At 72.4% G+C, this 55,059-nt stretch carries 54 protein-coding genes (1 of these 54 running past the window's edge); 29 read left to right on the top strand and 25 right to left on the bottom strand.

What is annotated here, in order from left to right; genetic code table 11:
- Positions 1-81: 81 nt before the first annotated feature.
- Complete coding sequence (locus HS041_RS30650) at positions 82-891, top strand: hypothetical protein (RefSeq protein WP_196444293.1); 810 nt, start codon at positions 82-84, stop codon at positions 889-891.
- 56 nt (positions 892-947) lie between these two features.
- On the opposite strand, the gene HS041_RS30645 is transcribed toward HS041_RS30650, so the two are convergent.
- The gene (locus HS041_RS30645) at positions 948-1,361 is read right to left on the bottom strand and encodes a hypothetical protein (RefSeq protein ID WP_196444292.1); all 414 of its coding nucleotides are present in this window, start codon (positions 1,359-1,361) and stop codon (positions 948-950) included.
- A 118-nt stretch (positions 1,362-1,479) separates the two neighbouring features.
- On the opposite strand from HS041_RS30645, the gene HS041_RS30640 reads away from it, so the two are divergent.
- On the top strand, positions 1,480-2,085 hold the full coding sequence (locus tag HS041_RS30640) for an alpha/beta hydrolase family protein (RefSeq protein WP_196444291.1): 606 nt from the start codon (positions 1,480-1,482) through the stop codon (positions 2,083-2,085).
- A gap of 77 nt (positions 2,086-2,162) precedes the next feature.
- Here the strand turns inward: HS041_RS30640 and HS041_RS30635 are convergent, their stop codons facing one another.
- Both HS041_RS30635 and HS041_RS30630 read right to left on the bottom strand, forming a co-directional pair.
- On the bottom strand, positions 2,163-2,354 hold the full coding sequence (locus tag HS041_RS30635; protein WP_196444290.1) for a DUF5999 family protein: 192 nt from the start codon (positions 2,352-2,354) through the stop codon (positions 2,163-2,165).
- Positions 2,355-2,729: 375 nt separating this feature from the next.
- Positions 2,730-3,317 carry a TetR/AcrR family transcriptional regulator C-terminal domain-containing protein gene (locus HS041_RS30630; protein ID WP_196444289.1) on the bottom strand — a complete coding sequence of 196 codons (588 nt, stop codon included), beginning with the start codon at positions 3,315-3,317 and terminating at the stop codon, positions 2,730-2,732.
- 149 nt (positions 3,318-3,466) lie between these two features.
- On the opposite strand from HS041_RS30630, the gene HS041_RS30625 reads away from it, so the two are divergent.
- Entirely contained in the window at positions 3,467-3,865 is a 399-nt protein-coding gene (locus tag HS041_RS30625) for a hypothetical protein (RefSeq protein WP_196444288.1), read from the top strand.
- A 278-nt stretch (positions 3,866-4,143) separates the two neighbouring features.
- Complete coding sequence (locus HS041_RS38905) at positions 4,144-4,875, top strand: nuclease-related domain-containing protein (RefSeq protein ID WP_196444287.1); 732 nt, start codon at positions 4,144-4,146, stop codon at positions 4,873-4,875.
- 77 nt (positions 4,876-4,952) lie between these two features.
- Here the strand turns inward: HS041_RS38905 and HS041_RS30615 are convergent, their stop codons facing one another.
- The 3 genes from HS041_RS30615 to HS041_RS30605 all read right to left on the bottom strand — a co-directional run bounded on the left by HS041_RS30615 (position 4,953) and on the right by HS041_RS30605 (position 8,134).
- Positions 4,953-6,332: an RNA polymerase sigma factor gene (locus HS041_RS30615; RefSeq protein WP_230879868.1), complete on the bottom strand. Its 1,380-nt coding sequence runs from the start codon at positions 6,330-6,332 to the stop codon at positions 4,953-4,955.
- A gap of 184 nt (positions 6,333-6,516) precedes the next feature.
- Complete coding sequence (locus HS041_RS30610) at positions 6,517-6,888, bottom strand: hypothetical protein (protein WP_196444286.1); 372 nt, start codon at positions 6,886-6,888, stop codon at positions 6,517-6,519.
- 28 nt (positions 6,889-6,916) lie between these two features.
- Positions 6,917-8,134 carry an AMP-binding protein gene (locus tag HS041_RS30605; RefSeq protein WP_196444390.1) on the bottom strand — a complete coding sequence of 406 codons (1,218 nt, stop codon included), beginning with the start codon at positions 8,132-8,134 and terminating at the stop codon, positions 6,917-6,919.
- Positions 8,135-8,243: 109 nt separating this feature from the next.
- Here HS041_RS30605 and HS041_RS30600 point away from each other — a divergent pair, with 109 nt between their 5' ends.
- Both HS041_RS30600 and menD read left to right on the top strand, forming a co-directional pair.
- Positions 8,244-9,194, top strand: coding sequence for an o-succinylbenzoate synthase (locus HS041_RS30600; RefSeq protein WP_307845528.1), 951 nt, complete (start codon positions 8,244-8,246; stop codon positions 9,192-9,194).
- Positions 9,191-10,846, top strand: a complete 1,656-nt coding sequence (menD, locus tag HS041_RS30595; protein ID WP_196444285.1) for a 2-succinyl-5-enolpyruvyl-6-hydroxy-3-cyclohexene-1-carboxylic-acid synthase — start codon at positions 9,191-9,193, stop codon at positions 10,844-10,846. The genes HS041_RS30600 and menD overlap by 4 nt, the downstream gene beginning before the upstream one ends.
- 18 nt (positions 10,847-10,864) lie before the next feature.
- Here menD and HS041_RS30590 read toward each other — a convergent pair whose 3' ends face one another.
- Both HS041_RS30590 and HS041_RS30585 read right to left on the bottom strand, forming a co-directional pair.
- Entirely contained in the window at positions 10,865-11,755 is an 891-nt protein-coding gene (locus HS041_RS30590; RefSeq protein ID WP_230879867.1) for a pentapeptide repeat-containing protein, read from the bottom strand.
- Positions 11,756-11,907: 152 nt separating this feature from the next.
- Positions 11,908-12,648: a GntR family transcriptional regulator gene (locus tag HS041_RS30585; RefSeq protein WP_196444283.1), complete on the bottom strand. Its 741-nt coding sequence runs from the start codon at positions 12,646-12,648 to the stop codon at positions 11,908-11,910.
- Between the two features lie 247 nt (positions 12,649-12,895).
- Between HS041_RS30585 and HS041_RS30580 the strand changes: the two genes are divergently transcribed.
- Positions 12,896-13,420, top strand: a complete 525-nt coding sequence (locus tag HS041_RS30580; protein WP_196444282.1) for a hypothetical protein — start codon at positions 12,896-12,898, stop codon at positions 13,418-13,420.
- Between the two features lie 264 nt (positions 13,421-13,684).
- On the opposite strand, the gene HS041_RS30575 is transcribed toward HS041_RS30580, so the two are convergent.
- Positions 13,685-14,983, bottom strand: coding sequence for a phytase (locus tag HS041_RS30575; RefSeq protein WP_196444281.1), 1,299 nt, complete (start codon positions 14,981-14,983; stop codon positions 13,685-13,687).
- A 246-nt stretch (positions 14,984-15,229) separates the two neighbouring features.
- Here HS041_RS30575 and HS041_RS30570 point away from each other — a divergent pair, with 246 nt between their 5' ends.
- From HS041_RS30570 to HS041_RS30560, 3 genes are read left to right on the top strand one after another with little or no spacing between them, the layout of a single operon-like run.
- Positions 15,230-16,222, top strand: a complete 993-nt coding sequence (locus HS041_RS30570) for a sugar ABC transporter substrate-binding protein (RefSeq protein WP_196444280.1) — start codon at positions 15,230-15,232, stop codon at positions 16,220-16,222.
- Between the two features lie 28 nt (positions 16,223-16,250).
- On the top strand, positions 16,251-17,282 hold the full coding sequence (locus HS041_RS30565; RefSeq protein WP_196444279.1) for an ABC transporter permease: 1,032 nt from the start codon (positions 16,251-16,253) through the stop codon (positions 17,280-17,282).
- Between the two features lie 35 nt (positions 17,283-17,317).
- Positions 17,318-18,163 carry an ATP-binding cassette domain-containing protein gene (locus HS041_RS30560; protein WP_196444388.1) on the top strand — a complete coding sequence of 282 codons (846 nt, stop codon included), beginning with the start codon at positions 17,318-17,320 and terminating at the stop codon, positions 18,161-18,163.
- Between the two features lie 90 nt (positions 18,164-18,253).
- Here the strand turns inward: HS041_RS30560 and HS041_RS30555 are convergent, their stop codons facing one another.
- Together HS041_RS30555 and HS041_RS30550 are read right to left on the bottom strand one after the other, a co-directional pair.
- Positions 18,254-18,460 (bottom strand): hypothetical protein, encoded by a 207-nt coding sequence (locus HS041_RS30555; protein ID WP_196444278.1) that lies wholly within the window; start codon positions 18,458-18,460, stop codon positions 18,254-18,256.
- Between the two features lie 483 nt (positions 18,461-18,943).
- Positions 18,944-19,675, bottom strand: coding sequence for a PIG-L deacetylase family protein (locus tag HS041_RS30550; RefSeq protein ID WP_196444277.1), 732 nt, complete (start codon positions 19,673-19,675; stop codon positions 18,944-18,946).
- A gap of 171 nt (positions 19,676-19,846) precedes the next feature.
- Here HS041_RS30550 and HS041_RS30545 point away from each other — a divergent pair, with 171 nt between their 5' ends.
- A complete protein-coding gene (locus tag HS041_RS30545; protein ID WP_196444276.1) occupies positions 19,847-20,482 on the top strand; it encodes a YigZ family protein in 636 nt (211 codons plus the stop codon).
- Between the two features lie 21 nt (positions 20,483-20,503).
- Here the strand turns inward: HS041_RS30545 and HS041_RS30540 are convergent, their stop codons facing one another.
- A complete protein-coding gene (locus HS041_RS30540) occupies positions 20,504-21,565 on the bottom strand; it encodes a winged helix DNA-binding domain-containing protein (RefSeq protein ID WP_196444275.1) in 1,062 nt (353 codons plus the stop codon).
- Between the two features lie 134 nt (positions 21,566-21,699).
- Positions 21,700-22,587 carry an alpha/beta fold hydrolase gene (locus HS041_RS30535; RefSeq protein ID WP_196444274.1) on the bottom strand — a complete coding sequence of 296 codons (888 nt, stop codon included), beginning with the start codon at positions 22,585-22,587 and terminating at the stop codon, positions 21,700-21,702.
- Between the two features lie 113 nt (positions 22,588-22,700).
- Between HS041_RS30535 and HS041_RS30530 the strand changes: the two genes are divergently transcribed.
- The 5 genes from HS041_RS30530 (at position 22,701) to HS041_RS30510 (ending at position 28,776) form a co-directional block, all read left to right on the top strand.
- On the top strand, positions 22,701-24,698 hold the full coding sequence (locus HS041_RS30530; protein ID WP_307845519.1) for an AfsR/SARP family transcriptional regulator: 1,998 nt from the start codon (positions 22,701-22,703) through the stop codon (positions 24,696-24,698).
- 288 nt (positions 24,699-24,986) lie between these two features.
- A complete protein-coding gene (locus HS041_RS30525) occupies positions 24,987-25,634 on the top strand; it encodes a DedA family protein (protein ID WP_196444272.1) in 648 nt (215 codons plus the stop codon).
- Positions 25,631-26,857 carry a sensor histidine kinase gene (locus HS041_RS30520; protein WP_196444271.1) on the top strand — a complete coding sequence of 409 codons (1,227 nt, stop codon included), beginning with the start codon at positions 25,631-25,633 and terminating at the stop codon, positions 26,855-26,857. Before HS041_RS30525 ends, HS041_RS30520 begins: the two co-directional genes overlap by 4 nt.
- A 34-nt stretch (positions 26,858-26,891) precedes the next feature.
- A complete protein-coding gene (locus tag HS041_RS30515) occupies positions 26,892-27,536 on the top strand; it encodes a response regulator transcription factor (RefSeq protein ID WP_196444270.1) in 645 nt (214 codons plus the stop codon).
- A gap of 85 nt (positions 27,537-27,621) precedes the next feature.
- Complete coding sequence (locus tag HS041_RS30510) at positions 27,622-28,776, top strand: serine hydrolase domain-containing protein (RefSeq protein WP_196444269.1); 1,155 nt, start codon at positions 27,622-27,624, stop codon at positions 28,774-28,776.
- Between the two features lie 93 nt (positions 28,777-28,869).
- Here the strand turns inward: HS041_RS30510 and HS041_RS30505 are convergent, their stop codons facing one another.
- Positions 28,870-30,099, bottom strand: a complete 1,230-nt coding sequence (locus HS041_RS30505; protein ID WP_196444268.1) for an isochorismate synthase — start codon at positions 30,097-30,099, stop codon at positions 28,870-28,872.
- A 179-nt stretch (positions 30,100-30,278) separates the two neighbouring features.
- On the opposite strand from HS041_RS30505, the gene HS041_RS30500 reads away from it, so the two are divergent.
- The gene (locus HS041_RS30500; RefSeq protein ID WP_307845518.1) at positions 30,279-31,136 is read left to right on the top strand and encodes an SGNH/GDSL hydrolase family protein; all 858 of its coding nucleotides are present in this window, start codon (positions 30,279-30,281) and stop codon (positions 31,134-31,136) included.
- Between the two features lie 97 nt (positions 31,137-31,233).
- On the opposite strand, the gene HS041_RS30495 is transcribed toward HS041_RS30500, so the two are convergent.
- The gene (locus HS041_RS30495) at positions 31,234-32,016 is read right to left on the bottom strand and encodes an alpha/beta fold hydrolase (protein ID WP_196444266.1); all 783 of its coding nucleotides are present in this window, start codon (positions 32,014-32,016) and stop codon (positions 31,234-31,236) included.
- 82 nt (positions 32,017-32,098) lie between these two features.
- On the opposite strand from HS041_RS30495, the gene HS041_RS30490 reads away from it, so the two are divergent.
- The gene (locus HS041_RS30490; protein WP_196444265.1) at positions 32,099-33,052 is read left to right on the top strand and encodes a helix-turn-helix transcriptional regulator; all 954 of its coding nucleotides are present in this window, start codon (positions 32,099-32,101) and stop codon (positions 33,050-33,052) included.
- A 69-nt stretch (positions 33,053-33,121) separates the two neighbouring features.
- On the opposite strand, the gene HS041_RS30485 is transcribed toward HS041_RS30490, so the two are convergent.
- The 3 genes from HS041_RS30485 to HS041_RS30475 form a co-directional block, all read right to left on the bottom strand.
- A complete protein-coding gene (locus tag HS041_RS30485) occupies positions 33,122-34,627 on the bottom strand; it encodes a PH domain-containing protein (protein ID WP_196444264.1) in 1,506 nt (501 codons plus the stop codon).
- Positions 34,624-35,154: a PH domain-containing protein gene (locus HS041_RS30480; RefSeq protein WP_196444263.1), complete on the bottom strand. Its 531-nt coding sequence runs from the start codon at positions 35,152-35,154 to the stop codon at positions 34,624-34,626. Before HS041_RS30480 ends, HS041_RS30485 begins: the two co-directional genes overlap by 4 nt.
- 277 nt (positions 35,155-35,431) lie before the next feature.
- A complete protein-coding gene (locus HS041_RS30475) occupies positions 35,432-38,593 on the bottom strand; it encodes a S41 family peptidase (RefSeq protein ID WP_196444262.1) in 3,162 nt (1,053 codons plus the stop codon).
- Between the two features lie 508 nt (positions 38,594-39,101).
- Between HS041_RS30475 and HS041_RS30470 the strand changes: the two genes are divergently transcribed.
- Together HS041_RS30470 and HS041_RS30465 are read left to right on the top strand one after the other, a co-directional pair.
- Positions 39,102-39,386, top strand: coding sequence for a DUF3040 domain-containing protein (locus tag HS041_RS30470; RefSeq protein WP_196444261.1), 285 nt, complete (start codon positions 39,102-39,104; stop codon positions 39,384-39,386).
- A gap of 186 nt (positions 39,387-39,572) precedes the next feature.
- Positions 39,573-39,935 carry a hypothetical protein gene (locus HS041_RS30465; RefSeq protein WP_196444260.1) on the top strand — a complete coding sequence of 121 codons (363 nt, stop codon included), beginning with the start codon at positions 39,573-39,575 and terminating at the stop codon, positions 39,933-39,935.
- Between the two features lie 58 nt (positions 39,936-39,993).
- Here the strand turns inward: HS041_RS30465 and HS041_RS30460 are convergent, their stop codons facing one another.
- On the bottom strand, positions 39,994-41,625 hold the full coding sequence (locus HS041_RS30460) for a penicillin-binding transpeptidase domain-containing protein (protein WP_196444259.1): 1,632 nt from the start codon (positions 41,623-41,625) through the stop codon (positions 39,994-39,996).
- A gap of 101 nt (positions 41,626-41,726) precedes the next feature.
- Complete coding sequence (locus tag HS041_RS30455) at positions 41,727-42,377, bottom strand: lysophospholipid acyltransferase family protein (protein WP_196444258.1); 651 nt, start codon at positions 42,375-42,377, stop codon at positions 41,727-41,729.
- Positions 42,378-42,954: 577 nt separating this feature from the next.
- On the opposite strand from HS041_RS30455, the gene HS041_RS30450 reads away from it, so the two are divergent.
- On the top strand, positions 42,955-43,662 hold the full coding sequence (locus HS041_RS30450; RefSeq protein WP_196444257.1) for an RraA family protein: 708 nt from the start codon (positions 42,955-42,957) through the stop codon (positions 43,660-43,662).
- A gap of 34 nt (positions 43,663-43,696) precedes the next feature.
- On the opposite strand, the gene HS041_RS30445 is transcribed toward HS041_RS30450, so the two are convergent.
- A complete protein-coding gene (locus HS041_RS30445) occupies positions 43,697-44,674 on the bottom strand; it encodes a tyrosine-type recombinase/integrase (RefSeq protein ID WP_196444256.1) in 978 nt (325 codons plus the stop codon).
- Positions 44,675-44,783: 109 nt separating this feature from the next.
- Between HS041_RS30445 and HS041_RS30440 the strand changes: the two genes are divergently transcribed.
- On the top strand, positions 44,784-45,326 hold the full coding sequence (locus tag HS041_RS30440) for an MOSC domain-containing protein (protein ID WP_307845517.1): 543 nt from the start codon (positions 44,784-44,786) through the stop codon (positions 45,324-45,326).
- 31 nt (positions 45,327-45,357) lie between these two features.
- On the opposite strand, the gene HS041_RS30435 is transcribed toward HS041_RS30440, so the two are convergent.
- On the bottom strand, positions 45,358-46,257 hold the full coding sequence (locus HS041_RS30435; protein ID WP_230879865.1) for an SMP-30/gluconolactonase/LRE family protein: 900 nt from the start codon (positions 46,255-46,257) through the stop codon (positions 45,358-45,360).
- 88 nt (positions 46,258-46,345) lie between these two features.
- Between HS041_RS30435 and HS041_RS30430 the strand changes: the two genes are divergently transcribed.
- The 4 genes from HS041_RS30430 to HS041_RS30415 all read left to right on the top strand — a co-directional run bounded on the left by HS041_RS30430 (position 46,346) and on the right by HS041_RS30415 (position 48,465).
- Positions 46,346-46,798, top strand: a complete 453-nt coding sequence (locus HS041_RS30430; RefSeq protein WP_196444254.1) for an Lrp/AsnC family transcriptional regulator — start codon at positions 46,346-46,348, stop codon at positions 46,796-46,798.
- An 85-nt stretch (positions 46,799-46,883) separates the two neighbouring features.
- On the top strand, positions 46,884-47,525 hold the full coding sequence (locus HS041_RS30425; RefSeq protein ID WP_196444253.1) for a LysE family translocator: 642 nt from the start codon (positions 46,884-46,886) through the stop codon (positions 47,523-47,525).
- A gap of 117 nt (positions 47,526-47,642) precedes the next feature.
- A complete protein-coding gene (locus HS041_RS30420; RefSeq protein WP_307845516.1) occupies positions 47,643-48,014 on the top strand; it encodes an STAS domain-containing protein in 372 nt (123 codons plus the stop codon).
- A 46-nt stretch (positions 48,015-48,060) separates the two neighbouring features.
- Positions 48,061-48,465 carry an ATP-binding protein gene (locus HS041_RS30415; RefSeq protein WP_196444251.1) on the top strand — a complete coding sequence of 135 codons (405 nt, stop codon included), beginning with the start codon at positions 48,061-48,063 and terminating at the stop codon, positions 48,463-48,465.
- Between the two features lie 212 nt (positions 48,466-48,677).
- On the opposite strand, the gene HS041_RS30410 is transcribed toward HS041_RS30415, so the two are convergent.
- Entirely contained in the window at positions 48,678-49,406 is a 729-nt protein-coding gene (locus tag HS041_RS30410) for a hypothetical protein (RefSeq protein ID WP_196444250.1), read from the bottom strand.
- Positions 49,407-49,851: 445 nt separating this feature from the next.
- Between HS041_RS30410 and HS041_RS30405 the strand changes: the two genes are divergently transcribed.
- Together HS041_RS30405 and HS041_RS30400 are read left to right on the top strand one after the other, a co-directional pair.
- A complete protein-coding gene (locus HS041_RS30405; RefSeq protein WP_196444249.1) occupies positions 49,852-50,526 on the top strand; it encodes an IS5 family transposase in 675 nt (224 codons plus the stop codon).
- 35 nt (positions 50,527-50,561) lie between these two features.
- On the top strand, positions 50,562-52,610 hold the full coding sequence (locus HS041_RS30400; protein ID WP_196444248.1) for a WD40 repeat domain-containing protein: 2,049 nt from the start codon (positions 50,562-50,564) through the stop codon (positions 52,608-52,610).
- 313 nt (positions 52,611-52,923) lie between these two features.
- Here HS041_RS30400 and HS041_RS30395 read toward each other — a convergent pair whose 3' ends face one another.
- Together HS041_RS30395 and HS041_RS30390 are read right to left on the bottom strand one after the other, a co-directional pair.
- The gene (locus tag HS041_RS30395; RefSeq protein WP_196444247.1) at positions 52,924-53,766 is read right to left on the bottom strand and encodes an IS5 family transposase; all 843 of its coding nucleotides are present in this window, start codon (positions 53,764-53,766) and stop codon (positions 52,924-52,926) included.
- A gap of 187 nt (positions 53,767-53,953) precedes the next feature.
- Positions 53,954-54,166 carry a hypothetical protein gene (locus tag HS041_RS30390; protein WP_196444246.1) on the bottom strand — a complete coding sequence of 71 codons (213 nt, stop codon included), beginning with the start codon at positions 54,164-54,166 and terminating at the stop codon, positions 53,954-53,956.
- Positions 54,167-54,573: 407 nt separating this feature from the next.
- On the opposite strand from HS041_RS30390, the gene HS041_RS30385 reads away from it, so the two are divergent.
- Positions 54,574-55,059 carry the beginning of a GAF domain-containing sensor histidine kinase gene (locus tag HS041_RS30385; protein WP_196444245.1) on the top strand. It continues 768 nt past the right edge of the window, so only the first 486 of its 1,254 coding nucleotides appear in the window; the start codon lies at positions 54,574-54,576; the stop codon falls past the right edge of the window.

Raw genomic sequence — 55,059 nt, 5'->3', positions numbered from 1 at the left:
CGTCAGGACGCATGTGGGGGGACGAACCAGGCCCCGAGTCGTTAGGCTCGGGGCGTTCGCTCATCCGGGAAGGACCCCTGCATGCCTGAGGTGGACACGCACCCGCTGGACACCGCGCGCCGGCTGGCCGAGGACGGCGACCTGGACGGCGCCGCGACGATCTTCGCCGAGCTGGCCGCCGACCCCGAGGGCCCCGACCGGGCCCAGGCCGCGGTGGGGCTGGCGGTGGTGCTGGAGGAGCGGGGAGACGTGCCGGGCGCCCGCACCGCCGCGCGTACCGCGCTGGCCACCGGGCACCCGGAGTTCGCCGCCCAGGCGGCCTGCCTGCTCGCCCGGAGCTTCGAGCGGGAAGACCTGCCGGACCAGGCCCGCGCCGCCTGGCAGGCCGCACTCGGCCTGGAGAACCCCGCCTACGCGCCGCTGGCCCACATGGCGCTCGCGCGGCTCGCCACGGAGGAGCAGGAGGCAGAGGAGGCGCTGAGGGCGGCTCTGGCCACCGGCGACCCGGAGATCGGCTCCCGCGCGGCCCAGCGGCTGGCGGAGTTCCTGATCGGGGAGGGCGAGGCCGGGCAGGCCGCCGACGTGCTCCTGGAGGCGCTGGAGATCCCCGAGGTGGCGGACCAGCCGCGGCTGCGGGTGCTGCTCGGCATCGCCCACCTGGATCTGGCCTGCGCGGAGTTCACCGGGGCGGTGGAAGGCACGGTGGGCACAGAGGGCGCAGAGGGCACAGGGGATGCCGAGACCGGGGCGCTCGCCATCGAGCTGCTGGCCCGCACCCTCCCTCTGCGAGGGCGTGACGAGGACGCCGAGCGGGTGTGGCGCTACGGCCTCGACCACGCCGACGAGCGCCTCTCCGAGGAGGTGCGCCTGCGCCTGGGCCGTGATTGCTGACGTCGCGGCCCGCACTCCCGGCTTCCGTGGCGGATCGGCCGGTGAGCGGGCGGAGGTCAGTCCCGGTGACGCCAGTTGCCGATGGCGTGGGCGATGTTGATCGTCACGATGCCGCCCCATGCCAGCAGCAACCCGGCGAAGCCGGCCTCCCCCGCTGCGATGCCGGTCAGCGGGATGCCGATGCCCAGCGAGCCCAGCGCGATCGGGATCGAGGGGTTGCCGCTCTTCTTCTGCTTCTTGTACGGCTGGCCCGGATACGGCTGGCCCGGATACGGTTGGCCGGGGTAGGGCTGGCCCGGGTACGGCGCAGCCCCGGTGGCGTGGACCTCGGCCCGCACCCTGGCGGCGATGGTCGCGTCGAGGCGTTCGACGAACGACTCGACGAGCGCGGCCTCGTACTCGGGGCCGAGGTCGCGGCGGGCGTCGATGGTGGCGCGCATGTCCTGGCGCATCTCGTTGTAGTCCTGCACGCTCCCAGTCTGTACCCGGGCGCGGTTTTCGGTATCGGCCATGAGGAGGAGATGGGCGCCGGATCCCCTGCCGGGGTGCGGCGCATGCCGGGAGCGTCCGGCCCGGTACGGTCGCCGCATGGAGTTCACGACGCCGCACGGCCCGGCACGGGTGGAGATCGACCGGCCGCGGAACCCCTGGTTCCTGCTGGTCCTCACGCACGGGTCGGCCGGGGGGCTGGACGCGCCGGACCTGGTGGCCGTACGGGAGGCCGTACTGTGCGCCGGAGGCGTGGTCGCCGGGGTGACGCAGCCGTTCCGGCTGCGGGGGGCGAGGGCGCCGGGTTCGGCGGTCAAGCAGGACGAGGCGTGGGTGGCGGTGGTGGAGGAGATCCGCCGGCGCCATCCCGGGCTGCCGCTCGCGCAGGGCGGGCGGAGTAACGGGGCCAGGGTCGCCTGCCGTACGGCTCTCGCGGCGGGGGCGTCGGCCGTCGTCGCGCTGGCCTTCCCGCTTCACCCGCCGGGCAGGCCGGAGCGGTCCCGGGCGCAGGAGCTACGCGGGGCGGGGGCGGAGGTGCTGGTGGTCAACGGGGACCGCGACCCGTTCGGGGTGCCCGAGGCGACCGACGCTGCGCGCCTGGTGGTGCTGGCGGGGGAGGGGCACGACCTGAAAAAGGACCCCGCCCGCGTGGGCGAGGTCGTGGCCGGATGGCTGCGGGAGAGGATGCGGCCGGACGCCGGGTGACCTCGCGGCCCGGGGGGAGTCCGGTGCGTCACCGGACGGGCCGCGGGGCCGGAACCGGAATCGCGGGCTCCGGTCCCTCAGACGGCGCCGACCAGGGGCCGGTGAGGCTCGATGACGCCGCCGTCGGGCAGGAGCTCACCGGTGTCCTCGAACAGCACCACGCCGTTGCAGAGCAGGCTCCAGCCCTGCTCGGGGTGGGCGGCCATGGTTCGGGCGGCTTCGCGGTCCTTCGCCTCGGCAGGCGGACAGGACGGCTCGTGCGGGCACATCGGCGTGCCTCCGGATCTCTCGTGTCGGCTCGCCGGGATCGACATCGGAGAGGCGGACACCGTCACCGATGGGACCCCGTTCCCACGCATGACGGGGACGAGCATCTGGGTGGACATATGGCCGTGCGCGCCTCGAACGGGGTGGGGCACGCACATTGGACAAGGTCAAGTGTGCGACGGGTCACGCCCGGGGGACATAGTTAGTTAGAGCCGTTTGAGGACCACTGGGGATGGTCCTCCGGGACTCCGTCGGGGTGTGACCTATAACACAGGGTGCCTTATATAGACATAACAGGCCAAGTGCGACACGCCGTAAGCGGGTAAATGATTGGTTACAACTTTCTGACGCCACATATCGCCTGGTCAGAGCGTTGTTCACCGCTGTGCGAGACCGGCCAGCAGGGCGTCGAGGCCGCGCTCGAAGTCGGCGTCGGCCGCCGGATCGCCGCCTCCCTGAGACGGGGGCCGCCAGGGCCCGTCACCGTCGCCGGGCGGCTCGGCCCAGCCCGACTGCTGCACCTCGACCGCCACCGCGCCGAAGACGTAAGCCCTCAGGGCCCGCACGGCCTCCGGCGCGTCCGGCAGCCCGGCCTCGGCGAGCTGGTCGATCTGCTCGCGCAGGGCCAGTGCGGCCTGTCCCTTGGGCGGCTTGGTCAGGGCGAGGGCGAGCACGCCGGGGTGCTCCCGCAGCGAGGCCCGGCTCGCCCGGCACCACGCCCGCGCGGTCTGCTGCCAGTCGGCGCCGGGTTCGGCGTGGACGGCGGTGACGTGCTCGGCCAGGGCGTCCATGAGCGCGTCCTTGCCCCGGGGCAGGTGGTGGTAGATGGCCATCGCCTCCACCTGGAGCGCGTCGCCCAGGCGGCGCATCGTCAGCCGTCGCAGCCCCTGGCCGTCGGCGATGTGCAGGGCCGCCTCGATGATGCGCTCTCTGGAGAGCGGGATCGGAGGTCGTTTGGCAGGCATGGGATCATCGTGCCACCCCCTGCCTTACTGTGTAAAGGAGGACACGCCGGACGCGTCCTCCCCAAGTACGTGAAGCAGGGGGCGACGGCGTAGGCTGCGGGTGTCGACACGCCGGGAAACGCCCGGCGACGGGTGAGAGAGGGCAGACGATGGCGTTTTTCCGACCGCGGGTGAGCCGGGAGGCGGAGGTTCGCTACCACGCTGACCAGGAGGTCGGGAAGAGCTTCCCCGAGCTCCTGGAGAGGGCGCGGGCGGCCGAGGCCGCGCTGCGCCAGGTGCAGGCGACCTCGTCCTCCGCCGAGGAGCGGCGGGCCGCCGGTCTGGTCTTCGACAGGGCGCTGACCGAGGCGCTGCGGGCGGCCGAGGCCAACCAGCGGGCGACCTTCGGCGTCAAGGCCTACGACGACCGGATCCGCCGCCGCAAGGGCAGGGCCACGCCCAAGGGCGCCGCGTGGACCACCGAGGTCGAGCGCCTGCGCACCCTGCGCGAGCAGAACCGCCTCACCGGCATCGCCCGCGACGTGCTGCCCATCGGCACCGCGCACTGACGTCCGCTTCCACGATCCCCGGTACGGCACGCCGTACCGGGGATCGTGCGTTTCGAGGGCGGGCGGCAGGGCGGGCGGCAGGGCGGGCCGCGTCCTCCCGTTCCGCCGTCCCGATGGGGGTGCCCCCCTCGTCACTCAAAGTGTCGGATGTGTCACGCTATCGACATGGTGGGGTTGGGTCCGGAGGGCCGGACGCGCTGCGCGCGGCTGCCGGGACCGGTGACCCCGTTCTGATCGCTCACGCGGCCGTACGCCGCGCCAGGGGGGGGAGTCGAGCGGTGATCAACTCGTCGATGGTGGGAGCGGGGCTCTCGTTCAAGAACCGCTACCGGGAGTCGCAGGACACGGGGTGGGGCGGCCGCCTGGCGCTGCGAGCGCTGCTCGGCGTGGCCGCCTTCGTGCTGGTGAGCCTGGTCTGGCACTGGCACGCGGGACTGGTCGCCGCGGGGATCGCCGCCCCGGGCGACATGGTGTACCGCCGGTGCCTGGACCTGCCGGTCATCGCCCGGCGCAGAGGCGCGGCGGGGGAGCGCGCCACCGCCCGGATGCTGCGCCCCCTGCTCCGTCGCGGCTACGTGGTGCTGCAGGACCGGGTGCTGCCGCACGCGGGCGGCGGCGCCGGCCACCTGGTGATCGGTCCGACCGGGGTCTACGTGGTGGACTCCAGGAAATGGCCCTGGGACGTCAGGATCGCCGGAAGCCGGGGCAGGCTGTGGATCGGGCGGAACCCGGCCGACCAGGAGGTCCGGGCGGTGGCCTCCGCGGCGCGCGCGGTCTCCGACGTCCTGTGGTCCGTGGCCGGCCGACGGGTGAAGGTGGTGCCGCTGGTGGCGGTGCACGGCGCGCGGTTGCCCCGCTGGGGAGCGCTCAGGGCCTCGGGGGTCGTGCTGATGCGCGCGCCCCGGGTGCGCGCATGGATCACCCGCCAGGCCGTCCGGCTCGACACCTGCCAGGTCTCGGCCCTGGGCGCGGTCGCCGAGCGCCTGCTGCCGCCGGCCGCTCGAGGGTGAGAGCACCGCATGAGCGACCGAATGAGCGAAGGCGCCGCAGCGACTCCGTGGTCGCGGCGGCGCCTTCGCGTCCGGTCCTAGCTGGCCCAGTCGAGCAGCGGGCGGGTGTTGCTCGGGTGGCGCAGCTTGGACAGGGACTCCTTCTCCAGCTGGCGGATGCGCTCGCGGGTCAGGCCCAGGTGCTTGCCGATCTCGTCGAGGGTGTGGGGCTTGCCGTCGACGAGGCCGAAGCGCAGCGCCATGATGCGGGCCTCCCGGGGTGAGAGGTTGCCCAGCACGCCGCGCAGCTGCTCGCCCAGCAGCTGGCGGTCCACCACCTCCGAGGCTTCGGGGGAGTCGATGTCCTCGATGAGGTCGCCGATGGTGGTCTCGCCGTCCTCGCCGATGGTGGCGTTGAGGCTGATCGGCTGGCGGCTGGTGCGCAGCAGCTCCTCGATCTGGTCGGGGGTCTTGTCCAGCTCGACCGCCAGCTCCTCGGGCGTGGGCTCGCGGCCCAGCCGCTGGTGCATGTCACGCTCGATCCGCGACAGCTTGGAGAGCATCTCCAGCACGTGCACGGGCAGCCGGATGGTGCGGGCGGAGTCGGCGAAGCCGCGCTGGATGGCCTGCCGGATCCACCACATGGCGTAGGTGGAGAACTTGTAGCCCTTGGTGTAGTCGAACTTCTCCACCGCCCGGATCAGGCCGAGGTTGCCCTCCTGGACCACGTCGAGCAGGGCCATGCCGCGGTCGGTGTACTTCTTGGCGACCGAGACGACGAGCCGGAGGTTGGCCTCCAGCATGTGGTCCTTGGCGCGGCGGCCGTCCTCGGCGATCCACTCCAGGTCGTCGCGCATGGCGGCGGACAGGCCGGGCTCGGACTCCAGCTTGGACTCGGCGTACAGGCCGGCCTCGATCCTCTTCGCGAGCTCGACCTCCTGGGCGGCGGTGAGCAGCGTGCGGCGGCCGATCGACTTGAGGTAGGTGTGCACCGAGTCGCCCATGACCGAGGACTGGTCGTCCAGGTCACTGGAGGCCTCGGCCTCCAGCTCGGCCTCGTCGGGGACGGTCCACTCCTCGCCGCTCAGCTCGATCCCGGCCTCGAGGACCTCGGCGGGCGGTCCGGCGGGCGGGGCCTCCTTCGCGTCCGCCGCCTTGCGGGTGGTCGCGGCCGTGGTCTTGGCGGAGGTCTTGGCGGAGGTCTTGGACGCGGGCTTCTTGGCGGCGGCCTTCCTGGCCGGGGTCTTCTTCGCTGCGACGGCGAGCGAGGGCTCGTTCTCTGCGGCCAGGCTCACGCCCGCCTCGGTCAGCTCGCGCAGGATCGATCTGCCCTCCACAGGGCTGATCCCCGCCTCGGCGAAGGCGTGACGCAGCTCCGCCAGAGAAAGGTGACCCTGAACTCGCCCTCGGTCAAGGAGCTGGTCGAGGGTCGTCGGGGCCTCGGAAGGGGCTGAGGTCGCGGCGGCGGTTTGGGGCATGAGGACACCTCCTCCGTAACGGAGTCGTCGGTTTGCAGGTTTTAGGGTCGGGTGGGGCGGCCTGGGCCGCACGGCGCACCAGTACCAATAACCCCGTTTGAGACCTTTCTGTTCCCGACTTGACGGGGAAAATATGATGGGTGGATCGGCCGCGACCGATCCACCCGTCGAGAGCGGTTCCGGGCTATTCGGTCGAGCGCCGCGTTCCCCCGCCGGTCCCGTCGAGGCCGGGCATCGGCATCGGCTCGGCGTCTTCCATCCGGTGTTCGGTCCAGTAGCGCGTGACCTGCTCGGGGTCGGGGTTGACCTCCTTGGAGACCACGTAGTCCTCCGGCCCCTCCACGTCCTCGGCGTCCTCCGCCGGCGGAATCGGCTCCGGCGAGACGGGCGGCGCGGGTGTCTCCTTCGAGGCGGGCGGATGCGGCTCCGTCGCGGGCGCGGGCTGGCCGTCCTTGTCGAGCCCGCCCGCCGAGGCGGCCGCCGAGACGGACACGCCGCCGACGAGGATCGCGGCGACGACTCCGGCGGAGAGCCACATCTTGCGGGTTGGGTTCATCGGCCAGTCCTTCCTGTTCCTGCTACCCCTATGACGTGCGCGGGTGCCCTCCCGGTTCCCCCTTTCGACCATAACGGAGGGTCGACAGGTCCGGCTTCCCATTGGGCAAAAGTGGTATTTCGGTCAGCACGACCAGCTCGGCGGGGGCGGCGTAGGCGGGCAGCCGTTCCTTGACGAAGGCACGGAGCTCGGCCAGGGACGGCGGGCGGGGGGAGACGACGACGGCGACCACTCGCTCGCCCCATTCGGGGTCCGGGCGGCCGACCACGACGGCGTCGGTGATCGCGGGGTGCTCGGCCACCACTGCCGCCACCGCCGCGGCGACGACCTTCTCGCCGCCGGTGTTGATGACGTCGTCGGCCCGGCCCAGCACGCGGAGCCTGCCGTCGTCCAGCGCGCCCAGATCGGAGGTGACGAACCAGCGGCCCTCGCGGGCCCCGGCGGTCAGGTCGGGGCGGAGCCGGTAGCCGGAGAACAGCACGGGGCCGGCGATGCGGATGCGGCCGTCGCCGCCGAGCTCCAGCTCTACTTTGTCGAGGGGGCGGCCGTCGTAGACGCATCCGCCGCAGGTCTCGCTCATGCCGTACGTGGTCACGACCCGTCCGCCGGCGCCCCGGGCCGCGGCGAGCAGGTCCGCCGGAGCCGCCGCCCCGCCGAGCAGGATCGTCCGGAACGCCGAGAGGTCCGCCGAGACGGCCAGCAGGCGACGGAGCTGGGTCGGCACCAGCGAGACGTGCTCGGCCCCGGAGGCCAGCACGGCCTCGGGGGAGAAGCCCTCGTGGATGATCGGGTCCGTCCCGCCCAGCAGGGACCTGACCAGCACCTGCAGGCCGGAGACGTGCGAGGGGGGCAGGCAGCAGAGCCAGCGCTCGCCGGGCCGCGCCCCCAGCCGGTCCAGGGAGGCCGCCGCCGAGGCGCGCAGGGCCGCGGCGGACAGCTCGACGCCCTTGGGGACCCCGGTGGTTCCGCTGGTGGCGATGACCACGGCCACCTCGGGGGAGACGCCCCTGCCGCCCGCCTGCCGTGCCCCGTCGAGGTGGGTGGGGCGCAGCGCCTCGAGCGTGGCGCGCAGCGCGGGGCCGGGCAGGCCGGGGGAGAGGGGCAGGACGGCGGGACCCGTGCCGTCGAGCGCCGCGGCGATCGCGCGGAACAACCCGGGCCCGGGCGGCAGCGTGACGGCGTTCAGCCCCCGCAGCCCTCCCGAGGAGGAACCGCAGGGCGACTCCGCGTGCACGGGGGCAATCATCACAGTCGTAAGGTTAGTGCGGACGACAGCGCAGACCGGCCGGGGAGCACCTCGGCGCGACGGAAGGGGCAAAACCATCGTGACGGACGCGGCCGGGCGGGGCGGCGGCGTGCCGGGCGGGGCGCCAGGCCGCGACGGCGGCGCGCTCCGGGTCTTCCGGATTCCGATGCGCACGCGTTTCCGCGGGCAGAGCACCCGCGAAGGCGTGCTGATCCAGGGCCCCGCGGGCTGGGGAGAGTTCTCCCCCTTCCCCGAGTACGGACCCGCCGAGTGCGCGCGCTGGCGGGCCTGCGCGCAGGAGGCCGCCTTCACCGGCTGGCCCGCGCCGCTGCGCGACCGGGTCCCGGTCAACGCCATCGTGCCGGCCGTCGGCCCCGAGCAGGCCCACGCGATGGTCCGGCGGGCGGGCTGCGGCACGGTCAAGGTGAAGGTCGCCGAGCGGGGTCAGTCGTTCGCCGAGGACCTGGCCCGGGTCGAGGCGGTGCGGGACGCGCTCGGACCGGCGGGCCGGATCAGGGTGGACGCCAACGGCGCCTGGGACGTCGGCACCGCGGTGACCCGGATCACCGCGCTCGGCCGTTTCGGCCTGGAGTACGCCGAGCAGCCCTGCGCCACGCTGGAGGAGCTGGCCGCGGTGCGCAGGAGGGTCGAGGTGCCGATCGCCGCCGACGAGTCGATCCGCCGCGCCGAGGACCCGCTGAAGGTCAGGGCCGCCGAGGCCGCCGACATCGCGGTGGTCAAGGTGCAGCCGCTCGGCGGTGTCGCCGCCGCGCTGCGCGTGGTGGAGGCGTGCGGGCTGCCCGCGGTGGTCTCCAGCGCCGTGGAGACCTCCGTCGGCCTGGCCGCGGGGGTGGCGCTCGCCGCGGCCCTTCCCGAACTGCCCTACGCCTGCGGCCTGGGCACGCTGTCCCTGCTGGAGGGAGACGTGGTGACCGACCCGCTCGTCCCCGTCGCCGGGACGCTCGCGGTGCGGCGTCCCGCCGTGGACGAGGCCGCGCTGGCACGTTACGAGATGCAGTCGCCCGCCTGGGTGCGCCGTTTCGAGGAGGCACTCCGGTGAACCCCGCGACCGCCCTCGCGACCGTGCTGGTCGATGAGCTGGTGCGCTGCGGCCTCACGGACGTGGTGCTCGCCCCCGGCTCGCGCTCGGCCCCCCTCGCCCTCGCCGCGCACGCCGACAGCCGCATCCGCCTGCACGTGCGCATCGACGAGCGCTCGGCCTCCTTCCTCGCCCTGGGCCTGGCACGGCGCGGCGAGCGGCCGGTGGCCCTGGTCTGCACCTCCGGCACCGCCGCGGCGAACTTCCACCCGGCCGTCATGGAGGCGCACGAGTCGGGGGTGCCCCTGCTGCTGCTCACCGCCGACCGCCCGCCGGAGCTGCGCGACACCGGTGCCAGCCAGACGATGGACCAGGTCAAGCTGTACGGCACCGCGGTCCGCTGGTTCAGCGAGGCCGGCGTCCCCGAGGAGCGGCCCGGCCAGGTCGCCTACTGGCGCTCGCTGGCCTGCCGCGCCTACAACCGCTCGCTGGGCCCGGCCGACCCCGGCCCGGTCCACCTGAACCTGGCCTTCCGCGAGCCGCTGATCCCCGACGGGGACGACTCCTGGTGCGAGCCGCTGGACGGCGGAACGACCGGACCGTGGATCCGGGCCCGGGTGGCGCCCCCGGCGGTCGCCCTGCACCTGCCGCCCACCCGGCGGGGCGTGCTGGTGGTCGGCGATGGCGCTCCCAACGTGCGCCGCTACGTCGCGGCGGCGGGCATGGCCGGATGGCCGATCCTGTCCGAGCCCAACGGCGGCGCCCGCTACGGCGACCACGCGATGTCGTCCTACCACTTCCTGCTGGGCACGCCCGAGTTCGCCGACGCGCACCGGCCCGAGGTGGTCGTCACCCTGGGCCGTCCCGGCCTGTCCCGGCCGCTGCTGTCCTGGCTCAAGCACGCCGGCGAGCACATCGTGGTCGCCTCCGACCTGACCCGCTGGCCCGACCCGACCCGGTCGGCCACACAGGTGGCGCAGGCGGTGGAGATCCCGATCACCGCCGGCGAGGACGGCTGGCTGCGCTCCTGGCGCCGCGCCGACGCCGCGGCCAGGGAGGCGATCGACGGGGTGCTGGACGCCTCGGGGCTCAGCGAGCCCAGGCTCGCCCGCGACCTCGTCGACGCGCTGCCCAACGGGTCGCTGCTGGTCTCCGGCTCCTCGATGCCCATCCGCGACCTGGACCAGGCGATGCGCCCCCGGCGTGGCCTGCGGATCCTGGCCAACCGGGGGGTCGCCGGGATCGACGGGATGGTCTCGACCGCGATGGGCGCGGCGCTGGCCCACAACGGCCCGGCCTTCGCGCTGATGGGCGACCTGACCTTCCTGCACGACCAGAACGGGCTGGTCCTCGGCCCTCGCGAGCCCCGCCCCGACCTGTGCCTGGTCGTGGTGAACAACGACGGCGGCGGGATCTTCTCGCTGCTGCCCCAGGCCGCGCTCCGCGACCCGTTCGAGCGGGTTTTCGGCACCTCGCACGGGGTGGACCTGGCCTACGTGGCCGCGGCCACCGGCACGCCGTACACCTTCGTGCAGGAGCCGGAGCAACTGGCCAAGGCCCTGCGCGGGGAGGGCGTGCGGATCGTCGAGGTGCGCACCGAGCGCGCGACCAACGCCGAGCTGCACGCCGCCATACGCGAGGCGGCCGGTGCGGCGATCCGCCGGGTCCTGTGAGGGACCGGGCGCGGGCCGTCACCCACGCTTTCGGGAACGGGCCCGCCCCGGAGGAGGGCCGGCCTGCACCTCCCAGTGCGCCGGGCGGGTGAGCGACGGCGGCAGCTTCGTGGCGGAGTCGCCTTTGGCCGCGTCGAGCTGGGCCTGGGTGAGGAAGATGCTCTCGGCGAGGTCGGCGCCCCGCAGATCGGCGCCCCGCAGGTCGGCCCCGGTGAGGTCGGCCAGCCGCAGGCGGGCGCCCCGCAGGTCGGCGCCGATGAGGTACGCCCCTCTCAGGTTGGCGCCGGCGAGGTCGGCGCCCTTGAACGCGGCCCCGATCAGGTGGGCGCCTCTGAGCTCGGTCTTCTTGCGCCGGAGCGGACCCCGCACGAGTTCGCTCGCGCGCAGCAGCAGGGCGTTGACCTCCTGCCGGTGCGCCGTCACATCCGCCTTCGCGAGGACCTCGGGGCCGTCGAGGGTGAGGCGTTCGACGGCGTCGAAAGCGCGGACGAGCTCCCCGTGGAGCGGCCGGGCCGCCTCCAGCGTCAGCGCCTCGTTCAGATACCAGAGCAGTTCCTGGAGGTGCCGCATGATCGGGAACACCTCGAACATCCGCCTGGCGGTCCGCGGTGCCCGCCGCCAGTCCTGCCCGCCGAAGGTGACCTGGGAGACCTTCTGTCCCGCGCCGAAGCAGTCGTAGACGGTGCAGCCGGGGAAGCCCCGCTGCCGCAGGTGGACGTGGATGCCGCAGCGGAAGTCCTCACCCAGGTTGGGGCAGGCCTGGCCGGCCGGTTTGTCGATCGCGAAGTCCGATGAGGCCGAGAAGGCCGGTACGACACAGCACAGGCCGAAGCATCGCTCGCAGTCGGCTCGCAGGCCGCTCCGGCCCCCGCCGGGGAGTGGTTCCGCGTGCTCACGTTCCTCGGACAACCGCATGCTCTCCTGTCGTGTAGGGAACGCCGCTCGCCGGCATGCCCCGGGGTGGGATCCCACTGTATTGGGGGAAGGCGACCGGCTCCGCCGATCAGGACCCGGGCGGGACCCGCGCGCGGACGATCCGCTGACCGTGCGGAGCCGCACGGTCAGCGTTCGATGAGGGTGACCTCGAGGGAGTAGTGCGAGGCGCGGTAGACGTGGGAGCCGTGCTCCACCGCCCGGCCCTGGTCGTCGTAGGTGGTACGGAGCATGGTGAGCAGGGGCGCGCCGCGCCGCTCGTCGAGCAGCCTGGCCTCGGTCGCGCTCGCGGCCCTGGCGCCCATGCGCTGGTTCGCCACCCGCATCCGCACCCCGGCCGAGCGGAGCAGCTCGTAGAGCCCGCGCTCCCGGAGGTTCTCGGCGGTCAGCGAGATCAGGCCCGAGGGCAGCCAGTTGTGCAGCAGCGCCAGCGGCTCGCCGGCGGCGTAGCGCAGACGCTCCATGCGCAGGACCTCGGCCCCGGGGGCGACTCCGAGGATCGCGGCGATCTCCTCCTCCGCCGGGACGGCCTCCAGCGCGAGCACGCGGGTGGCGGGGTCCTGCCCGGCCCGGCGCAGGTCGTCGTAGAGGCTGGTGAGCTCCACCGAGCGCTTGACCTGGCCGTGTACGACCTGGGTGCCGACGCCGCGCTTGCGGACCAGCAGGCCCTTGTCCACCAGATACTGGATCGCCTGGCGGACGGTCGGCCGGGACAGGCCGAGCCGGTCGGCGAGCAGGATCTCGTTGTCCAGCCGTGAGCCGGGGGGCAGGTCGCCGCGCCTGATCGCCTCGGAGATCTGCTCGGCCACCTGGAAGTACAGCGGCACCGGGCTGGACCGGTCCAGATCGATGGCGAGCTTGGCGGTCATCTGCCCTCCCGGTGAGTACGCTCCGTGATCAGGTTAGCGGACATCAGAATGTCCTGACAAATGCGGTGACGGCTCTCGGTCCCCAGTAAGATGAGGATGTCTTGACAAGCTGTTCACCTTATGTTCATTGTTTGCTCATCGCAGTGGCCGAGACCTCCACGCGGGGCCTGGCCGACCCCGGAGGTCCCGGCGGAGCGACGGTCTTCCTCACCGCGTGGGACGAGGCGCACCGGGAGGTGAGGGCCGGATGGGCCCGCTGGTCAGGCCGGAGGCCCTGCTGCTGGACTTCGGCGGTGTGATCGCGGAAGGGACCAAACGGCCCCAGTGGGTGGCCGAGCTCGCCGCCGAGGTGCACGAGTCGCTGGTCAGGGCCGGGTCGCGGGGCCTGACGGCGGAGGAGATCGAGGTGGACATCCGGGCCGCGGCCGACGCCGACCGGGCGTGGAAGGACGCGATGTCACGGCCGTACGCCCCGCGGGAGATGACGCACCGCCGCTTCTGGGCCGGGTTCGTCGCCGCCGACTGGCCGCCCGCGGCCCGGGCGCTGGTGACCGCGCACGCGAGCGCGCTCTGCAAGCGGATGGGGCAACTGCGCCGGACCCACAGACTCCGGCCCGGCATCACCGGCCTGCTCGCGGCGGCCTGGGAGCACGACACGCCGCCCGCCGTGGTCAGCAACGCGTTGTGCGGGGCGGTGCACCGCGACTTCATCGCCGCCGCGGGGCTGGGCCGGCAGGCGGTCGCCGCGCCGGCGCCGGAGCCGTGGTCCTGATGACCTCCGGGAGCACGGGGAAGATCCCCTACGTGGTACGGCAGCGCCCGGACGCCGTCGTCGACGACCCGCGCGGCCTGCTCGCGCTGCTGGAGGAAGCGTGGGCGTGACCGCCTCGCGCGAGCTGCCCGGGACCATCCGTGAGGTGCTCGCCGAGCGCTGCCCGGGCGGCACGGTGGCCGATCTCGTGGAGCCGGCTCTCACCCGGCGGCCGCGCGGACGCCGGCGCCTCCCACCCGGCGGGTCGGGTGGGAGGCGGGCCGGTCAGCGGCGGGGGTTCCAGCCGCGGGTGTCGACGGCCAGGTCGTGCAGTTCGGCGACCTCGTCCCACTCGACGAACTTGAAGTTGGTGTTCTCCCGGTCGCCGTCGGCGGGGAGGTTGACGCCGTCGTGGACGACCAGGACGCCCTCGTCGAACTCCTCGCCGAGCGGCACGTTCAGCACCATCGCGCCGTCGCTGTGCTCGACGCCGTCGATGCCGTCGTCGGCACCGACGCGGAAGCGCCCGAGGTGGGCGTTGGAGCCCTCGCGCCGGTAGACCGCGAAGGTGCTGTCACCCTGGCTGGAGGCGAGAAGGTAGCCCTTGCCGTCCGCGCGGTAGTAGATGGTCAGCCCCTCGGCGTCGGCCGTGATGTGCTCGCCGCCGAAGCCCGGGTCCTCGCCGAAGGTGCACTCCTCGGTCTCGGGGTCGTAGGTGCCCGGCACGCCGTACCCGCGCACCTTGTCCATCAGCACCGGAGACCCGGTCAGGTCGGCGCGCATCTTCCAGATGCCGACCGTCTCCTGGGCGGCGTAGAGCACGTCCCGCTGGACGTCGACGACCATGCCCTCGACCTGGGGAAGCTCGTCCGGTTCCAGGCAGGGGCTCCAGGCGGCCCCGTTGGGCAGGGTGAAGGAGGAGGGCAGGGTGATCTGGCGGACCTTGTCGTAGCCGACCTTCCCGCCGGGGACCGCCTTGAGCCTGAGCAGGGCGACGGTGGTCCGGTGGCGCTGGCTGACGAGCACGTAGGTGCCGGTGGAGTCCTTCCAGGCGGTGAGGCCGTAGGCGGTCTCGGCCTCGTTGACCTGCTCCTGGGTGGTGTTGAACACGAACGGCGCCGCCGGGTCGGTGACGTCGGTCAGCGGGGCGCGGCCGGCGGCGGCGCTCGCCGCGTCGACGGCGTAGAAGCGGATCTGGTCGCGACCCCGGTCGGAGACCACGGCCAGGTCCCTCCCCCCGAAGCCGTAGACGATGTCACCGTTGTTGAACCGTCCCGGCTCGTCGTCCTCGCCGGGAGCGGCGGGGGCCGGGACGTGCTGGAGCCGGGCTCCCCTGAGGTCGTAGACGTACAGGCCGCCCTCCTTGGCGGTGGCGACCACGACGCTCCTGCCGGGCCTGTCGGGGTGGACCCAGATCGCCGGGTCGTCGCCGTTGGCGTTGCCTCCCGCCTCGTCGTCGAAGAGGGCGGGGGTCTCCACCTCGGGGTGGGCGGTGGGCACGTCGGAGGCCTGGGCGGCGGGGGCGGCCGCGGTCAGGCACGCGGCCAGGCACGCGGCCAGGGAGAGTCGGGACAGGGGACGCATGACGCCTCCACGGTGGGGGTCGGGCTGATCGGCGTCCGATCATCTTGATGTCACGTTAACGATTGATGGATGACTGAGCAATAATACGTTCATATGTCATGACATACTGATGAAGCTTGGTCACCAGGAGGTCGCAGGATTGAAGGTAAGTCCTGATGTCACGACAAACTGTTGACACGGCGGTAATTCCATGGTTACAAACCATGGACGGGGGTTCCAGCGGAACAACGCGCAGGAGGCTTACCCATGAAGCGAACGACAGGGCTGGTCGTGGCAGCCATGCTGGGATTCTCCGCGCTGAGCGGTTGTTCGTCCGGGTCGGGCGGGCAGGGCGAGGCGGGGCCGTCGAGCGCTCCCGCAGGCACGGCCCCGGCGGCCGGCGGCGGGAACTTCGCGGTCATCACCCACGCGGCCTCCGGGGACGCCTTCTGGGACGTGGTCAAGAACGGCGCCGAGGCCGCCGCCGCGCGGTACGGGGTCACGGTGAGCTACCAGGGCGACGGCGACCCGGCCCGGCAGTCCCAGCTCATCGACCAGGCCGTGAGCCAGAAGGTCGACGGCATCGTGGTCTCCATGGCCAACCCGGACGCGCTGAAGGAGTCCATCGGCAAGGCCGTGACCGCGAAGATCCCGGTCGTCACCATCAACTCGGGCGCCGACCGGTCCCGGGAGTTCGGCGCGATCACGCATGTGGGCCAGTCCGAGGACGTGGCCGGGCGGGGCGCGGGGGAGCAGCTCAAGGCCGCAGGTGTGAGCAAGCTGCTCTGCGTGATCCACGAGGCCGGGAACGTGGGCCTGGACCAGCGCTGCAACGGCGCGACCGAGGGACTCGGCGGGACCGTCGAGCGGCTCCAGGTGGACGTGGGCAACCTCGCCGACGCCACTTCCAAGATCGCGGCCAGGCTCCAGTCCGACACCTCGATCAACGGCGTGCTGGCCCTGAACCCGGCCGTCGCCATAGCCGCCCGGGACGCCGTCGCCGACGCCGGTTCGAAGGCCAAGCTCGGCACGTTCGACCTGTCGGGAGACGTGGTCACCGCGATCAAGGAGGGGGAGGTCCTGTTCGCCGTGGACCAGCAGCAGTACCTCCAGGGCTGGCTGCCGATCACCTTCCTCACCCTCTACAAGGACAACCTCAACACCGTCGGCGGCGGCCTGCCGGTGAACACCGGTCCCGGGTTCGTCACCAAGGACAACGCCGGCCAGGTCGCCAAGCTCGCCGAGAGCGGTACCCGGTGAGCGGTGGGCGCCCGGCGGGGAGCGGGGCATGACCGTCGCGGCCGATGAGCGGCTCGCCGGGACCGGCCTGGCCCGGCGGCTGCTGATCCGGCCCGAGCTCGGCGCGGTGGTCGGCGCGGCCGTGGTCTTCGCGTTCTTCGCCGGCCAGTCGGAGACGTTCCGCTCGATCGGCGGGGTGGCCAACTGGCTGGACCCGGCATCCACCCTCGGCATCATGGCGGTCGCCATCGCGCTGCTGATGATCGGCGGCGAGTTCGACCTGTCGGCCGGGGTGCTCACCGGCACCACCGGCCTGATCACGGTCATCCTCGCCACCCGGTACGGCCTGGCGATCTGGGTGGCGATGCTCGCCGCCCTCGCCGTGGCGCTGCTGGTGGGCTTCCTCAACGGGCTGATCGTGGTCCGCACCAGGCTGCCGAGCTTCATCGTCACCCTCGGCACCTTCCTGATGCTGCAGGGAATCAACCTGGGCGTCACCAAGGCCCTGACCGGGACCGTCCAGGTGAGCGGGCTGCGCAGGGCGGAGGGCTACGAGCAGGCCCGGGCGGTGCTGGCCGGGACGTTCTCGCTCGGCGGCACCGAATTCCGGGTGGCCATCCTGTGGTGGCTGGGCGTCACCGCGCTGGCCACCTGGGTGCTCATGCGCACCAGGGCGGGCAACTGGATCTTCGCGGTCGGCGGTGACGACCGGGCGGCCCGTGCGGTCGGCGTGCCCGCCGACCGCACGAAGATCGCCCTGTTCATGACCACCGCCGTGGCCGCCTGGCTGGTCGGCTCGATCATGGCCCTGCGCTTCACCTCGGTGCAGGCGAACGCGGGACTGGGCCAGGAGTTCGTCTACATCATCGCCGCGGTCATCGGCGGCTGCCTGCTCACCGGCGGATACGGTTCCGCGATCGGCGCGTCCATCGGCGCCGTGATCTTCGGCATGGCCGACAAGGGCATCGTCTTCGCCGGTTGGGACGCCGACTGGTTCAAGTTCTTCCTGGGTGCGATGCTGCTGCTGGCCACCCTCGCCAACCGGCTGGTCCGCCGCTACGCCGAGGAGGTGCGGCATTGACCGGGACGGACAGGACGGCGCCGGCCCCGGGCGCCGTGCCGGACGGGCCGGACTCCGCCGTGCCGCTGCTGGAGACCCGCGGGTGCGGCAAGACCTTCGGCGGGGTGATCGCGCTGCGCGACGTCTCGACCCGGGTGCACGCCGGTGAGGTCACCTGCGTGCTGGGCGACAACGGGGCGGGCAAGTCGACACTCATCAAGATCCTGTCGGGCGTGCACCCGCCCGACTCGGGCGAGTATCTGGTCGACGGGGCCCCGGCCGGCTTCACCAGTCCCCGCGACGCCCTGGACCGGGGCATCGCCACCGTCTACCAGGACCTGGCGATGATCCCGCTGATGTCGGTCTGGCGGAACTTCTTCCTCGGCTCCGAGCCGACGCTGGGCCGGGGCCCGCTGCGCCGGTTCGACGTGGCCGGCGCCAGGCGCACGGTCCGCGAGGAGCTGCGCTCCATGGGGATCGACATCCGAGACGTCGACCAGCCCGTGGGCACCCTGTCCGGCGGCGAGCGCCAGTCCGTGGCCATCGCCCGCGCGGTGTACTTCGGAGCCCGGGTGCTCATCCTCGACGAGCCGACCTCCGCCCTGGGCGTCAAGCAGGCCGGGGTGGTGCTGCGTTACATCGCCCAGGCCCGCGACCGCGGCCTCGGCGTGGTCTTCATCACCCACAACCCGCACCACGCCCACCCGGTCGGCGACCGCTTCCTGCTGCTCAACCGGGGCGTCGGCATGGGCGAGTACGGCAAGGCCGACATCACCCGCGAGGAGCTCATCTCCCTGATGGCCGGGGGTGCGGAGCTGGAGCAGCTCGCCCACGAGCTGAGCCGTGAGGATCCGGTCCCCGAGCCGGGGGTTCGGGGGAAGGGGACGCCCGAGGCGGGCTGAGGGGCCGGGCGGCCGTCCGGCTGCGGAGCCCGCGTCCGTGCGGCCTGTACACGGCGCGGGCTCCGCTCCCCATGAGGATGAGGGCCTCCACTACTCCATGAGGTGGTGGAGGGCGACGAACACCGTCCCGGCCGCTCCGAGGCCCGCGACGACGCTGAGCGGTTCGGAGACGCCGCCGGCGAAGGACAGCAGGCCGACGACGCCGCCGAGGACGACGGCGGTCATGCCGATCAGCACCGTGCGGCTGGGCAGCAGTGCGGGCTGTGGAGCGTCACCGGCATGGGTAGGCTTCTTCATAGGTTGGCCTTTCGCGATTGAAGGTGGACCTGACGGCTCCCTGTTGCCTCAGGGGGCCGTCGCCTTTTCGCGACGACCATGCCGTTTGCCCGGGTAGGACTTCACAAGACCCCAGACATCCGGGGTTCCGCCGTTACCACAACGGAACGTGTCCAACCTGTTGCCATAGTGCTTTCCCCTCGAAACATAGAGGGTTTTCGCAGTGGAAAGGGCCTTTAGCCGGGCTTTCCGCAGGCGTGCGGGCCCATGTCGGAGCCGTCTTCGATGAGGTCGCGCACGGATGGCCGGCCGTGCCGGCGGACCCCAAGCCGGAGACCGGCGCCGCGACCGGGGCTTCCGGCCTGCGCCGGTGCTTCTCCCCTCGGGCGGGCCGGAACGCCGGGTGAGGAGGGGAGGCACGACTCCGTGCGCCCGCGGTGCCCCGGTGAAGGTGCGCGTCTCGCGCGGGAACCGGCGCGACCCGGTTCCCGCGGCGGTCCGAGATCAGCGCGGGAACAGCTCGAAGCCGACGGCCGGGCGGCCGCCGAAGCGGGCGGACGCCATGGAGGTGGCCTGTTCGATGAAGGTACGGCAGTAGCTCTCCGGATCCTCGTCGGTGAGCGCCTCGATGTAGGCGCGGTGCTCCAGCAGGGAGCGGATGGCGCGCTCCACGCCGCCGCTCACCTCGACGGCGTGGGTCGGGCTCGGGGAGCCGCTCACGGCCACCCAGCGCACGCCGTCCCAGGGCGCCAGGCCGGCGGCGGACAGCTCGGGGAAGATCCACCGGTTCCCCGCGTCACCGGCGGCGTCCAGGACGGCCCGGCCGACCACCCGGTGGTCGGGGGTGTTCCAGGCGACCCCGCCCCAGGTGTCGTGGTGGTTGATGGTCAGCACCAGTTCGGGCCGGTGCCTCCTGATCGCCGCGGCGAGGTCCTTGCGCAGCGCCGGGCCGTACTCGATCACCCCGTCCGGGTGGTCGAGGAACTCCACCGAGGTCACCCCGACCACCGCGGCGCTGGCCCGCTGCTCCCGCTCGCGCACGAAGGCGGCCTTGCCCGGGTCCATGGTGGCGATCCCCGCCTCACCGCGCGTGACCAGCAGGTAGGAGACCTCGCGGCGCTCGTCGACCCAGCCGGCGATGGCCGCGGCCGTGCCGTACTCCAGGTCGTCGGGATGGGCCACGATCGCCAGGGCCCGCTGCCAGTCGGTGGGCATCGCTTCGAGCTGCTCGGTCATCGTGGCCCCCACAGTGAATCTACTTTGTAAAGGAAGCGGATCGGTTCAGACATCACCGACCCGACAAGCCAATCACGGCGGGAACGCAGAGGCGAGATCGCGTCCCGTGTCGCTCCCGCCTCCGCCCCTGCCCGGACGGCGACCTCCCCTCCCCGCCGGTACCCTGCCAGGGTGGCTGAGCCGTACCTGACGCTGGAAGAGCAGATCGAGCACGAGACAGAGGTCAAGGGGTCGCGGTTCATCTGCCTGCTGGCCCCGGCCTCCTCGGAGGAGGCCGCCCGCGCGGTCGTCGCCGGGCGCAGGGAGCTCCACGCCGACGCCACACACAACTGCTCGGCCTATGTGATCGGCGGAGACCGGCGGGTCCAGCGGGCCGACGACGACGGCGAACCCGGCGGCACGGCCGGCGCGCCGATGCTGGAGACGCTGCTGCGCCGGGGGATCGGCGACGTGGTGGCGGTGGTCACGCGCTACTTCGGCGGGGTGAAGCTGGGCGCGGGCGGGCTGGTGCGCGCCTACGGCGGCGCGGTCGCCAAGACGCTGGACCTGTCGGCTCCGGTGACGATGGTGCCCGCGCGGGTCATGACGGTGACGGTGGACCACGTCCAGGCCGGGCGGCTGGAGAACAGCCTTCGGGCCTCGCCGTACGAGATCAGGCGGGTCCGCTACGGCGCGCGGGTGGGGCTGGAGGTGGCGGTGCGCGAGTCGGAGCTGGCGGCCTTCCCCGACTGGGTGGCCACGCTGACGGCGGGCCGCGCGGTCGTCGAGCCGGGGGAGGCGGTCCACCTCAGGCAGGAGGGCGGCTGAGGGCCCGGCCCGTTCCGGGGCCTACGGCAGGGCGGCGTACAGCCGGGGGATCTCCTCGGTGACCCGGTCGGAGAAGGCGGTGAACGCCGTCGCGGCCACGGTGCGCTGCGCGCCGCGGCCGGTGCGCTTCCAGGTCCCGACGACCCGGCCGTCGCTCACGACGGTGGGCTGGAACACGCCGTTGCCTCCCGGCACGATGCGGTCGGCGAACTCGGCGGGCAGCGCGGCGCCGCGGTCCAGGTAGCCCAGCATGAACTCGTCGAACCCGGGGAGCAGGAAGACGCCGCGGGCGCGGGAGCGGTGTGCGTCGAGCAGCTCGGGGGTCTGAGGGTCCATGAAGTGCTCGGCTCCGCCGGACTCCAGGCGGGCGAGCCGGGGGCGGGCGAGCGCGAGGCCGGCCCGGGCGTCGGCCATCAGGAGGTTCGTCCATCGGGCGAAGTCCTTGAGGGTGGCCGGGCCGTGGCCGCGGAAGTATCGCAGCGCCAGCTCGCCGAGGGCCTCCTCTCGCTGCAGGTGTCTCGGGGCGGGGATCCACTCGTCGACGAGCACGACCAGTTGCTCGTTCTCGCGCACCGGCCCGAGGCAGAGGACGCCGGTCTGCGCCAGGTGGCCGAGCATGTGGTAGCCGCGCTGCCCGGTCGTGGACAGGCCGCCGGCGTCCCACACGGCCATCAGGTCGTCGCGGCGCAGCCGGCGCCCGCCCGACAGAGCGCCCACGGCGAGCTCGCGGGCCTTGTCGAAGGAGGACGCGTCGAGGCCGAGTTCGGCGTGGCGGGCACGGGCGGCGGCGATGACCCGCGGCGCCATCAGCTCCAGCATCCAGGGCAGGTCCTCGGCCGCGACGAAGTGGAGGGTGCCGCGCATCGGCCAGGACCTGACGATCTCGCCGGCGTCGAGCGCGGCCTCGACGGACAGGCGGGTCCCCGCCGCGGTGCGCAGCGCGACCGAGGTGAGGGCCCCCGGATAGTCCTGCGCCTGCACGGCGGTCAGCAGGCGGACGGCCTCACCCGGGGTGGCCAGGCCCGGCGCGGCGAGGCGCTGCGCCGCGAGCCTGAGCAGGGCGATCTCGTGCGAGGACGTCACGGCCGCGCAGGCTTCGTGTGGCGGGCGACTGGTGCGGCCATGGGCTCTCCTCCACGCAGTACGGACGCCGTACAGCCTAGTGCCGCACCAGGGCGACGCTTGCCCGGCTTGACGCGCGGTCAGCCCGGTGCGGCCTAGACGGAAAGGCGGCGGGAGAGGAGGTCGCGCAGGGCTTTGGCGATGTCGGCAGGCGCCTCTTCGGCCATGAAATGACCGCAGGTGACGGTGACGTGCCGCAGGTCGGGCGCCCAGGCGCGCCACAGCGCGGCGGCGTCGAAACCGAGCGCGGCGCCCCAGTCCTGCTGGAGCACGGTGACCGGCATCCGCAGCCGGTTGCCGGCCTCCCGGTCGGCCCCGTCATGGTCGACGTCGACGGTGGCGGAGGCACGGTAGTCGGCGACGATCGAGGCAACGGCCGCGCGGCAGGCGTCCAGGTAGGCCGTACGGACATCGGCGGGGATCGCCTGCGGGTCGTTGGCCCAGACGTCGAGGAAGTGACCGAAGAAGGCATCCGCGCTGGCCGTGATCATCTGCTCGGGCAGCCCCGGCGACTGCGCCATCAGGTAGAGGTGGAAGCCGACGACGGCGCCGGTGCCGTGCATCACCTCCCACATGTCCAGGGTCGGCAGTACGTCGAGGCAGGCCAGATGGGTGATCGCCTCAGGGTGGTCGAGACCGGCGCGGAATGCGACCAGGGCGCCGCGGTCGTGCCCGGCCAGCGCGAAGCGGTCGTGCCCCAGCGCGCGGGCCAGGGCGATGACGTCGGCGGCCATGGTGCGCTTGGCGTAGGTGCCGCCGGCGTCGGCGGGTTTGTCGCTGGCGCCGTAGCCGCGCAGATCGGGGCAGATCACGGTGTGGTCGGCCATCAGATCAGCCGCGACGTGCCGCCACATGAGGTGGGTCTGGGGGAAGCCGTGCAGCAGCACGATCGCGGGTCCCGAGCCCGCGACGGCGACGTTCAAGGACACGTCGTCGGCGACGGGGACGCGCCGGTAGTCGAAATCGGGGATGACAGGCGTCATGATTGCGCCCTTTCCATGGGGTGGTCCGAATGCCTCCAGCCTGCCGGGGGTGAATGAGCATCCGGTCAGCGCGCTACCGTGACCTGGGCGATGCCCGGGAAGGACGGTCAGGCGTGCGAGTCGTGTTCGGGGTGCTGGGGCCGGTGACCGCCTGGGACGGCACCGGGGACGGCACCGGGGGCGCGGTCGACCTGAAGGGGCCCCGGCACCGCGCGGTGCTGGCCCGGCTGATCGTCGCCCGCCGCCGTGTCGTCCCGGTCACCCGCCTGGTCGAGGACCTGTGGGCGGATCCCCCCACCGGCGCAGTGGGCGCGCTGCGCACCTTCGTGGCCGCGCTGCGCCGCGCTCTGGAACCGGAGCGCCCGCCCCGTGCACCGGCCCGGTTGCTGGTCACCGAGGGGCCGGGATACGCACTGCGCGCCGGCTCCGGAGCGGTGGACGCCTGGTGCTTCGAGCGGACCGTGGCCGCCGCTGCGGCGCTGCGGCCCGAGGATGCGCTGGCGGGGCTGGAGGAGGCGCTCGGGTGGTGGCGCGGGCCCGCCTACGCGGAGTTCGCCGACGAGCCCTGGGTCCGTGCGGAGCGTTCGCGCCTGGCGGAGCTGCGGTTGCACGCCGTCGAACGCCGGGCCGAGGCCCGCCTGGCTCTGGGGCTCGCGGCCGAGGCGGTGCCGGATCTGGACGCCCATGTGACCGAGCACCCCTGGCGGGAGGACGCCTGGAGGCTTCTGGCGCTGGCGCTGTACCGCACCGGCCGCCAAGGCGACGCGCTCGCGGTGCTGCGCCGGGCGCGGACGCTCCTGGTCGAGCAGCTGGGGGTGGATCCGGGTGCGGGACTGCGCCGGCTGGAGGCCGACATCCTCCACCACGCCCAGCATCTGGACCCCGCCGGGCGGCCCGGCGAGACGGTGGCGCGGGTGTGGGCGCGGGCGACCGCGGCCTACGACCGGAGCGTGCCATCGGCCGCCCGGGCCCGGCTGGAGTCGACGGTGGGCCTGCTGCGCGGTCTCGCGGTGACCGGCGGCGGCGGCCTCCAGGCGGCCCGCGAGCACCGGGTCGAGGCGATCGCCGCGACCGAGGAACTGGGCGATGCGGAGCTGACCGCCCGCGTGATCGGCATGTACGACGTCCCGGCGATCTGGACCCGTGCCGACGACCCGGGGCAGGCGGCGCAGGTCGTGGCGGCGGCCGAACGCACCCTGGCCGCCCTCCCGCCCGGCGGGCACGAGGCGGCCCGGGCCCGCCTGCTGGCCACGATCGCCGTGGAGTCACGCGGCACCCGTTCGGCGCGCGGCCCCCAGGCCGCCCGCCAGGCCGAGGAGATCGCGCGCGGACTGGACGACCCCACGCTGCTGGCCTTCGCCCTCAACGGCGCGTTCATGCAGACCTTCCACCGGGCGGGCCTGGCATCGCGCCGCGACGAGATCGGCGCCGAGCTGGTCGCCCTCTCCACCCGGCACGGGCTGGTCACCTTCGAGGTGCTCGGCCACCTCATCCGCCTCCAGGCCCGCAGCGCGCTCGCCGACTTCCCCGGCGCCGACCGGCACGCGGCGGCCGCCGATCGTCTGGCCGAGCGCCACGAACTGCCGCTGGCAGGCGTGTTCACCGGGTGGTACCGGGCGCTGCGGCTGGACGCCACCGGCCGGGCGCCGGTCACCGAAGTGGAGGCTGCCTACCGGGACGCCGCCGCGCGGCTGGACGGTGCCGGCATGCCGGGGCTGGAACACGGTCTGCTGCCGCTCGCACTGCTGTGCCTGCGGCTGCGGCACGCGCTGCCCGTCCGGGCTGGCGAGCACACCGACTGGGGACCGTACGAGCCCTGGGTCCACCCCCTGGCTCTGCTGGCCCAGGGCCGTCACGGCGAGGCCGCGAGCGTGCTGCGCCAGGTCCCGGACCCGCCTCGGGACCTGCTGTTCGAGGCACTGTGGTGCCTGGTCGCGCGGGCGGCCGTCGCCCTCGACGACCGGGAGACGATGGAGCGTGCCCTGACCGCGCTCACTCCCGCGGCGACGGAACTGGCGGGGGCGGGCAGCGGCCTGCTCACCCTGGGCCCCGTCTCCCGGTGTCTGGGCGACCTCGCCACCGCTCTCCGGCCGCGCGAAACTATGAGATAAGTCACACCGGCCTGCATCTCCCGGATTCCACCGGCCGTGGCGGCGCCCTTGGCCCCGTTCGCGCCGGGGCGCCGTATCCGGCCGAGGTGGCCGTCGGACACGGACGCAACCCGTTCTGACGTGCGGAAACACCGTCGATCTCCCGGTCGTCCCACCGGCCGCTCCCGAACGGGCGGCCGTACGGGCGGAGCCTGGGGCTTTCCGCACCCCCAGGGCTGGGGCGCACGCCAGGGGAGTCTGGCGGCACGCCTCATGCACGGCATAACCCCGTGTCCCTAGCCTTGGGGCATGAGTTCAACGACTGTCGAAGAGGTCAGCGGGGTCGCCGGGTGGGCGATCGGCCTTATGGAGACCCTGGGGGCGCCCGGGGCGGGGATCGCGATCGCGCTGGAGAACCTGTTCCCCCCGCTGCCGAGCGAGGTGATCCTGCCGCTGGCCGGGTTCACCGCCAGCAAGGGGAACATGACCCTGTTCGACGCCGTGCTCTGGACCACCCTGGGATCGGTGATCGGCGCGCTGGCGCTGTACGGGATCGGCGCGCTGCTCGGCCGGGAGCGGGTGATCGCCATCGCCTCGCGGCTGCCGCTGATCAGCGTCTCCGACATCGAGAAGACCGAGGCGTGGTTCGCCCGGCACGGCAAGAAGACGGTCTTCTTCGGGCGGATGATCCCCATCTTCCGCAGCCTCATCTCGATCCCCGCCGGGGTCGAGCGCATGCCGATCTCGATCTTCACCATCCTCACCCTGGCGGGCAGTCTCATCTGGAACACCGCCTTCGTGATGGCCGGTTACACCCTCGGTGAGAACTGGGAGCTGGTCGAGCGGTACATGGGGATCGTCTCCAAGGCCGTCCTGGGCGTCGTCCTGCTCGCCATCGTGATCTTCATCTGGGTCCGGGTGGCGGACCGGCGCAAGGGCAAGCACCACGCCCGATGACGGCACGGGCTGCGCATCCGATAGCGGCACGGGCCGCGCATCCGATAGCGGCACGGGCCGCGCATCCGATAGCGGCACGGGCCGCGAAGGCGCTGGCCGGCATCGCCCTGGGGATCGTCTCGGCCCTGGCCGGACTGGTCTTCCTCGCCGGGGCCGGTCCGCTCCTGCTCTCCGCGCGCGCCCGGCCGCGCGTGCTGGCCGGGGCCGTGCGGCTGGCCGCCCTGGAGGTCCGGCGGCTGGGCCTGCTCGGCGGGGTCGAGGTCTCCGGCTACGACGGCCGCAGGGCGCTGGGCTACCTCGCCCGGCGTCTCCCCGCCGGGCTGCTGGCCGCGGCGGTCCTGCTGCTCCTGGTCTACGGGATCGGCGTCGGGGTGACGATCGCCTGGCAGTGGGGCCGGGGCGAGCCGTTCGACGGCATGCCGCCGCAACCGCTGGTCGTGGCCTATATTGCGTTCGCCGGCCTGGTCCTGCTCTTCCTGGAGGTCATGGGACTGGTCGGCCTGGTGGCCGTGGAGCGCAGGCTCGCCCTGGCGGCCCTCGGCCCGAGCCCCACCGAGCTGCTCCGGCGCCGCATCGCAGAGCTGGCCGAGACCCGCGCGGGCGCCGTGGCGGCCGTCGACCAGGAGCGCAGGCGGATCGAGCGCGACCTGCACGACGGGGTGCAGCAGCGCCTGGTCGCGTTGGCCGTGCTGATCGGCCGGGCCCGCAGGGGCCGCTCGCCGGAACTGCTCGACGAGCTGCTCGGGCAGGCCCACGCCGAGGCGCAGGAGGCCTTGAGCGAACTGCGGGAGGTCGCCTGGCGGGTCTACCCGAGCGGGCTGGACACCCTCGGCCTGAGGGACGCGCTGGCCGGCGTCGCCGAGCGCGCGGGGGTCCCGGTCACGATCCGGTACGGCCTGCGCGAGCGCCCGCCGGGGCCGGTGGAGACGGCCGCCTACTTCGTGGTCAGCGAGGCGGTCACCAACGCCGTCAAGCACGCGCGGGCGAGCGCCGTCACCGTGGACGTCACCGCCCGAACCGCCGGCGACGGCGCGGCAGAGGACAGGGCAGAGGGCACGGTGGTCGTGGTGCGGACGCGGGACGACGGCCGGGGCGGCGCCGACCCCTCGGGCGGAGGGCTGTCCGGCCTGGCCCTGCGGGTCGCCGCGCTGGACGGCCGCCTGCGCGTGGACAGTCCGCCCGGCGGGCCCACCGTGATCACAGCGGAGCTGCCGTGCGGCTGACGACATTCGTTCCCGCGACAGTCCGGGAGGCTACGTGCGCGTGATCCTGGCCGAGGACTCGGCGCTGCTGCGCGAGGGTCTGGTCCGGCTGCTGGTGGAGGAGGGCCACGAGGTCCCGGCCGCGGTCGGGGACGGCGAGGCGCTCATCGCGGCGGCGGCCGAGCACGAGCCCGACGTCGTGGTCGCCGACGTGCGGATGCCGCCGACGCACACCGACGAGGGGCTGCGGGCGGTGCTGGAGATCCGCCGCCGCAGGCCGCGGACCCGGGTGCTGGTGCTCTCGCAGTACGTCGAGAAGCGGTACGCGACCGAACTGATGAGCGGTGACGTGGAGGGCGTCGGCTACCTGCTGAAGGACCGGGTGGCCCAGGTCGCCGACTTCCTCGACGCGCTGGAGCGGGTCGGCGCCGGCGGGGCGGCCTTCGACCCCGAGGTGGTGCGCCAGCTGCTGGCCCGCACCACCCATCTGGACCCGCTGGGCAGGCTCACGCCCCGCGAGCGGGAGGTGCTCGACCAGATGGCGCAGGGCCGTACGAACGCCTCCACGGCCGAGCGGCTGCACATCTCGCAGAGCGCGGTCGAGAAACACGTCAACGCCATCTTCGACAAGCTCGGGCTGCTGCACGTCACCGGCTACAGCCGCCGGGTGCTCGCCGTACTGCGCTACCTGGAGTCCTGACCCTCCGCCCGGCCGGGAGGACGCGCTCTCTTCTCTACAAACCGACTAGTCGGTACGGTGAGGCGAACGGCAAGGAGGACGGCTCATGGTGAGCACTTACGGCAGTTGCGACGAGCGTTTCGACGGCGTCCGCAAGGCCTTCGAGGAGAACTTCTCCGCCCGCGGCGAGATCGGCGCGGCGGTCACGGTGACGGTCGACGGCACGACCGTCGTCGACCTGTGGGGTGGGCACGCCGACCGTGCGCGCACCCGGCCGTGGGAGCGCGACACCCTGGTCAACGTCTGGTCCACGACCAAGGGGGTCGTCGCGCTCTGCGCCCACATGCTCGCCGACCGCGGCCTGCTGGACCTCGACGCGCCGGTCGCCTCCTACTGGCCGGAGTTCGCGGCCGCGGGCAAGCAGGACCTGCCGGTGCGCCACCTGCTCTCGCACCGGGCCGGACTGTCCGGGCTCCGCGAGCCGACCGCCCCCGCCGACCTGCTCGACTGGGAGCTGATGACCTCGCGGCTGGCGGCCATGGAGCCGTGGTGGGAGCCGGGCAGCCGCTCGGGCTACCACGTGCTGACCTACGGCTACCTGGTCGGCGAGGTCGTCCGCCGGGTGAGCGGCCGGAGCGTCGGGCGCTTCCTGCGCGAGGAGGTCACCGGCCCGCTGAGCCTCGACTTCACCATCGGGCTGCCGGAGTCCGAGGACGGCCGGGCGGCCGAGCTGGCCCACGCGCCCGTGCCCGCCGGGAGCGAGCAGGCGGAGATCTTCGCCCAGATGCACCCGGCCGCGATCTCGGCCCTGGCCAACCCGCTCTTCGGCGCGGACGGGGCCAACACCCTCGCCTGGCGCCGCGCGGAGGTCCCGGCCGCCAACGGGCACGGTACGGCGCGGGCCGTGGCCGCGCTGTACGGCGTCATGGCGTGCGGGGGGAGCTGGGGCGGCCGCCGGCTGCTCTCGGCCGAGGCGGCCGAGCGTGCCCGGCAGGGGCAGGGCGCCTGTGTGGACCTCGTGCTCGGTGCGGGCTTCGGCGGCGAGACCGAGATCGCCCTGGGCTACTGGCTGAGCGGCTCGCGCGGCTCGTACGGACCCAACCCCAGGGCGTTCGGCCACGACGGCTACGGCGGCTCGTGCGGGCTGGCCGATCCCGAGGCGCGGGTCTCCGTCGGTTACGTGATGAACCACATGGGGCCGCTCATCTCCGACGATCCCCGGAAGATGGCGCTGGTCGAGGCGGTCTACGCCGCCCTGTGAGCACGGTGAGCGGGAGGGTGCCGCGCCGGGAGAGGGCGGTACAGCCGAAGAGGACGCCGTGACCCGGAGGGCGCCGTGACCCCGGGAAGGCGCTCAGCCCTCCAGGGCGTACTGCATGACGCGGAGCTTGGCCTGGGCCTCGGCGAGCTCGGCGGCCGGGTCGGAGCCGGCCATGATGCCGCCGCCGGCGAAAAGCCGGGCCCTGGAGCCGGAGATCTGGGCGCAGCGCAGGGCGATGCCCCACTCTCCGTCACCGCGGGCGTCGACCCAGCCGACCGGCCCCGCGTAGCCGGCGCGGTCCATGCCCTCGAGCTCGCGGATGACCTCCAGCGCGGTCGGGGTGGGCGTGCCGCCCACGGCCGCGGTGGGGTGCATGGCCGCCACCACGTCCAGAACCGAGATCCCGGCGGCCAGGCGGCCGGTCACCGGGCTGGCCAGGTGCTGGACGTTGGGGAGCACGAGCAGCTCGGGCTCCTCGGGCACCTTGAGCTCGGTGCAGAGCGGGCCGAGGGTCTCGCGGACCGACTCCACCGCGCAGGCGTGCTCCTGACGGTCCTTCGCCGAGGCGAACAGAGCCGCGCTGCGGGCCGCGTCGTCGGCGGTGCCGGAGCCGCGGGCGGTGGTGCCGGCCAGGACCAGGGACTCGATGGTCTCGCCGGTGTGACGGACCAGGAGTTCCGGGGTGGCGCCGACCAGGCCCGCGCAGGAGAAGGTGTAGCACTCGGGGAAACGCCGGGCCAGGCGGGACAGGAGCAGCCGGACGTCGATGGGGCGCTCGGCCATGGCGGTCAGGTCGCGGGCGAGGACGACCTTCGCCAGGCGGCCGGAGCGGATCTGCCGCACGGCCCGGGCCACCGCGTGCTCCCACTCCGGGGCGGTCAGGCTGCCGTCGCCGTACCGGATCCTGCCGGGGTCGCGCACGGGGGAGACCGGATTGAGGGACTCCTCGCCGATGGTGGTGAGCCAGGCCCGGCCGTCACGGCGGGCGAGGATCGTCCGCGGCACGACGAGGACCGAGCCGGGGGAGCGGGGGTCGAAGGTGAAGGAGCCGAAGGCGACCGGGCCGGAACCCGGGGCGCGCACGTCGTCGTCGACGTGGGCCTCGCCGAAGATGGCCGAGAGCCGGTCGCGGGCCCACTCGAAACGTCCGGGCCCCGGGGGCACCGTCAACCGCGCGGCCTCCCCCCAGGCGACCAGGCCCTCGCCGTGTCTGATCCAGGCGTAGGGAGCGGTGCCGGGAAGTCGCGAGATGAGGTCGCCGGGGTCTCCGACGAGAGCGGTTCTCACCACGAGAGGACGGGTCAGTCCGGGCGCGACTTTCACCCACAACACTCTATGCGGAAACTGAACGTGTTCGATGAGGGCCCCCCGGTAAGCACGTCCGCTGCGGTGTGTCAAGAAAACCAAGGGAGTCGGTCAAGCTGCTCCGCGCTCCTGTCCTGCGGTGATACATCCGAAGCGGAAGTGATCTCTCAGTCGGAGGTTCCATGATCCGCAGGACTGTGACCACATTCACAGGGGCGGCGGCCCTCGCGGTCACCGTGATGGCTCCCGCGACACCCGTGTCGGCGAGCGCCGCCGAGCCGTGGCGGCCCGTGGTCATGGCCGCGCTGGGGGATTCGATCAGCGCGGGCTTCAACGCCTGCGGCTGGTACGTCGCGTGCACCTCGCGTTCCTGGGCGGCGGGGGACCATCCGGAGGTGAGGAGTCACTATCTGCGACTGCGCGCCGCGGACGGGGCGATCGGCGGCAACAACGTCAACCTCGCCGTCCCCGGGGCGACCAGCGCCGACCTCGCCGGGCAGATGGGACGGGCGGTGGCGCGGCGGGCCGACTACGTGACGATCCTGATCGGGGCCCAGGACGCCTGTACGTCCGAGGAGCGCAGGATGACGCCGGTCGCGGTCTACCGGCAGCGGGTTGCCGAGGCGCTGCGCCTGTTCCGGCAGGGCAGGCCCGCCGGGCGGGTGTTCGTGGCGAGCATCCCCGACCTCAAGCGGCTGTGGCAGGTGGGCAAGGACAACGCGGTGGCGCGCGGCTTCTGGTCGGTCGCCCGGATCTGCCCGACCATGCTGGCGAAGCCGACCTCCGCCGCCGCGGCCGACCGGGCGCGCCGGGACCGCGTGCGCGCGCGGGTGGAGGCGTACAACGCGGCGCTGGCCCGGGTCTGCGCCGCGTACGGCCCGGCGTGCCGGTTCGACGGCAACGCCGTGTTCGACTACCGGTTCACGCTGGAGCACGTCAGCAGGTGGGACTACTTCCATCCCAACGCCGACGGCCAGCGGCTGATCGCGCGGGAGACCTTCGGTGCGGTCGACGACTGGATCGGCGCGTCCGACCGGGAACCCGCCCGGCCCTGATCCGTGCTTCCAGCGGTGCCGCCGATCCACTTGATCTACAGTGTAAAGGAGTGGCCTGCCGGCCGGACAAACCAAGACCCCGGCCGGCAGGCCCGCGCTACCGCGCCAGAGCGGCGAGCGCGGCGGCGGTCTCGGCGGGCTTGGAGAACATCGGCCAGTGACCGGTGGGGACCGCGGCGAAGCTCCACTCCGGGCCGGCCAGCGCGGCGAAGAACGGGTGGCCGGCGGCGATCATGGCGTGGACCTGCTCCAGCGGGAAGGAGCAGGTGATGAGCGTCCTGGGCAGCCCGTCCGCGCCACCGGTGAGGACCAGCGGCCGGGTCATGCTCCCGTACGGCTGCGGCGTGGCGCGGGAGGCGAACCACTCGCGCTCGGCCTCGCCCAGGCCCTCCAGGCTCACTCCGGCCTTCTCGTGCTCCTCCCATGAGGGCGGCGGGTAGCCGGTGCCGCCGCCCCGCCCGGCGACCTGCTGCTCGATGAGGCCTCTCTGCTCGGGCTCGCTCATGTCCATCCAGGCCATGCCGTCGCCCAGGGGACCGCTGTCGAGGTAGACCACGCGGGCGATGCGCTCGGGGATCCGGTCGGCGGCGCCGGTGACGGGCCCGCCGCCGCCGCTGTGGCCGACGAGGATCACCTCGTGCAGGTCGGCGTAGACGATCGTGTTGACGATGTCCTGGATATGGGTCTCCAGGTCGGTCCCGGCGGTGGCCAGGTGCGCCCGGTCGCCGAGGCCGGTGAGGGTGACGGGGTGCACGTCGTGGCCGGCCGCGCGCAGGTCCGCGGTGACCTTCTCCCAGGCCCAGCCGCCGAGCCAGAAACCGGGGACCAGGACGTAGGCGGCCTTGCGAGGCCGGGTGGTGCCGTCGATGTGCTCGTTCATGATTTCTCCTCCGTCGTTCTCGCTCGGTTCCACCGTAGGATCGAATCCGGGCAGAATCAGTCCGGATTCTTAAGGAAATCTCATGACGGTCACTCGCGTGCTCGCGCTGCTGGAGTTGCTGCAGGCCAGCCCCGGCCTGACCGGTCCGGAGCTCGCCGCCCGGCTGGAGGTGGACGAACGCACGGTGCGCCGCTACGCCGTGAAGCTGGCCGAGCTCGGAGTGCCGGTCGAAGCCGACCGAGGCCGCTACGGCGGCTACCGACTGCTGCCGGGTTACAAGCTGCCGCCCCTGATGTTCACCGACGACGAGGCCACGGCCGTCGTGCTGGGGTTGCTGGCCGGGCGGCGCACCGGGCTGGCGGTGGGGGAGGCGGCGACGGGGAGCGCGCTGGCGAAGATCCAGAGGGTGCTGCCCCAGGCGCTGCGGGAGCGCGTCGAGGCGGTCTCGCAGACGCTGGAGCACACCCGCGCCGCCCCGGCGGCCGCAAGCGCGCCGCGGGCGGGGCCGCTGCTGGCGCTGGCCGACGCGGCCCGGCGCGGGCGCACGGTACGGCTGGCCTACCGGTCGTGGAAGGGGGAGCCGTCGGAGCGGGACCTGGATCCCTACGGCATCGTCTTCCACTCCGGCCGGTGGTACGTCGCGGGGTTCGACCACGGCAGCGGGGAGGTCCGGACCTTCCGGGTGGACCGGGTGGCGAGCGCCGGCCGGACCGAACGGGCCTTCGAGGTCCCCGAGGACTTCGACGCGGCCGGGCACGTGGCGGAGGCGCTCTCGGCGGTGCCGTACCGGTACGAGGTGAGGGTGCTGCTGGACACCACGCTGGAGGAGGCGCGCCGCCGGGTCCCGGCCGAGGCCGCCACACTGGCCATGACCCCCGAGGGGGTGCTGCTGACGACTCGGGCGGAGCGGCTGGACGGGATGGCGCAGATGCTGGCCGGGCTGGGCTGGCCGTTCACCGTGATCACGCCGGACGGGCTGCGCGAGGAGATCGGGGCGCTGGCCGCCCGGCTGGCGGGATACGCGGGCGGTCCGTGAGCCGGGGACGCGCGGGGAACGCCGCCCGGGTCCCGCACCTGGGCGGTGCGGGACCCGGTCCTGGGCGGGTCAGGGACCGGGGCGACCCACCCGCCGGGTGAGGAAGGGCCCGAGGAGATCGGGTACGGCTCGCGCCGCGAGCTCCAGGCCCTCCTCCGTGCCCACGTCCAGCAGGTCGTAGTGCCCGTCGCCCGCCGCCGTCGTCGCCGAGACCGTGATGAGGCCGAGCCGCCGCTGGAGGTACGACTCGCTGACGGTCCAGCCGACGACGCCCTCCCTGTCGAGGGCGACGGTGCGCCGTACGATCGAGCCCGACCGCGTCACGAGATGCCGCTCGCCCAGCGCGTGGCCGAGCCCTCGGTAGGCGTCCGCCGCCAGCCACAGGGCGAGCGGCAGCACGAACGCCGGCACCGCCCACAGCCAGCTCCAGGACACGGGCCAGGAGACAGACCGGATCGCCACCGCGACGGCCGCGGTGAGCAGGACGGTCCACACGGCCGCCGCGCGCAGTCGCCTGGTCCTCGCCGCCGCCGGATGGGGGCGGAGGACCGGGTGCCCCGCCCTGATGATCCGCCCCGCCACCTGAGCGGCCAGCTCGCGCGGCATCGGAGGTGTGAGCGTGCCGGCGTCGTCGGCCTCGTTCTCCTCCTTCTCGCGCAACCCGGTCGTCACCGCCTTGACCCTCGCGCCGCCGCCGAGCCGGAGCAGGAGGGGTTCGGCGAGTTCCACCCCCCGCAGCCGGCGCTCCTGGATCGTCAGAGAACGGGTGGTGAGCAGGCCTTTGCTCAGCTTCAGCCTGCCGGGCTCGCGTTCCAGCCGGTAGCCTCCCCACGTGGTGGCGAACACCACCAGCGCACCGGCCAGCCCGACCAGGGCGTTGGCGGCCAGGAGCAGCGGGACCGCGAGCCACGGGCGGGTGGTGACCCAGTGCCACAGGTCCGCGACGACACCCGGCTCGAACAGGTCGACGCCGAGCGCGTTGAGCGGCTTGTAGGCGACGCCGGCGACCAGCGCGCCGCCCGCGACGGTCCACACGGTCAGCGGCGCGAGCCTGAGCCACGACCAGTCCAGGGTGGCGAGCGGGCGGTCGCCGTGCGGGTCGCCGGAGTGCGGCTCCCCGATCTCGTGCAGCAGAGCGCCGCGCAGTTCCTCGGCCGCATGTCTGGACAGGGGGTCGAGGGTCAGCGTCGTGCGTTCGCCGGAGGCGTGCTCGCCCGTGCCGATCCTGACGACGGCCAGGCCCAGCGCACGCCGTACGGGATCGGCCGTGAGGTCGACGCTGCGGATCCTGTCGCGGGGGACGGAGCGGTGCTCGCGGAAGACGATGCCCGAGCGCAGCTCCAGCCGGTCGTCGGTGAGCCGCCAGGCTGTGGTGCGCAGCCGTACCAGGTCGAACACCAGCGCTCCGGCCACGACGAGCGCCGCCGCGCCCGCGATCGTGGCGACCAGGGCCGGTGCCGGCCAGTCGCGGGGCAGGACCCTGAACAGGACCGCCGCGACGGGGGTCGCGATCGCCACCGACAGCACCGAGGAGGCGGCCAGGCTCCGCCGGTGCAGGGTCCGCCAGGCCGTCACGTGGCATCACCCGGCGCGGCCTGCGTCAGCGCGGTGAGCCGCTCCGCCAGTGCGACGGCCACCTCGTGGTCCAGTGCCTCGATTTTGATGGCCCCCGCCGCCGAGGCGGTGGTCACCGTCACGTCGGCCAGCCCGAACAGCCGTTTCACCGGCCCCCGCTCGGTGTCGACCGTCTGGATGCGCGACATCGGCGCCACCCGCCAGACGTGGGTGAACCAGCCCTTGCGGGTGTAGACCGCCTCGCCGGTCACCTCCCAGCGCTCCAGCCGGTAGTAGGCGTGCGGCGCGACGACGGCGAACCCCAGGACCAGCGCGGCGAAGCCGCCGGTCAGGACGGTGAGCCACACCGGGTGGGAGGTGAAGATCCAGTAGGCGGCCACGGCCGCGGCCGCCACGGGCACGGCCAGGAGCAGCAGCTCGGCGGTCCACGCCTTCACCGCTCGCGCATCCACCTGGTTGCGCGGCGGCCTCAGCATCACCGCCGCCGTCCGTCGCCTGCGCGGGTGCGCGCCCGCAACTGTCCTCATGCGGCCATCCTGGCCGCCGCAGATCCCGCGCCGCCTCGTGCGAAGGTCGAGGGCGGCACCTACTTTGGTCGCCGCCGCGCCGGATCTGGACCACCATCTGGAGCGCGGGTCAGGTCTTCCGGTCCGACCTCCGGGGTGCCGACCCCGGGGCCACGGGAGGCGCCGAGGACCAGACGCAGCAGGTCGGCGGCGAACACCTGCGGGCCGGTCGGATCCGCCTGCGGACGGCGCTGGCCGCCGGTGCCGAACCGGTCGATGGCGGGGCCGTCGGCGCCGTTCAGCGGGGCGGCAGCCCGGGGACGGTCGGTCGCGGCCGGTCGGCCAGGTCGGGCGTGTGCGGCGGGTGCGTGGCCAGGCGTTCCAGGGCGACGTCGATCGCCTTCTCCAGTTGGGTGTCGACGCCCTTGGCGTAGTCCTGCGGGGTGATGTCCACCTCGATGTCGGGGTCGGTCCCGTAGTTCTCCACCTTCCAGCCCACGTCGTCGAAGGCGAAGGAGAACTCCGGCTGGGTGGTGACGGTCCCGTCGGCCAGCTGGTGGCGCGGCCAGATCCCGATCACGCCGCCCCAGGTACGCTTGCCGATCAGCGGCCCCAGGCCGAGCAGTTTGAAGGTGTGGCTGAAGATGTCTCCGTCGGAGCCGGCCCACTCGTTGGTGATGGCGACCATCGGGCCGCGCGGTGACTCGTCGGGATAGGGCTCGGGCACGCCCCAGCGGGGGAAGTTGTAGCCCAGCCGGCGCCGGGAGAGCTTCTGCAGCAGCAGCGAGGAGACGTGTCCGCCGCCGTTGAAACGCACGTCCACGATGAGGCCCTCCCGGTCGTACTCGGCCAGGAAGCCGCGATGGAACTCGGCGTAGCCGTCCGGGCCCATGTCGGGGATGTGCAGATAGCCGAGCCGGCCGTCGCTTCGCTCGTGGCAGCGGGCGCGGTTGGCCCGCACCCAGTCGCGGTAGCGGCCCGGCTGCTCGTCGGAGATCGCCCGGACGGTGACGGTCCTGCGCTCCTCGCCGCGGCCGAGGGTGAGCTGGACCTCCTGGTCGGCCTGGTTGACCAGGCGCTCGCCCGGGCTCGTCGACAGGCCGACGGGTTGTCCGTTGACGGCCAGGAGCGTGTCGCCGGGCCGTACGTCGAGCCCGAGGCGGTTGAGCGGCGAGGTGGCGTCGGGGTCCCAGCGGTCGCCGTCGACGATCCGCTGGATGCGGTACACGCCGTTCTCGAAGGAGAGGTCGACGCCAAGTTTGCCCTGGCGGTAGTGGGGGCGGGTGCGGTAGGCGCCGCCGCTCTCGTAGGCGTGCGAGGTGCCGAGCTCGCCGAGCAGCTCCCACAGCAGGTCGGAGAACTCGCCGCGGGTGGTGATCTTGTCCACCAGCGGCAGGTAGCGGTCGTAGACGCCGTCCCAGTCGACTCCGGCCATGTCCTCGGTCCAGAAGTTCTCCCGCTGCAGCCGCCAGGCCTCGCGGAACATCTGCCGCCACTCGGCCTCCGGGCAGATCGAGACCTTCACCCGGGACAGGTCGATCCAGCCGCTGCTGCGGCTCGGCGTGTCGCTGTCGTCGTCGGGCTCCTCGCCCGCCTTGACCACCCGCAGCCGGTTCCCGGCGCGGTAGAGCATGGTGGTGCCGTCGCGGCCGATCCGGAAGCCCGAGACGTCGGTGGCCAGGACCTCCTGCTTCTGCTTGGCGAAGTCGTAGGCGTGCAGGGTGCCGTCGGAGAATTCGGCGTGCTCGTCGCCGAGGGCGCCCTCGACGGGGAAGGTGAGGTAGACGGCCTTGCCCTTGACGGCGGCGATCGTCTCGTAGCGGCATTCGGGCACGGGGAAGGCGACGAGGCGGTCGGCCAGGCCGTCGGTGTCGATGACGAACTCGACCTCCTCGTCGTCCTCGTCGTCGTCGCCTTTGAGCGGGCGGGGTTCGGGGACGAACGGAGAGCCGACGTCGGCGCGCAGCGCGATGGCGTAGGGACGCGAACCGAGCGGGAATCCCAGGTCGAACTGGAGCTCGTCGTAGACGGGGTTGAAGACGCGCTGGCCGATGAAGTAGAGGTATCCGCCCGCGGGATCGAAGGCGGGACAGGAGTCCCACAGCACCGGACGCGTGGCGAAGAACGTCTCGCCGGTCTCGACTCGATACAGCTTGATCGCCATGGTCTGGGCGGTGTCGCGGCAGGCGTAGGCGAGCCAGCGGCCGTCGGGGGACCAGGTGAGGTCCTCGACCGCGCCGAACCTGCTGGAGTCGATCACGGTGGCGGTGGCGGGGGTCTGGCTCAGGTCGACCACGAGCAGCTGGTTGCGGTGGTTGGTGATGGCGACCAGGTCGGCCTTGGGGGAGACCTCCAGCGCGATCGTGCGGCCGGTGTCGAGGTGGTCCATCCGGAGGGGGTCGTCGCTCCCGTCGGCGGTGATCACGGTCAGGAGTTCGCGGTCGCCGTCGTCGCTGGCGGCGGTGATCAGCCGTGCCCCGTCGTTGAGCCAGGTCAGCAGGCGGTAGCGGACGCCGTAGGCGGCGCCGTGCTGGTGGATCGGGCCCTCCCAGGCGGCGAAGGAGAAGGCCTTGCCCCGGGTGGTGATCGCCACGCCGCTGCCGTCGGGGCTGAGCGTGGCGCTGTCGAGGAAGTCCGCGGCCGGGGCGAAGCGGCGGTTGCGCTGGGTGCGGGAGCTGCGCAGGTTGACGCCGACGTGGTGGGACTGCCCGTCCTCGATGAGGTAGAGCTCGCCTCCGGCGTGGTAGACCAGCCTGCGGCCGTCACCGGACAGGTTGCGGGCGTAGTAGTCCTGGTGGTCGGTGTGGCGGCGCAGGCCGGTGCCGTCGGCCGTGCAGGAGTAGACGTTGCCGATGCCCTCGTGGTCGGAGATGAAGTAGACGCGGTCACCGATCCAGCAGGGCGAGGCCAGGTTGCCGGGTAGCGCGATCAGCCGCCGGAAGTCCGCTGTGCCCGTCCCCGTGCCGATCCACAGGTCGCCCACGGTGCCGCCGCGGTAGCGTTTCCAGCGGGCGGGGTCGGCGGTGTTGCGGCCGAGCACGATCTGCGGGCCGTAGGAGATGGAGTTGGCGGGGCCGTACGGCAGGCGCTCGGGCACGCCGTGCGGGAGCACCCGGTGCAGCCACTTCTGGCCGTCGAAGGGCTGGCACTCGTCGCTGGCGTAGATGATCGCCCCGTCGGAGTCCCAGCAGGTGACGGTGGAACTGACGCCGTGGTAGGTGATGCGCCGGGCGGAGCCGCCGTCGGCGGGCATCACGTAGACCTCCTCCGGCCCTTCCTCGCGGCCGGCGAAGGCGAGCTGGTCGCCCCGGGGGGAGAAGCGGGGGTAACCCGCCTCGGCCACCCCGGCGGTGAGGCGGAAGGCCCGCCCGCCGGCGGCGGGCAGCATCCACAGGTCGTCTTCGGCGGCGAAGACGACCACGTCACCGAAGATCGTCGGGAATCGCACATAGGCGGACATCGTGTCACTCCGTGATCGGGGAGGCCGGGACGTTAACGGCCGCCTGATCGTGATCTCTCCTCGGCGGCGGACGGGGACGGCGCGGGTGCGGCGGCGCCCTGCCGGCGGGGTCTGTCGCAGCCGGGCGCGGTCCCCGGGGCCGGCGGGCGCCGCCGCGGTGTCACTCGGCGCTCTCGGGGCGCCTGGCCTGCTGCTTGGCCTGCTTGGCCTGGCGGGTGGCCTTGATCGCGGCCTTCTTCTGCTTGCCTGAGGCCTTGGCGGGTTTCTTCTTCTCTGCCACGGTTTCCCCCGTTGAGATTCGTACGGCGATGCGTCTGATCGACACATCGAGGCCGTTAATACCCTTTGCGGGCATCAATCACCCGTCGGCTGCGAGGGGAGAAGCGGGCCTTCCCGGGCGGGCGGCCGGAAGGAAAAGAAGAGGTAAATCGCAGCCCTCGGAACGGATAATGATCTTCATGATTGGGCAGAACGTCGGCACACGCCTTGCGTCCCGGGGAGGTGCGGCATGGCCTGGTCGCAAGACGAGGAGCGAATGCTGCTGCAGATCGAACGTCACCTCATCGACGAGGACCCGCGGCTGGCCGCGCGGTTGGAGTCGTTCAACGAGCGCGTCCAGCGCAGGGAGAACGGCCGCCGCGGACGGGAGCCCGGCAAGGAGGGGAGCCGGTCGCGCGGACGCCTCCGGCGCTCCACCGTCATCATCATGATCAGTTGGTTGCTCATCGCCACCCTCATCGCAACCCTGCTCATCATGGTCCTGCGTCACGACGCCGCGGCGCTCCCCCTGTGACCCGCGGTCTTCTTCCGGCCTGAGCGGGCTCGGCGCTCCCCGGGCCGCATGGAGCCGCGGCGTCATCCGGCGCCGGTCCGGGATCGCCGTCGGCCCGGGGGACCGGGCGGAAGGTGAGGACGGCGGCCCCGAGGGTGAGCGCGCAGGCCGCGTTGAGGGCGACGGGCAGGCCGGCCGACTCGCCCGGTGAACAGCAGCCCGTCGAGCGGCGCCGCGCCCAGCCCGATGAGACCGGAGGTGAAGGCGCTCAAGGCGTTCGCGCTGGTGAGCAGGGATCCGGTGCCCACGACGGCGGGTGTGTGCGCCTGGGCCGCCGGGGAACCGGCCCCGCCGCCTTCGCTCCTGCGCTTCACCCAGACCCGTGGCTTCCGTCAGGAGTCCGGCAGGCTGGCCGCGTCGCTCGGGGAGGACCCGCACCGGGTCCGGGCCCGGCTGGTGGACGCCCTGGCGGCGGTCGCCCGCAGTCTCGGACGCGACGACCTGGCCGAACGCGATTGGCAGCGCCTCATGGACGCCATGGTTCTCGTCCTCGCCCACCCGCCCGGATAGGCACGCGCATCCGGGCGGTCCCGGCACGGATGCCGCCCCGCCCCCGGACCGGCGCCCCTCAGTCCAGGGTGCGGAGGAACGCGGCGGCCACCGGGGCGGCGTCGGAACCGCCGCCCGCGCCCTCCTCGACGATCACCGCGAAGGCCAGGTCGCCGCGGAAGCCGATGAACCAGGCATGAGTCTTCAGGTCGCCTGCCGGGCCGTACTCCGCGGTTCCGGTCTTGCCCCGGGTTCCCGGTGGCAGGCCCGCGTCCTTGGCGGTGCCCCTGGTGACCACCGCGGACATCATCGGGCGCATCTTGGCCACGACGCCGTCGGGCAGGGCCTGCGGCTCCAGCTTCTGCTCGACGGAGGGGACCAGGGTCGGCGGGCGCCAGGTGCCGTCGGCGAGCGCGGCGGCGACCGAGGCCATCAGCAGCGGGCTGGCGGTGATCCGCCCCTGGCCGAAGGACTCGGCCGCCAGTTCGGCGTCGCTCTCGGCCCGGGGGAAGCTCCCCTTCGCCACCGGGACGCCGATGTCGAGCCGCTTGTTGAAGCCGAACAGCTCCGCGGTCCGCACCAGCTCGTCGGCACCCAGCCGCTCCTTGGCCAGCGGGGCGAAGGTGGTGTTGCAGGAGTGGGCGAAGGAGTCGGAGAAGGTGACCGAGCCGTAGGCGGCGTGATTGGAGTTGCGGATCGGCAGGCCGCCGATGTTGACGTCCTTGGGGCAGGTGACCTGCTCGCCGGGGTCCACGCCGGCCTCCAGCAGGCCGACCGCGGTGATCGCCTTGAAGGTGGAGCCGGGCGGGTAGTTGCCGTCCAGGGCACGGTTGAAGCCGCCCCTGTTGTTGACCACCGACAGGATCTCGCCGGTGGAAGGCTTGATCACGACCATCGAGGTGGTCTTCTCCAGATCGCGCACGGCGCTGACCGCGGCCTGGTGGACCCGCAGGTCGAGGGTGGTCTCGAGCGGCTCCCCGTCCTCGCCGTCGATCTTGCCGAGGACCTTGGCGGTCTTCTTGTCGGCACCGACGAGCTGGATCTCGGTGGCGGGGACGCCGGCCAGGCGCTGCTGGAACCTCTCCTGCATGCCGCCGCGCCCGATCGCGTCGCCCACCTGGTAGGAGGAGCCCAGCTTCTTGACGTCCTTGGCCGTGGCCTTGTCCAGGAACCCCACCAGTTGCTGGATCGAGCCGCTCACGTCGCCGCCGTCGATGCGTTCGCCTCCGGCGGCGGTGATCGCCGCGCGCTGCGGCCACTTGGTCTTCAGCGCGAAGGAGGAGCCCGCGGAGAGATCGGGGTGGGCGGCACGGGGCGACCACTTGACCCGCCAGTGCCGGTCGACGACCGCCAGGTCGACGGTCCCGGAGTAGCTCCACTCGCCGATGTCGCGCAGTTTCAGCGTGGCGGTGTAGGCGGCCTGGGCGGTGTCGTCGCCGGTCTCGCGCACCGCGTCGAGCCGTACCGCGGTGCTGTCGACCGCCCAGCCCTTGCGCATGTCCTGGTAGGTCTGGTCGAAGCCGGGGGCGGGGGCGCCCAGCTCGGCGCGCATGGCGGCCAGGTCGCCGCGCTGCCAGGCCTGAGCGAAGCGCTGAGCGGTCTCCTGCGGGGTGCCCCGGGTGTGCAGATACCACCACGCGCCGCCGCCGGCGGCCCCCGCCACCAGCGCGACGCTGACCGACGCGATCGCGATCGTCCTGCCGCTCGGCACCCCGTACACCCCCCGCTCGTGTGCGTCCGGCCGGTTCCCGCCGTGACGGGAACCGGCTGACCCACCCTAGCGTGGACAATCGGACATATGCCGGAAAACGATCAGGAGGGCTGCGTGCGTGCCGGTGCGTAGCGCGGTACGTACTCCTGGCCGGAGAGTCCGTGGATCGCCGCCATGATCTCGTCGGTCACCTGGCGCCGGTCCCGGGCGCTGGTCTGTGATCCGGTGAACGTCATCGGCTCGCCGATCCGCACTCCCACCCGGCCCAGCTTCGGGGTCGAGGCGCCGATGGGCAGCACCTTGTCGGTGCCGGACATGGCCACCGGGACCACCGGCGCCCCGGTGGCCAGGGCGAGCCAGGCGACCCCCACCTTGCCCCGGTAGAGACGGCCGTCGGGCGAGCGGGTGCCTTCGGGGTAGATGCCGAACAGGCCGCCTTCCTTGAGCACCCCCGCGGCGGCGTCGAGCATGTCCTGGGCGGCGGTGGGACTCTGCCGGTCGATGGGGATCTGACCGGTGGCCCGCATCCACGCCGCGGTGACGGGATTGCCGGTGAAGTATTCGGCCTTGGCGACGAAGCGCACCTGGCGGGTGAGCACCAGTGGCAGGAACGTCGAGTCGAGGACCGAGAGATGGTTGGAGGCCAGGATGGCCGGTCCGGAGGCGGGTACGTGCTCAGCCCCGGTGACCTCGGTCGGCCACAGCAGGTGCAGGAAGGGGGCGCTGACGATCTTGGTCAGGCGATAGAGCACGGGCTCTCCTCACGGGATGGGGTCACCACACTAGGTGGTGCCCCGGCGACCGGCGGGTGTGGGCATCCGCACAAGCGAGGCCCGGCTGTTTGTAGGCCTCCTCTAAAAAACCGGAGGGGTGCGGCGCGGCCGACGAGGAGCGGGGCGGGAGGTGCCATGGGGGCCGGGGGAGGAACGGGAAGCGGGGCAAACGAAACGCCCCGCCAGGCACGAGGCCTCGCGGGGCGGAACGTTAGTGCCGATGTGGCGGTCGCCTCCTCGGCGAGAGGCACAACACGGCTCCAGCCGAACGGTATTCCGTGAAGGCGGTAATTTGCGGCCCGGGGGACACAAACCACATCGGCACGATGACTCTAACGGACGTTGGGGAGTAGTTATTCCACTTCCCGGTTACCGGTGTGGCCGGTAGGACGCCGCGAGGCCGTTCGGCATGCCTGCGGACCTGCTCGCTCGGACGTTCTGCGGCGCTTTGGGGTGTTCCGCTCCCCCCGGGTGTCCGGGATACCGTGCCCTTCAGGGCGGCGACGCGGAGAACCGGACGCAGCGAGCCGTGAAGAGAGCCATGAGAGGACATCCCATGGACCACCGAGAACTCCGGCAGCGGTTCGCTGCGCTGACCACCGCGCATCTGGCGGACGCGTGCATCCGCGCCCGGATCCCGGTGCGCTGCGCTCCGGCGCCCATGCGTGCCGTGGTGCCCGGCAGCCGCCTGGCCGGGCGTGTGTCTCCGGCTCGGCACGCCGGCAGTGTCGACGTCTTCCTGGAGGCGTTCGAAAGGGCCGCGCCGGGCGACGTCCTGGTGGCCGACAACGGCGGGCGGCTCGATGAGAGCTGCGTCGGGGATCTCGTGGTGCTGGAGGCTCGGACCGCCGGATTGCAGGGAGTCGTGGTGTGGGGACTGCACCGCGACACGGCTGACATACGAGAGATCGGGCTGCCTGTTTTCAGCCTGGGCGCGCTGCCCACCGGTCCGCAACGCCTTGACGCACGCCCCGGCGACGCGCTGGAGGCCGCCAGCGTGGGGGAGTGGACCGTAGGCCCGCAGGACCTGGCCCTGGGCGACGACGACGGGGTGCTCTTCGTGCCGGCCGCCCACGCGGAGAGTCTCTTCGCGCTTGCGGAGACGATCCGCGACACCGAGCGGCGGCAAGCCGAACGGATCCGTGCCGGTGTCTCCCTGCGCGACCAGGTGCGGTTCGACACCTACCTCGCCCAGCGGCGGCGAACGCCGTCCCTGACCTTCCGCGACCATCTGCGGGCGGTGGGCGGAGCGATCGAGGAGTGAGCCCGGTCCGCCCGCCGTGTCGCCGCCTCCGCGCTCACAGGGGTCGGGGCGGCGGGAGGGCGATCCTGTCGACGGCCTCGCGGCGGCGTCGTTCGGGGCGGCGGTCGTAGCGTGCGGTGGTGGCGGGGGAGGAGTGGCCGACGAGCGCCTGTGCGGTGGCCAGGTCCACGCCCGCGTCCAGGAGCTCTCCGATGAAGGTGCGCCGGAAGTCGTGGGGGGTGCGCGGCATGGCTCCGGCCTGGGCCAGGCGCCGGGTCAGGATGTCGGCGACCGCCTGCCCCGTCATGGCCGCGGGCCCGCCGTCGCGCACCCGCAGCGATCCGTGCCTGCCGATGGGGCAGAACAGGGCCCCGGTCCGCCGGCCGCGTACGGCCAGCCACCGCTCCAGCCGGCCGACGGCCTGGGTGGTGAGGTAGACCATGCGTTCCTTGTCTCGCTTGCCGCGCACCCGCAGGGAGCGTGAGCCGGGGTCGTAGTCGGCAAGGGTCAGCCCGGCGATCTCGGCCCGCCGGCAACCGGTGGAGTAGAGCACCGCGAGCAGCGCGGCGTCGCGGGTCCCGGCGGGAGAGTCGTCGCCGTCGCAGGCGGCCAGGGCTGCGCCCACGACCTCTGCGGGAACGTGCTGGCCGGTGGGCAGGCGGGTGTGTTCCAGTGTCGGCAGGTCGGCGGCCCGCTGGTAGTCCTCGGCCGTCATCTGGCCCAGCCGCCAGGCCTCGCGCAGCACCCGGCGCAGCGCGACCAGATGCTTGTTGACGTAGGCGGGGGACCAGCCGCGCTCGGCCATGAGGGCGCGCAGGCGCACGGTGTGCTCGTAACGCAGCAGGTGCCAGGGCTGGCCGGCTCCGGAGGGCGCCTGGCCGTCGGAGATGAGCGCCGCCAGGCGGTCCAGGCAGCCGCGCATGGCGCGGCGGGACTCAGGGCTGGTGAGGGAGTCGAGGTAGACCCGGTAAGGATCGCGCGCCGGCTCGACGGCGGGGCGCGGCGCTTCGTCGGGTACGGCCGGCACGCTCATTCCGCCGATCTTACCTTCATCTTGTGATCTACATCGTAAAGGAAGCTGTCTGTTTCAGAACAACCTCGTAGGATGCCGACCTCCGACGACAAGAGAAGGCGGTTCCGCAGTGGGAGCGACGGTGACGGCGGTGAGCCGCAGTGGCGGCCACACCTTCAGCAAGTACAACGAGCCGGCCATCCGGCTGCTGGCGGGGCTTGGAGTGGAGGGTGACGCGCACCTCGGGGTGACGGTGAAACACCGGTCCCGGGTGGCGCAGGATCCCACCCGGCCCAACCTGCGGCAGGTCCACCTGCTGCAGGCCGAGCTCCACGACGAACTGGAGGCGGAGGGATTCCGGGTGGCCGCCGGCGAGATGGGGGAGAACGTGACCACCCGGGGTGTGGATCTGCCGGCACTGCCGGTCGGCGCGTTGTTGCGGCTGGGCGCCGAGGCCGTGGTGGAGGTGACGGGCCTGCGGAACCCGTGCCTGCAGATCGACGGCTTCCAGCCGGGTCTGCTGAAGCGGGTGGTGGGCCGGGACGAGACCGGGCGGCTGGTCCGCAGGGCGGGGGTCATGGGCGTGGTGGTGGCCGGGGGCGAGGTGCGGCCGGGCGACGTGATCGGGGTGGAGCTGCCGCCTCTTCCGCACCGGCCGTTGGACCGGGTCTGAGGCTGCCGGGGACGGGGGACTTTTGGCGGTTTCAGGGGCGGCGGGCGGCGGCGAAGTTGACGCGCAGCGCGTACAGGGAGCTGGACGCGGTGATGAACAGGTGGTTGCGCTTGGGGCCGCCGAAGGTGAGGTTGGAGACGACTTCGGGGATGCGCAACTTGCCGATGAGGGTGCCGTCGGGGTCGAAGCAGTGCAGGCCGTCGTGGGCGGCGGCCCACAGGCGGCCGGCGTCGTCGAGGCGGACGCCGTCGAAGGCTCCGGCGTCGCAGGTGGCGAAGACGTCCCCGCCGGTGAGGGTGGCGTCTTCGCGGACGTCGAAGCGGCGGATGTGCTTTTCGGGGGTGTCGACGACGTAGAGGTGACGTTCGTCGGCGGAGAAGGCCAGGCCGTTGGGGCGGGTGAAGTCTCCGGCGGCGATCCGCACCTGCCCGGTGGCGGGGTCGGCACGGTAGAGATGGCAGGCGCCGATCTCGCTGTCGGCCCTGTTGCCCTCGTAGTCGCTGGTGATGCCGTAGTCCGGGTCGGTGAACCAGATGGAGCCGTCGGAGTGCTCGACGACGTCGTTGGGGCTGTTGAGGCGTTTGCCCTCGAGGTTGTCGGCGATGACGGTGACGGAGCCGTCGTGCTCGGTGCGGGTGACGCGGCGGTTGCCCTGCTCGCAGCTGACCAGGCGGCCCTGGCGGTCGACGGTGTGGCCGTTGGCGTAGCCGGAGGGCTGGCGGAAGACGCCGACGGCGCCGGTGGTCTCGTCCCAGCGCAGGACCTGTTCGTTGGGGATGTCGCTGAACAGCAGGTAGCGGCCGGCGGGGAAGTAGGCGGGACCTTCGGTCCAGCGGCAGCCGGTGTGGAGCCGCTGGGTGCGCTCGTCGCCGTTGCAGCGGCGGAACCGATCGTCCAGGATCTCGAAGTGGGTCTTGATGCTGTCAGCCATATAAACCCCCATGACGAACTGTGTTCGGCTTCTTTGCCTTAGAGTAGAACTGTATATGGCATCAGGGCGGTTAGGGGAAGGCGGGGCGGTGGACGCGACCGATCGGGCGCTGCTGGCGGAGTTGCAGCGCGATGCCACGCAGTCGTATGCGGCCCTGGGGCAGGCGGTCGGATTGTCGGCCGGGTCGGCGCACGAGCGGGTGCGCAAGCTGCGTGAGCGCGGTGTCATCCGCCGTACCGCCGTCGAGATCGATCCGGCCGCCGTCGGACGGGGTGTGCTGGCCTTCGTGATGCTCACCTCCGACGCGTGGATGGGTGACGACTCGACCCGGCGGGCTCTGGAGGCGGTCGCGGAGATCCAGGAGGCGCATGTCGTGGCCGGTTCGGCGTCGGTCCTGGTGAAGGTCAGGACCGGCACGACCGAGGAGTTGCAGGCGGTGCTGCGCCGTCTGTTCGCGATCGAGGGGGTGACGGGCACGCAGACGATCGTGTCCCTGGAGACGTTCTTCGAGCGTCCGGTGGACCCTCTCGGCCGGGGATAGGCGGTCTGGTTTCAGCGACCGTTCCAAGGCCACTCGATGGGATTGGTTCTTCTCCCGGACCGAGGCGGGCGCCGAGGATGGGTTCATGATCTCTCTCAGCGCGTTTCTGGGCATCGCGGCGGTGGCGCTCGGCATGGTGCTCACGCCCGGCCCCAACATGATCTACCTGGTGTCGCGGTCGGTGACGCAGGGGCGGCGGGCCGGGCTGATCTCGCTGGCCGGTGTGGCCGCGGGGTTCGTCGTCTACCTGGTGGCCGCGGCCGCCGGGATCGCGGCGGTGTTCGCGGTGGTGCCCGCCGCCTACACCGCGCTCAAGCTCGTCGGGGCGGCCTACCTGCTCTGGCTGGCCTGGCAGGCGGTACGGCCCGGCGCCGGACCGGTCTTCGCGCCGGGGCGGCTGCCGGTGGACGCGCCGCGCAGGCTTTTCACCATGGGGCTGGTCACCAACCTGCTCAATCCCAAGATCGCAATCCTGTACGTGTCGTTGCTCCCCCAGTTCGTCGATCCGTCGCGCGGGAACGTGGCCGTGCAGAGCCTGCTGCTGGGGCTCACGCAGATCGTCGTCGCGTTGTCGGTCAACGGGATGTTCGTGCTGTCGGCGGGGCAGGTGGCGGCGTTCCTGGGCGACAGGCCGATGTGGGCGCGGGTGCAGCGCTACCTTATGGGGACCGTGCTGGGCGGGCTGGCGGTGCGGGTGGCGACCGACCGTGCTCCCGTCACCGGATGACCGCTTCAACCCGTCCCTTTTATTGCCGGAACGTGACACTCTGGGAGTCGTGAGTAGCGGTCAGGTGGGATCATTGGTGGCGAGCCGCCGTCGGCGGCCGGTCCGAGAGAAGTGGAGGTGTTCCGAGTGACCGCCGCGGTCGAAGTCGCCGTCCGTCCTGACGTCTCGCTGGAGCGGGGGGTGGTCCTCACGCTGGCAGGGGAGTTGGACTACACCAACGCCGAGCAGTTGCAGCAGGACATTCTCCGGGCGTTGCCGGCCGGAGGCTGTGACCTCGTCGTGGATCTGGCGCGTCTGACCTTCTGCGACTCCACCGGGATCAGGGTCTTCCTTGCTCTGCGCAAGCTCGCCGACGAGCAGGGCGGAGTGGTCGCCCTCACCGATCTGCAGCCCCGGCTCAACAGGATCTTCCACACCACGGGCCTGGCTCGCTTCTTCACCGTGCTGCCCACCGTCACCGACGCCCTCGACCTTCTCCGGTCGCGGTAGCCGTCGAGATGGGCGGACTGCGGTGCGGAGGACGGGAGGTCTCCCCATGACCGCCGCCGGCGAGCGACGCTGGCCGATCACCTCTGATCTCGCGCTGTTGCGAGGGCACGTCCACTCGCACGCGGCCCAGGCGGGGCTGAGCGGCGAGCGGCTGGACGACCTGCTCATCGCCGCAAACGAGGCCGCCATCAACGTCCTGGAGCACGGCGGGGGACAGGGCACGGTGTCGGTCTGGCGGGAGGAGGGTTTCCTCGCCGTGGAGGTGGCCGACAGCGCGGGCAGGCTGAGGCCCGAGGACGCGGCTCGCGTTCGCCCGTCCGCGGATGCGTCGCGCGGGTTCGGACTGTGGTTGATGAGTCAGTTGTGCGACCAGCTGAGCATCGATCAGGACAGGCGAGGATCACGGGTCCTGCTGCGGATGAGGCTGGTCCGTCCGAGCCCGTCGGGCTGAGGTCCGTCGCCGTCCGCGCGGGCAGGAACGACCTTGCGGCCGGGACGGGCCCGTCGTCTGCGTCGAGGACGACGGGGCCGGGCCGCCGCGGACGGCAGCCCCGGCAGGAACGCGCCGACCGGCTCGGTGGTTCCGGCGGGCCGGGGCCCGGCCGATGCGGACGTGCCGCCGGCCGAGCGGGGCTGAGGCCGGGTTCCGGCGGAGGGCCGCGGTCAGCCGGTGGTCTGCTTCTTCTCGATGAACCGCAGGAAGTCGGAGAACAGGCCGGCGCGTCCTCCGGAGCCCCAGACCGAGCCGCAGTGGGGATAGCGCCAGTCGGTCATGGGGATGCGGCCGCAGGAAGCGGTCTCGCTGTTCCGGCCGGAGGGCCTCGCGAGGTCCCGGGGCCCCCGCAGTCCGGGGACGGGCCGCAGGGACCGGATGTGCTGGTCGGCCCGGTGGCGGGATTCGGGGATGCGGGTCTCAGCCGTCACCGAATGCGGTGCCGCGAGTCCGGACGGGATGCCGGACAACACGGACCGGTGGTCGCGACGATGGTCCCGTCCGCCGGTCGCCGGTGACGGCGGCCGCCAGCCGATGCGCTGGTGGCCGCTGTGCCACTCCTGTTCGGGTCCGCCGAGGTGACTGTGCCGCTCCTGGGGATCGGCCGGCGATGAGGCGTCCCCGGGCCGGACGGATGTCGCCGGGGTCGGCGGGGACATGGCGGGGCGGGGGGCGTGGAGGGAGTGTGGTCTCTTCTGCCCGGCGAGGGCGAGAGGCGCTCCCGCGGCGATGCGCGTGGACGTTTCGGAGCCGCTCGTGCGGGACTCCACGGCGCCGGGCTCCATGGTGAACGCGGTGACGACGACGGCGGCGGCGACGAGCGCCGCAGCGCCGGTCACATACGGTCGCCAGTCTTGTGTCCGGGTGTCGGCCACCGTGGCGTCCTCGTCGTCATGCATTCGACTTCCCCCCCATTGGTCACTGTCAGTAATCAGTGTGACACCATGCCGGACTAATGGGGGTCATTTTGGCGGCGAGTCGCGCATCGACCGCGGCCGCGGACGGTCCGGAAGCTCAAAACTTCCCGTGGGTTGTCGAGGCTGCGAGGACGGTTCGGACCCGCCTGTGGAAGCGCCCGAAGGGGTGCGGTTTCCCCGCCTGTTGGCCACCGGCAGCACCGATCGCACGGTGCGGCTGTGGAAGCCGGCGGACTTCCCGGTGTGAGAGGTGCTTGAGCATCCCGTGATGCTGAGCGAGGAGCGCGGCAGCGAGCGTCCACCACCGCGGCGGTATGTCCGTTTTCTGGGATGCGTGGACGCGGATTTAGAGGGTGTCTGAAAAGCTGACGCTCGCGTCGCTGTTCAGCCGCCTGCGGGTGTGCGTTGCTGGGCGTGGGAGGTCCCCATGCCCGACCCCCGACGCCCCTACCCGACCGATCTCACCGACGCCGAATGGGCGCTGCTGGAACCGCTGCTCCCCACCCCGAAAAGCGGTGGCCGCCCGGTACTTCACGCGCGTCGGGAGATCGTGGACGCGATCTCCTACTGGCTGCGGGCCGGCTGCGCCTGGCGGCTGCTGCCGCACGATTTCCCTCCCTGGCAGACGGTCTACCACTACTGGCGGCAATGGCGGATCACTGGCTGGTGGGAGGAGGTCCTGGCCGTGCTGCGCGAGCAGGAAGCCGGTCAGGGACGCGATCCCACACCGAGCGCCGGGGTCATCGACAGTCAGAGCGTGCGCGGTACCGAACGTGGCGGCCTGCACGGCTACGACGGCGCCAAGAAGGTCCTCGGAGTGAAGCGGCATCTGCTGGTCGACACCCTGGGCATCGTGCTGGGCGCCTGCGTAAACCCGGCCAACGCCGGTGATCGAGAGGGCGCAATGGTGGTGCTGTCCCGCATGACTTTTCAGACACCCTTTTGCGGTCCCTTCTCGCGAACACCGGCGCGTCCCCTGCCCCCTTGGTGCGGTCGAAAACGGCGAACATTCGCGGTCACTTCTCACGAACGAAACCACTCGGTTCTGCTCGGAGCCCATGACCAACTGACCTCTCAAGAGGACCCGCACCCGACTGCTTAGCTGGAGCTGCTGGCGTTGGCGCATATCCTGGCGCGATGATCGCGAAACTGCCGTTGGACAGTCCCCGCTGGAAGGAGCTGAAAGGCTGTTCGGTGACCGGCGTCGAGATCGTCGGACTGCTGCAGACCCTCCGGGCCACCGGAGATCTGTACCCGCGCGCCTGTCACGACGGTCCCGGCCCAGCCGGCCACGACCACGTCTCCTCGCCCGATCAGCGCTGGACAACGTGGCACGAGCTGCAGGAGCACCTCCTGCATCAGCAGACGGTGTACACCGCGACGTTCGCGGCCTTGCCGCACGTGGTGGAAGTGGCCGAGGGCTTGCCGCCCGACCGGCTGGGCGACTTCTGGAGTGACATCGGGATGATCGCGGCCGTCGTCCGCACCGGTTCCTACGGTCCGCCGGTGCCCGCCGACCTGGCTGAAGGGCTGGATGCGGCATTGCGCTTGAGCGAGCAGCTGGCAGTCGCCAGTTTCCTGCAGACTCCCAGGGCCACCGAGGTTGACTGCAGCTATCTGGCGTTGACCTGCCTGGTCCTGGCCGGCCACCCGGTCGGCGGACTCATCTGGGCCTTCCTCAACCGCGGCGAGATCGCCGAGTGGGGGCTGGAGCCGCGGTGTCCCGATCGCGAGTGCGGGATGGCGATCGATGTCGGCCCGTTCCCCGACCCGGGGGAACCGCCGTTCCCGGCTCCCCGGCTCCCCGGCTCCTACCCGCCCCGGCCGGGCGATCATCCGTGGGCGGCGGTGGCCGCCGCGATCGACCACGCGCGCCGCAACCAGATGCTGGGACCGCACTGGACGCCGTTTCTCGGCGTGGCGGCCCGGGTCGCCACGGCCGGCGTGCCCGACCACACCCCCACCGCGGCGGCGGTGTGCCTGGTGGCCGCGATGGTGGCGGTCAAGGGTCACCCAGGATGGGCCCGCGTGCTGATGCTGCTGGCGGGGAGCTTCCGCTGCGAGGAGTGTGAGCGGTTCTGGACCCTGGCCGATGGTCTGGGCATCGGACCGCACGGCACACCGCAACCCGGTGATCCCGACGCCGAACTGAAGCTGCCGGACGGCCCCAGGCTGTTGGCCGGGCAGATGCGCAGCGGCGCGGTCTGGCTGTGGAACTCCGCCGCGGCGCAGCCCCTGCCCCCGCGGCTCGGCCCGGTCGGCGCGGTCGCGCTGCTGGTCCCCATCGCGCTGCCCGACGGCCGCACCCTGATCGCCACCAGCGGTGGCTCGGACGCCACCGTCCGGCTGTGGGATCTGCACACCGGCGCGCCCGCCGGACCGGCCCTAACCGGCCACTCCGCCGCCATCATCGCGATGGCCGCCGCACCGCTGCCCGACAGGCGCACGGTCCTGGTCACCAGCGACGCCGACGGCACCCTGCGTTCCTGGGATGCGCTCACCGGGGAATTGGTCGCTGTGGCCACGACCGCCCGCGTCAGCGCCGTGCGCGCACTGGCGCCGGTCACCCTGCCCGACGGGCGCACGCTGCTGGCCACCGGCAACGACTCGGGCATCATCCGGCTGCGGGACCCCGCCACATGTCAGGCCGCCAGCGCCAACTTCACTCGTGCCGATCGACCGATACGGGCCCTGGCCGCCGTCTCGATGCCCGGCGGGCGCACGCTGCTGGCCAGCAGCGAGAGCACCCCGGCCCAGGGCGGCGACCGGGCACTGTGGCTGTGGGACCCCGCAACCGCCCTGCCAGTCACAGGCATTCCCGTGCTCGACCAGGTGCACAGCCTTGCGGCAGTCTCGGTGTCAGACGAGCGGACCCTGCTGGCGGCCGGCCAAGCCGACGGGTCGATCCGCCTCTGGGACGCCGTTGCCGATCTACGCTACCTGGGCCGGCTCCCTGGCGACTCCAGACACATGGCCGCGCTCACCACACCCGAGGGGCACTCGGCCCTGGCCATCGCCCAAGACGACCAGGTCCGGCTCCTGGACCCGGCCGCCCTCCAGTACCCGGCCGCCTCCCAATTCCTGTGCAGCTATCCGGTGGAGCAGGCCATCACGGCCCTGACCGGTACCGGATCGTCGCTGATCATCGGATCTTCCGCTGACATCGCCGTTGTGAACTGGGCGTAGGCCAGCAGGAGCAGTGTGGCAAATCGGAGGGTCCGGGCATTTCGCCCTAGTCAGGCATCGTGTCGGTGTCAGCGGATAGCCGAACTCACGGCAGGCGTCGCGTGCCCACTAGGAGCTGTTCGAGGTTTGATCATGTGGCTGAAGCTCCTTGCCTCAACCACATGATCCGAACCTCGAACAGCTCCTAGCACATTCCCGGTGAACCCGCCGGACACAACCTGATCACCCTGCCGCTTGCCGCCCGCGTCCTGTCCCTGCGCAAGAGCGGCGCCGAGCCCGGCGATGGGCGCACTGCTAGAGGGTGTCTGAAAAGTCATGATCGTGATGCTCCGAGGCGGTGTAGGAGCAGCATGCAGGTTGCGGCGTAGATGACGTTCTCCGATGTCATGATCAGGTACTCGTAGTCGCGCGACAGCCGCCGATAGTGGCCCAGCCAGGCGAAAGTCCGCTCCACGACCCAGCGCCGCGGGATCACCCCGATGCGCGGCACCTCGCGAGGTGGTGCGTCGTTCCTGGCCCAGGTACCGCGCATACCGCCGTCGCGGCGCACCACGATCTGCACCCTCACCCCGAGCGCCTCCCGCGCCCAATCGATGAACCGGGCGCCGCGATAGCCCTGGTCGGCCCACACGTGGTGGAACCGCGGAAAGCGATCGATCGACCGGGACAGCACCACCATCGCGCCCTCTCGATCACCGGCGTTGGCCGGGTTTACGCAGGCGCCCAGCACGATGCCCAGGGTGTCGACCAGCAGATGCCGCTTCACTCCGAGGACCTTCTTGGCGCCGTCGTAGCCGTGCAGGCCGCCACGTTCGGTACCGCGCACGCTCTGACTGTCGATGACCCCGGCGCTCGGTGTGGGATCGCGTCCCTGACCGGCTTCCTGCTCGCGCAGCACGGCCAGGACCTCCTCCCACCAGCCAGTGATCCGCCATTGCCGCCAGTAGTGGTAGACCGTCTGCCAGGGAGGGAAATCGTGCGGCAGCAGCCGCCAGGCGCAGCCGGCCCGCAGCCAGTAGGAGATCGCGTCCACGATCTCCCGACGCGCGTGAAGTACCGGGCGGCCACCGCTTTTCGGGGTGGGGAGCAGCGGTTCCAGCAGCGCCCATTCGGCGTCGGTGAGATCGGTCGGGTAGGGGCGTCGGGGGTCGGGCATGGGGACCTCCCACGCCCAGCAACGCACACCCGCAGGCGGCTGAACAGCGACGCGAGCGTCAGCTTTTCAGACACCCTCTAGCGCGCCCCACTGGTGGCCGGACATCTCACACACCACTAGAAGCGATCTGCCGGGAAGGTCCCGGCTTGCCGGGACCTTCCCGGCTGTCGGCTCAGGGGGCCGAATGTCACGGGCCTACCCACAGCTCATAGTGCGACTTCCCCTGGTGCGGGGCATAGGTGTTGGGGAAGTACTTGCACTGGTAGCCGGTGGAGCCATCGGCGTAGTACTGCCCGTCCTTTTTGCAGCGGGCCAGGTTCGCCGCGTTGGCAGGGATGTAGGACTTCACCTTCACCCACCCCAACGCCTTGGCGGGGGCGGCGTGAGCAGAGGCCGGCATCAGCACCCCTGTCGTCGACAGGGCGGTGACAACGGCCAGCGCGCCGAGGCCACGTTTGATCACAGACAACTGATCTCCGATCGATAGTTACTAGATCATCTTGTCCGGCCATCGTACATACCCGGCCGATCTTCATCCGGCGAGGAATCCCTGCTCGGCCTTCAGGGAGGCTGGGTGCCGGAGTCGGCGGTAGCGCGTTCTGCAATGAATATGACAGAGCGTGACGATCGCGGCCTGAGTCAGCCGCTGATCTCAGGAGGGTCTTGCGGGTGGCCCCGGGACGGGAGCGGCGGGTGTGCGGCTCGGCCCGCTGCAGGAAACCGGCCGTCTGTTCCCGACGGTCAGCGCTGGGTAGGGATGAGCTGCGAGTATCTGGGTGATGACGCCGCGATACGGGGAGGTCGGCGATGGGCGAGGAGCCGGCGGCCGACGCGGGCGACGCGGCCGGACGGGTGCGGGAGCTCGATGAGCTGAACGCGCTGGAGAGCCTGCTGGAGCCGGACTTCCAGGCCATCGCCATCTCGGCCGCGCACGTCTGCCAGGCGCCGATCGCGCTGGTCAACCTGGTCGCCCAGGACCGCCAGTACGTCAAGGGCCGTGCCGGCACCGACCTGACCGGCGTGAACCCGCCGGTCCCGTTCTGCGACCACACCGTGGCCGGACGCGAACCGCTGGAGATCCCCGACGCGGCCGCCGACCCGTGTTTCCGCGACACCCCGATCGTGACCGGCCCCCCGTTCATACGGTTCTATGCGGGCGCCCCGCTGATCACCGATCAGGGGAACACCCTGGGCACGGTCTGCGTGATGGATCACCGCCCACGCCGGCTCGACGATGCCCAACGCCAGTCCTTGCACACCCTGGCCACCCACGCCGTCACCCTGATCGAACTG

Origin of the sequence: Planomonospora sp. ID67723 (assembly GCF_015711605.1) — a bacterium.
In the GTDB taxonomy this organism is placed as follows: domain Bacteria; phylum Actinomycetota; class Actinomycetes; order Streptosporangiales; family Streptosporangiaceae; genus Planomonospora_A.
The sequence above is the reverse complement of the archived record's forward strand: the minus strand, read 5'-3'. Positions and strand labels throughout refer to the sequence as shown.

What these genes read in the sequence shown, in the direction of transcription:
- HS041_RS30520 (WP_196444271.1), top strand. Translation starts at nt 25,631, where the DNA reads ATGACGGCACGGGCTGCGCATCCGATAGCGGCACGGGCCGCGCATCCG.
- HS041_RS30405 (WP_196444249.1), top strand. Translation starts at nt 49,852, where the DNA reads ATGCCCGACCCCCGACGCCCCTACCCGACCGATCTCACCGACGCCGAA.
- HS041_RS30495 (WP_196444266.1), bottom strand. Translation starts at nt 32,016, where the DNA reads ATGAACGAGCACATCGACGGCACCACCCGGCCTCGCAAGGCCGCCTAC.
- HS041_RS30480 (WP_196444263.1), bottom strand. Translation starts at nt 35,154, where the DNA reads ATGAGGACAGTTGCGGGCGCGCACCCGCGCAGGCGACGGACGGCGGCG.
- HS041_RS30425 (WP_196444253.1), top strand. Translation starts at nt 46,884, where the DNA reads ATGATCTCTCTCAGCGCGTTTCTGGGCATCGCGGCGGTGGCGCTCGGC.
- HS041_RS30390 (WP_196444246.1), bottom strand. Translation starts at nt 54,166, where the DNA reads ATGCCGGCCTCTGCTCACGCCGCCCCCGCCAAGGCGTTGGGGTGGGTG.
- HS041_RS30625 (WP_196444288.1), top strand. Translation starts at nt 3,467, where the DNA reads ATGGCGTTTTTCCGACCGCGGGTGAGCCGGGAGGCGGAGGTTCGCTAC.
- HS041_RS30475 (WP_196444262.1), bottom strand. Translation starts at nt 38,593, where the DNA reads ATGTCCGCCTATGTGCGATTCCCGACGATCTTCGGTGACGTGGTCGTC.
- HS041_RS30650 (WP_196444293.1), top strand. Translation starts at nt 82, where the DNA reads ATGCCTGAGGTGGACACGCACCCGCTGGACACCGCGCGCCGGCTGGCC.
- HS041_RS30605 (WP_196444390.1), bottom strand. Translation starts at nt 8,134, where the DNA reads ATGATTGCCCCCGTGCACGCGGAGTCGCCCTGCGGTTCCTCCTCGGGA.
- HS041_RS30400 (WP_196444248.1), top strand. Translation starts at nt 50,562, where the DNA reads ATGATCGCGAAACTGCCGTTGGACAGTCCCCGCTGGAAGGAGCTGAAA.
- HS041_RS30470 (WP_196444261.1), top strand. Translation starts at nt 39,102, where the DNA reads ATGGCCTGGTCGCAAGACGAGGAGCGAATGCTGCTGCAGATCGAACGT.
- HS041_RS30550 (WP_196444277.1), bottom strand. Translation starts at nt 19,675, where the DNA reads ATGACCGAGCAGCTCGAAGCGATGCCCACCGACTGGCAGCGGGCCCTG.
- HS041_RS30615 (WP_230879868.1), bottom strand. Translation starts at nt 6,332, where the DNA reads ATGCCCCAAACCGCCGCCGCGACCTCAGCCCCTTCCGAGGCCCCGACG.
- HS041_RS30415 (WP_196444251.1), top strand. Translation starts at nt 48,061, where the DNA reads ATGACCGCCGCCGGCGAGCGACGCTGGCCGATCACCTCTGATCTCGCG.
- HS041_RS30570 (WP_196444280.1), top strand. Translation starts at nt 15,230, where the DNA reads ATGAAGCGAACGACAGGGCTGGTCGTGGCAGCCATGCTGGGATTCTCC.
- HS041_RS30635 (WP_196444290.1), bottom strand. Translation starts at nt 2,354, where the DNA reads ATGTGCCCGCACGAGCCGTCCTGTCCGCCTGCCGAGGCGAAGGACCGC.
- HS041_RS30565 (WP_196444279.1), top strand. Translation starts at nt 16,251, where the DNA reads ATGACCGTCGCGGCCGATGAGCGGCTCGCCGGGACCGGCCTGGCCCGG.
- HS041_RS30610 (WP_196444286.1), bottom strand. Translation starts at nt 6,888, where the DNA reads ATGAACCCAACCCGCAAGATGTGGCTCTCCGCCGGAGTCGTCGCCGCG.
- HS041_RS30395 (WP_196444247.1), bottom strand. Translation starts at nt 53,766, where the DNA reads ATGCCCGACCCCCGACGCCCCTACCCGACCGATCTCACCGACGCCGAA.
- HS041_RS30640 (WP_196444291.1), top strand. Translation starts at nt 1,480, where the DNA reads ATGGAGTTCACGACGCCGCACGGCCCGGCACGGGTGGAGATCGACCGG.
- HS041_RS30535 (WP_196444274.1), bottom strand. Translation starts at nt 22,587, where the DNA reads ATGACGCCTGTCATCCCCGATTTCGACTACCGGCGCGTCCCCGTCGCC.
- HS041_RS30575 (WP_196444281.1), bottom strand. Translation starts at nt 14,983, where the DNA reads ATGCGTCCCCTGTCCCGACTCTCCCTGGCCGCGTGCCTGGCCGCGTGC.
- HS041_RS30580 (WP_196444282.1), top strand. Translation starts at nt 12,896, where the DNA reads ATGGGCCCGCTGGTCAGGCCGGAGGCCCTGCTGCTGGACTTCGGCGGT.
- HS041_RS30585 (WP_196444283.1), bottom strand. Translation starts at nt 12,648, where the DNA reads ATGACCGCCAAGCTCGCCATCGATCTGGACCGGTCCAGCCCGGTGCCG.
- HS041_RS30630 (WP_196444289.1), bottom strand. Translation starts at nt 3,317, where the DNA reads ATGCCTGCCAAACGACCTCCGATCCCGCTCTCCAGAGAGCGCATCATC.
- HS041_RS30525 (WP_196444272.1), top strand. Translation starts at nt 24,987, where the DNA reads ATGAGTTCAACGACTGTCGAAGAGGTCAGCGGGGTCGCCGGGTGGGCG.
- HS041_RS30555 (WP_196444278.1), bottom strand. Translation starts at nt 18,460, where the DNA reads ATGAAGAAGCCTACCCATGCCGGTGACGCTCCACAGCCCGCACTGCTG.
- HS041_RS30450 (WP_196444257.1), top strand. Translation starts at nt 42,955, where the DNA reads ATGGACCACCGAGAACTCCGGCAGCGGTTCGCTGCGCTGACCACCGCG.
- HS041_RS30490 (WP_196444265.1), top strand. Translation starts at nt 32,099, where the DNA reads ATGACGGTCACTCGCGTGCTCGCGCTGCTGGAGTTGCTGCAGGCCAGC.
- HS041_RS30410 (WP_196444250.1), bottom strand. Translation starts at nt 49,406, where the DNA reads ATGCATGACGACGAGGACGCCACGGTGGCCGACACCCGGACACAAGAC.
- HS041_RS30445 (WP_196444256.1), bottom strand. Translation starts at nt 44,674, where the DNA reads ATGAGCGTGCCGGCCGTACCCGACGAAGCGCCGCGCCCCGCCGTCGAG.
- HS041_RS30510 (WP_196444269.1), top strand. Translation starts at nt 27,622, where the DNA reads ATGGTGAGCACTTACGGCAGTTGCGACGAGCGTTTCGACGGCGTCCGC.
- HS041_RS30435 (WP_230879865.1), bottom strand. Translation starts at nt 46,257, where the DNA reads ATGGCTGACAGCATCAAGACCCACTTCGAGATCCTGGACGATCGGTTC.